At 65.6% G+C, this 56,100-nt stretch carries 53 protein-coding genes (1 of these 53 running past the window's edge); 40 read left to right on the top strand and 13 right to left on the bottom strand.

Annotation, left to right across the window (positions count from 1 at the left end; translation table 11 throughout):
• The first annotated feature begins 240 nt into the window (after positions 1-240).
• The 4 genes from QX051_RS23660 to QX051_RS23645 all read left to right on the top strand — a co-directional run bounded on the left by QX051_RS23660 (position 241) and on the right by QX051_RS23645 (position 3,459).
• On the top strand, positions 241-630 hold the full coding sequence (locus QX051_RS23660; RefSeq protein ID WP_315777779.1) for an HPF/RaiA family ribosome-associated protein: 390 nt from the start codon (positions 241-243) through the stop codon (positions 628-630).
• Between the two features lie 183 nt (positions 631-813).
• Positions 814-1,161, top strand: a complete 348-nt coding sequence (locus tag QX051_RS23655; RefSeq protein WP_315777778.1) for a cupin domain-containing protein — start codon at positions 814-816, stop codon at positions 1,159-1,161.
• 304 nt (positions 1,162-1,465) lie between these two features.
• Positions 1,466-2,152 carry a Crp/Fnr family transcriptional regulator gene (locus QX051_RS23650; protein ID WP_315777777.1) on the top strand — a complete coding sequence of 229 codons (687 nt, stop codon included), beginning with the start codon at positions 1,466-1,468 and terminating at the stop codon, positions 2,150-2,152.
• 167 nt (positions 2,153-2,319) lie between these two features.
• Entirely contained in the window at positions 2,320-3,459 is a 1,140-nt protein-coding gene (locus tag QX051_RS23645; protein WP_315777776.1) for a sensor histidine kinase, read from the top strand.
• A gap of 82 nt (positions 3,460-3,541) precedes the next feature.
• On the opposite strand, the gene QX051_RS23640 is transcribed toward QX051_RS23645, so the two are convergent.
• From QX051_RS23640 to QX051_RS23630, 3 genes are all read right to left on the bottom strand, one after another.
• Entirely contained in the window at positions 3,542-4,726 is a 1,185-nt protein-coding gene (locus QX051_RS23640) for a cytochrome P450 (protein ID WP_315777775.1), read from the bottom strand.
• Between the two features lie 175 nt (positions 4,727-4,901).
• Positions 4,902-9,722, bottom strand: a complete 4,821-nt coding sequence (locus QX051_RS23635; protein WP_315777774.1) for a DUF3320 domain-containing protein — start codon at positions 9,720-9,722, stop codon at positions 4,902-4,904.
• A 96-nt stretch (positions 9,723-9,818) separates the two neighbouring features.
• Positions 9,819-10,463, bottom strand: coding sequence for a glutathione binding-like protein (locus tag QX051_RS23630; RefSeq protein WP_315777773.1), 645 nt, complete (start codon positions 10,461-10,463; stop codon positions 9,819-9,821).
• Between the two features lie 90 nt (positions 10,464-10,553).
• On the opposite strand from QX051_RS23630, the gene QX051_RS23625 reads away from it, so the two are divergent.
• Entirely contained in the window at positions 10,554-11,225 is a 672-nt protein-coding gene (locus QX051_RS23625) for a TetR/AcrR family transcriptional regulator (RefSeq protein WP_315777772.1), read from the top strand.
• Positions 11,226-11,229: 4 nt separating this feature from the next.
• On the opposite strand, the gene QX051_RS23620 is transcribed toward QX051_RS23625, so the two are convergent.
• Positions 11,230-12,195, bottom strand: coding sequence for a glyoxylate/hydroxypyruvate reductase A (locus QX051_RS23620; RefSeq protein WP_315777771.1), 966 nt, complete (start codon positions 12,193-12,195; stop codon positions 11,230-11,232).
• 89 nt (positions 12,196-12,284) lie between these two features.
• Between QX051_RS23620 and QX051_RS23615 the strand changes: the two genes are divergently transcribed.
• The 5 genes from QX051_RS23615 to QX051_RS23595 all read left to right on the top strand — a co-directional run bounded on the left by QX051_RS23615 (position 12,285) and on the right by QX051_RS23595 (position 15,269).
• On the top strand, positions 12,285-12,578 hold the full coding sequence (locus tag QX051_RS23615; RefSeq protein ID WP_315777770.1) for a hypothetical protein: 294 nt from the start codon (positions 12,285-12,287) through the stop codon (positions 12,576-12,578).
• Between the two features lie 100 nt (positions 12,579-12,678).
• On the top strand, positions 12,679-13,047 hold the full coding sequence (locus tag QX051_RS23610; protein ID WP_315717600.1) for a YciI family protein: 369 nt from the start codon (positions 12,679-12,681) through the stop codon (positions 13,045-13,047).
• Positions 13,044-14,315: an RNA polymerase sigma factor gene (locus QX051_RS23605; RefSeq protein WP_315777769.1), complete on the top strand. Its 1,272-nt coding sequence runs from the start codon at positions 13,044-13,046 to the stop codon at positions 14,313-14,315. Before QX051_RS23610 ends, QX051_RS23605 begins: the two co-directional genes overlap by 4 nt.
• Positions 14,316-14,447: 132 nt before the next feature.
• Entirely contained in the window at positions 14,448-14,819 is a 372-nt protein-coding gene (locus QX051_RS23600) for a DoxX family protein (RefSeq protein WP_315737036.1), read from the top strand.
• A 30-nt stretch (positions 14,820-14,849) separates the two neighbouring features.
• A complete protein-coding gene (locus tag QX051_RS23595) occupies positions 14,850-15,269 on the top strand; it encodes a VOC family protein (RefSeq protein ID WP_315736303.1) in 420 nt (139 codons plus the stop codon).
• A gap of 5 nt (positions 15,270-15,274) precedes the next feature.
• On the opposite strand, the gene QX051_RS23590 is transcribed toward QX051_RS23595, so the two are convergent.
• Together QX051_RS23590 and QX051_RS23585 are read right to left on the bottom strand one after the other, a co-directional pair.
• A complete protein-coding gene (locus QX051_RS23590; protein WP_315736304.1) occupies positions 15,275-15,721 on the bottom strand; it encodes a hypothetical protein in 447 nt (148 codons plus the stop codon).
• Between the two features lie 4 nt (positions 15,722-15,725).
• Positions 15,726-16,526 (bottom strand): SDR family oxidoreductase, encoded by an 801-nt coding sequence (locus QX051_RS23585; RefSeq protein WP_315736305.1) that lies wholly within the window; start codon positions 16,524-16,526, stop codon positions 15,726-15,728.
• A gap of 947 nt (positions 16,527-17,473) precedes the next feature.
• Here QX051_RS23585 and QX051_RS23580 point away from each other — a divergent pair.
• Positions 17,474-18,682: a hypothetical protein gene (locus tag QX051_RS23580; protein WP_315777768.1), complete on the top strand. Its 1,209-nt coding sequence runs from the start codon at positions 17,474-17,476 to the stop codon at positions 18,680-18,682.
• A gap of 46 nt (positions 18,683-18,728) precedes the next feature.
• Here QX051_RS23580 and QX051_RS23575 read toward each other — a convergent pair whose 3' ends face one another.
• Complete coding sequence (locus QX051_RS23575) at positions 18,729-19,247, bottom strand: helix-turn-helix domain-containing protein (protein ID WP_315777767.1); 519 nt, start codon at positions 19,245-19,247, stop codon at positions 18,729-18,731.
• A gap of 106 nt (positions 19,248-19,353) precedes the next feature.
• On the opposite strand from QX051_RS23575, the gene QX051_RS23570 reads away from it, so the two are divergent.
• From QX051_RS23570 to ftsH, 17 genes are all read left to right on the top strand, one after another.
• Entirely contained in the window at positions 19,354-19,905 is a 552-nt protein-coding gene (locus QX051_RS23570; RefSeq protein WP_315777766.1) for a dihydrofolate reductase family protein, read from the top strand.
• A 184-nt stretch (positions 19,906-20,089) separates the two neighbouring features.
• A complete protein-coding gene (locus QX051_RS23565) occupies positions 20,090-20,740 on the top strand; it encodes a glutathione S-transferase family protein (RefSeq protein ID WP_315777765.1) in 651 nt (216 codons plus the stop codon).
• Between the two features lie 112 nt (positions 20,741-20,852).
• Positions 20,853-21,266: a YciI family protein gene (locus QX051_RS23560; protein ID WP_315777764.1), complete on the top strand. Its 414-nt coding sequence runs from the start codon at positions 20,853-20,855 to the stop codon at positions 21,264-21,266.
• Positions 21,267-21,299: 33 nt separating this feature from the next.
• On the top strand, positions 21,300-21,716 hold the full coding sequence (locus QX051_RS23555) for a YciI family protein (RefSeq protein ID WP_315736311.1): 417 nt from the start codon (positions 21,300-21,302) through the stop codon (positions 21,714-21,716).
• A gap of 33 nt (positions 21,717-21,749) precedes the next feature.
• A complete protein-coding gene (locus tag QX051_RS23550; RefSeq protein WP_315772332.1) occupies positions 21,750-22,118 on the top strand; it encodes a hypothetical protein in 369 nt (122 codons plus the stop codon).
• A 261-nt stretch (positions 22,119-22,379) separates the two neighbouring features.
• Positions 22,380-23,105, top strand: coding sequence for a TetR/AcrR family transcriptional regulator (locus tag QX051_RS23545; protein WP_315777763.1), 726 nt, complete (start codon positions 22,380-22,382; stop codon positions 23,103-23,105).
• A 129-nt stretch (positions 23,106-23,234) separates the two neighbouring features.
• On the top strand, positions 23,235-23,720 hold the full coding sequence (locus QX051_RS23540) for a DUF2852 domain-containing protein (protein WP_315736314.1): 486 nt from the start codon (positions 23,235-23,237) through the stop codon (positions 23,718-23,720).
• A gap of 457 nt (positions 23,721-24,177) precedes the next feature.
• Entirely contained in the window at positions 24,178-24,861 is a 684-nt protein-coding gene (gene tolQ / locus QX051_RS23535) for a protein TolQ (protein ID WP_315717584.1), read from the top strand.
• Between the two features lie 39 nt (positions 24,862-24,900).
• On the top strand, positions 24,901-25,380 hold the full coding sequence (locus tag QX051_RS23530) for a biopolymer transporter ExbD (RefSeq protein WP_315736315.1): 480 nt from the start codon (positions 24,901-24,903) through the stop codon (positions 25,378-25,380).
• Positions 25,377-26,408, top strand: coding sequence for a protein TolA (locus QX051_RS23525; RefSeq protein WP_315777762.1), 1,032 nt, complete (start codon positions 25,377-25,379; stop codon positions 26,406-26,408). Before QX051_RS23530 ends, QX051_RS23525 begins: the two co-directional genes overlap by 4 nt.
• 44 nt (positions 26,409-26,452) lie before the next feature.
• A complete protein-coding gene (tolB, locus tag QX051_RS23520; RefSeq protein WP_409998134.1) occupies positions 26,453-27,754 on the top strand; it encodes a Tol-Pal system beta propeller repeat protein TolB in 1,302 nt (433 codons plus the stop codon).
• Positions 27,755-28,002: 248 nt separating this feature from the next.
• On the top strand, positions 28,003-30,342 hold the full coding sequence (locus tag QX051_RS23515) for a putative bifunctional diguanylate cyclase/phosphodiesterase (RefSeq protein ID WP_315736317.1): 2,340 nt from the start codon (positions 28,003-28,005) through the stop codon (positions 30,340-30,342).
• A 362-nt stretch (positions 30,343-30,704) separates the two neighbouring features.
• Positions 30,705-31,427: an N-acyl amino acid synthase FeeM domain-containing protein gene (locus QX051_RS23510; RefSeq protein ID WP_315736318.1), complete on the top strand. Its 723-nt coding sequence runs from the start codon at positions 30,705-30,707 to the stop codon at positions 31,425-31,427.
• 279 nt (positions 31,428-31,706) lie between these two features.
• Positions 31,707-32,201 (top strand): peptidoglycan-associated lipoprotein Pal, encoded by a 495-nt coding sequence (gene pal, locus QX051_RS23505; RefSeq protein WP_315736319.1) that lies wholly within the window; start codon positions 31,707-31,709, stop codon positions 32,199-32,201.
• Between the two features lie 202 nt (positions 32,202-32,403).
• Entirely contained in the window at positions 32,404-33,450 is a 1,047-nt protein-coding gene (gene ybgF, locus QX051_RS23500) for a tol-pal system protein YbgF (protein ID WP_315777760.1), read from the top strand.
• Between the two features lie 62 nt (positions 33,451-33,512).
• Complete coding sequence (tilS, locus tag QX051_RS23495; RefSeq protein WP_315777759.1) at positions 33,513-34,586, top strand: tRNA lysidine(34) synthetase TilS; 1,074 nt, start codon at positions 33,513-33,515, stop codon at positions 34,584-34,586.
• Positions 34,587-34,820: 234 nt separating this feature from the next.
• On the top strand, positions 34,821-36,737 hold the full coding sequence (ftsH, locus tag QX051_RS23490) for an ATP-dependent zinc metalloprotease FtsH (RefSeq protein WP_315777758.1): 1,917 nt from the start codon (positions 34,821-34,823) through the stop codon (positions 36,735-36,737).
• Between the two features lie 209 nt (positions 36,738-36,946).
• Here the strand turns inward: ftsH and QX051_RS23485 are convergent, their stop codons facing one another.
• A complete protein-coding gene (locus tag QX051_RS23485; protein WP_315777757.1) occupies positions 36,947-38,152 on the bottom strand; it encodes an alpha/beta hydrolase family protein in 1,206 nt (401 codons plus the stop codon).
• Between the two features lie 178 nt (positions 38,153-38,330).
• On the opposite strand from QX051_RS23485, the gene QX051_RS23480 reads away from it, so the two are divergent.
• The 3 genes from QX051_RS23480 (at position 38,331) to QX051_RS23470 (ending at position 42,135) form a co-directional block, all read left to right on the top strand.
• The gene (locus QX051_RS23480; RefSeq protein ID WP_315777756.1) at positions 38,331-39,557 is read left to right on the top strand and encodes a glycosyltransferase family 87 protein; all 1,227 of its coding nucleotides are present in this window, start codon (positions 38,331-38,333) and stop codon (positions 39,555-39,557) included.
• A 158-nt stretch (positions 39,558-39,715) separates the two neighbouring features.
• Positions 39,716-40,390, top strand: a complete 675-nt coding sequence (locus QX051_RS23475) for a helix-turn-helix domain-containing protein (protein WP_315717573.1) — start codon at positions 39,716-39,718, stop codon at positions 40,388-40,390.
• Positions 40,391-40,521: 131 nt separating this feature from the next.
• Positions 40,522-42,135 (top strand): glycosyltransferase family 87 protein, encoded by a 1,614-nt coding sequence (locus tag QX051_RS23470; protein WP_315756059.1) that lies wholly within the window; start codon positions 40,522-40,524, stop codon positions 42,133-42,135.
• Positions 42,136-42,141: 6 nt separating this feature from the next.
• On the opposite strand, the gene pyk is transcribed toward QX051_RS23470, so the two are convergent.
• Together pyk and QX051_RS23460 are read right to left on the bottom strand one after the other, a co-directional pair.
• Positions 42,142-43,578 (bottom strand): pyruvate kinase, encoded by a 1,437-nt coding sequence (gene pyk, locus QX051_RS23465; protein WP_315736327.1) that lies wholly within the window; start codon positions 43,576-43,578, stop codon positions 42,142-42,144.
• Positions 43,575-44,171 (bottom strand): DUF1036 domain-containing protein, encoded by a 597-nt coding sequence (locus tag QX051_RS23460; protein ID WP_315736328.1) that lies wholly within the window; start codon positions 44,169-44,171, stop codon positions 43,575-43,577. Before QX051_RS23460 ends, pyk begins: the two co-directional genes overlap by 4 nt.
• Positions 44,172-44,371: 200 nt before the next feature.
• Here QX051_RS23460 and QX051_RS23455 point away from each other — a divergent pair, with 200 nt between their 5' ends.
• Both QX051_RS23455 and QX051_RS23450 read left to right on the top strand, forming a co-directional pair.
• Positions 44,372-44,668 (top strand): DUF1244 domain-containing protein, encoded by a 297-nt coding sequence (locus tag QX051_RS23455; protein ID WP_315736329.1) that lies wholly within the window; start codon positions 44,372-44,374, stop codon positions 44,666-44,668.
• A 290-nt stretch (positions 44,669-44,958) separates the two neighbouring features.
• Positions 44,959-45,234 (top strand): DUF2312 domain-containing protein, encoded by a 276-nt coding sequence (locus QX051_RS23450; protein ID WP_008961835.1) that lies wholly within the window; start codon positions 44,959-44,961, stop codon positions 45,232-45,234.
• Positions 45,235-45,389: 155 nt separating this feature from the next.
• Here QX051_RS23450 and QX051_RS23445 read toward each other — a convergent pair whose 3' ends face one another.
• The 3 genes from QX051_RS23445 to QX051_RS23435 form a co-directional block, all read right to left on the bottom strand.
• Entirely contained in the window at positions 45,390-47,045 is a 1,656-nt protein-coding gene (locus tag QX051_RS23445) for a DUF882 domain-containing protein (protein ID WP_315777755.1), read from the bottom strand.
• A gap of 270 nt (positions 47,046-47,315) precedes the next feature.
• Positions 47,316-49,373, bottom strand: a complete 2,058-nt coding sequence (locus QX051_RS23440; RefSeq protein ID WP_315777784.1) for a murein L,D-transpeptidase — start codon at positions 49,371-49,373, stop codon at positions 47,316-47,318.
• Positions 49,374-49,759: 386 nt separating this feature from the next.
• Entirely contained in the window at positions 49,760-51,253 is a 1,494-nt protein-coding gene (locus QX051_RS23435; RefSeq protein WP_315777754.1) for a sigma-54 dependent transcriptional regulator, read from the bottom strand.
• A 120-nt stretch (positions 51,254-51,373) separates the two neighbouring features.
• On the opposite strand from QX051_RS23435, the gene QX051_RS23430 reads away from it, so the two are divergent.
• The 7 genes from QX051_RS23430 to QX051_RS23400 form a co-directional block, all read left to right on the top strand.
• On the top strand, positions 51,374-53,368 hold the full coding sequence (locus tag QX051_RS23430; RefSeq protein ID WP_315777753.1) for a M3 family oligoendopeptidase: 1,995 nt from the start codon (positions 51,374-51,376) through the stop codon (positions 53,366-53,368).
• Between the two features lie 81 nt (positions 53,369-53,449).
• Positions 53,450-53,674: a MazE family transcriptional regulator gene (locus QX051_RS23425; protein ID WP_015664446.1), complete on the top strand. Its 225-nt coding sequence runs from the start codon at positions 53,450-53,452 to the stop codon at positions 53,672-53,674.
• Complete coding sequence (locus tag QX051_RS23420) at positions 53,671-54,066, top strand: type II toxin-antitoxin system death-on-curing family toxin (RefSeq protein ID WP_315736333.1); 396 nt, start codon at positions 53,671-53,673, stop codon at positions 54,064-54,066. The genes QX051_RS23425 and QX051_RS23420 overlap by 4 nt, the downstream gene beginning before the upstream one ends.
• 105 nt (positions 54,067-54,171) lie before the next feature.
• Positions 54,172-54,324, top strand: coding sequence for an aa3-type cytochrome c oxidase subunit IV (locus QX051_RS23415; protein ID WP_315736334.1), 153 nt, complete (start codon positions 54,172-54,174; stop codon positions 54,322-54,324).
• A 140-nt stretch (positions 54,325-54,464) separates the two neighbouring features.
• Positions 54,465-55,592, top strand: coding sequence for a Re/Si-specific NAD(P)(+) transhydrogenase subunit alpha (locus QX051_RS23410; RefSeq protein ID WP_315777752.1), 1,128 nt, complete (start codon positions 54,465-54,467; stop codon positions 55,590-55,592).
• A gap of 11 nt (positions 55,593-55,603) precedes the next feature.
• The gene (locus QX051_RS23405; protein WP_284420324.1) at positions 55,604-55,921 is read left to right on the top strand and encodes a proton-translocating transhydrogenase family protein; all 318 of its coding nucleotides are present in this window, start codon (positions 55,604-55,606) and stop codon (positions 55,919-55,921) included.
• Between the two features lie 45 nt (positions 55,922-55,966).
• Positions 55,967-56,100: the 5' end (the start) of an NAD(P)(+) transhydrogenase (Re/Si-specific) subunit beta gene (locus QX051_RS23400; RefSeq protein ID WP_315777751.1), read on the top strand. The gene runs 1,264 nt beyond the window's last position; 134 of the gene's 1,398 nt are visible here — the first part of the coding sequence; its start codon is at positions 55,967-55,969; its stop codon lies beyond the right edge, outside the window.

The raw sequence follows: 56,100 nt of genomic DNA, 5'->3' as shown, positions 1-56,100 counted from the left end.
CAATATTGATCAGCCGCTCGCGTTCGCCTCTGGCAGTCTGGTCGCGGGAGACATTGGGAGACGCGCTTGAACGGCCGCTTCGCCGCGCCTGAAAGGCCCGAGGCGGATCAAGCGTCGCTTCAGACCCGCTGTATCACGGGGCGTCCAGTCGTGGCCGCCGCCCGCGAATGACGTGTCATGGCGTCGCGTGCCGTGCGGCGACGTCGAAGCCTGGATGACGACCATGCCGGGGAGCCGATCATGATCGCGAATTCCATCCTGCGACGTTTGACGCTTCACCTGATGGAGACACGGATGTTGATCGACGTCAGGGTCGATGGAAACGTCGAGGGCGGTGAGCAGTTGTCGCAGGACGTGAAGGCGTCGCTTCATGCGGTGCTCCATCGCTATGAGGATCAGGTCAGGCGGATCGACGTGCAGCTCAGCGACGCGGTGAGCCACAAGCCCAGTCACGATGACAAGAGCTGCAAGATCGAGGTGTACCGTGACGGCGGCGAGCCGATCGTCGCGGCGCATCAGGACAGCTTCATGGAGCAGGCCGTGCGTGGCGCGGTCCACAAGCTGGAGCGCGCGCTCGACCACGCCTTCGGCAAGGAGGCGGTGTCCGATCAGCTTCGGGATCATCGCTAGACCCGTGGCGGGACGGTTTGCCGGCAATGCCGCCGGGTGGGAGATCCGTGATGGATGTGCTTGCTGATGAGATCACCGACATCGGGCCGCAGCCGCAGGCGTTCGACATCGAGCGGGCGACCCGGGACAATGCCAATTATCGGTCGGTCGCCTGGAGCGGGCGCTAATCTGCAGGTGACGCTGATGTCGATTCCGGTCGGCGGCGACATCGGCCTGGAGGCGCATCCGGAAACCGATCAGTTCCTGCGGCTCGATGCCGGCCGCGGCCAGGTGCAGATGGGGCCCGCGAAGGACAGGCTGACATTCGACCAGACGGTGTCGAACGGCCGGTGCGTGCTCGTTCCGGCCGGGACCTGGCACAACATCACCAACATCGGCCCGACGCCGATGCAGGTCCATGCGATCTATGCGCCGGCGCATCACGCGCCCGGCAAGGTGCGGGCGACGGCGGCTGCGGCCGCAGCCGACCGCGACGACACGCCCGCGGCCTGGTCCGTGCAACCCAAACAGGTGGTCGATCACCACGGATGAACGACCGCGAGGATGCGGTGAGGCCTCATTCGCTCGGTCGGTTCGCGCTGAGGAGATGGTCGAACGCGCGGGGTCTGGTGCACGTCGGTCTCTCGTTCGAGGCGGCTCCGCCGTGAGCATCCTCCATCGTGTGAGTGGCGACATCGCATGGAAGGTCTCGCATCGATTGCAGAATGGCGCTCGCGGCGCCCCGGCCTCGCCGAAAGCTCAATCGGAGGATGATAAGCAGATTGATCTAGCGCAAAGCGAGAGGAGGTTTCCACCGTAAAGTTCGGCATGTCCATCAACATGTCCATCGAGCGGGATGGGGGCTGTGCCGAGTTCGAACCTCGCCAGATTTGATCCGAAGGCCTTTCTCGACAAGGTTTGCCCGGGCCAGAAGGTCCTGAGGGTTCCCAAGGGGGGAAGCGTGTTCGCCCAGGGCGATCCGGCCGACGTCCTGTTCTTTCTCCAACAGGGAAAGATCAAGCTGACCGTCGTCAACGACGTCGGTAAGGAAGCGGTCATCGGCATCGTCGATGCCGGGCAGTTTCTTGGCGAAGGCTGTCTGACGCGGCAGGCGGTGCATACCGGCTCGGCATTCGCGCTGCAGGATTGCGTGGTCACCGCCATCGCCAAGAAGACGATGATCGCAGCGCTTCGCCTCTACCCTGAGCTTGCGGAGATGTTCATCGCGTTTCTGCTGGCCAGGATCGACCGGTTCGAAGCGGACCTGATCGACCAGCTCTTCCATAGCAGCGAAAAGCGGCTGGCGCGGCTGCTTCTGACGATGGCCAATTACGGCCGTGACGAAACGCCGCTGCCGGTCATTCCAAGAATCAGCCAGGAAGCGCTGGCCGAGATGATCGGCACGACGCGGTCGCGCGTCAGTCATTTCATGAACAAGTTCAGAAGGGCGGGCCTGATCGAATATGACGGCGAGATCGTCGTCTATCCGGCGCTGCTGCAAGCCGTCCTGAACGACAACCTGCAGGCGGAGCAGCAGAACTAGCTGCGGGGTGTGCAGCGCGCGGGTGGTCTGTCTTGCACAGACGGCTCTGTCCGCATCGCCAGCTGCCCATAACTCGCCGCCGGGCTCCGCGTTTCGTTTCGCCGCTTGAAGGCGGGACGCGCGAAGCGTTCGTGACGGGGTGAAGTGTTGCGTAGGGAGGGGACCACATGTTCAAGCAGCAGTTTTCCGACGCGTCTGACGCGTGCGCACTTGCCGAAGCCATTGTGGACACGGTCCGGGAGCCGCTGCTCGTCCTCGACCACGATCTCCGCGTGATTGCCGCCAGCCGTTCGTTCTATCTCACCTTCTCCGCGGCGCCCGAGGATGTGCTGGGACAACTATTCTATGAGCTGGATGACGGCGCCTGGAATATTCCGGCGCTGAAGTCGTGGCTGAGCCGGATCTTCTCCAACACCGGCGCGCTGCATGATTTCGAGGTGGAGCACGTTTTTCCCGCCGTCGGACCCCGGGCGATACGGCTGAACGCCCGGCAGGTGTCCTACACAGTCGGATCCCATACGACCATCCTGCTCGGCCTCGAGGACGTCACCAGCGAGCGCGCGATGGCGCGCCGGAACGAGGAGCTGCTGCGTCAGAAGGACATGCTGCTCGAGGAGTTTCAGCACCGGGTCGGCAACAGCCTGGCGATCATCGCCAGCATCATCTCGTTGAAGGCACGCTCCGTCGGCTCCGAGGAGGCGCGACGCCACCTGGACGACGCCCGCGACCGGGTCATCTCGTTCGCGAACATCCAGCAGAGTCTCCACACCTCCGCGCGCAGCGGCGTGATCGCGCTCGGACCGCATTTCGCGAGGCTCTGCCAGGCGATCTCGCAATCGATGATCGCCGACCAGCAGCGGACCAGGATCGAAACCCGCGGCGACGGCCAGGCGACGACGAGCGAAGCCGAAAGTCTCGGGCTGATCGTCACCGAGCTCGTCATCAACTCCCTCAAGCATGCCTTTCCCGAGGACACCGCGAATGGGCTGATCACCGTGATCTACGAGTCCTCCGGAGCCGGCTGGACCCTGTCCGTCACGGACAATGGAACGGGGAAATTGCAGGTGAGCGGCCGGCCAAAGGGGGGCCTCGGCACCGGTATCATCATGGCCCTGGCGAAGCAGCTCGGTGCCGAGGTCACGACCGTGCCCGGCCGGCCCGGTACGATCGTCTCGGTGCGTCACGCCGCCGTGGCGACATGCGACGACTTGACCGGAGCAAGCGTGCCGTCCGCTCCCGCGATCCGATCCAGGGCCGAATCCAGGGCAGGATCCACGGCCGGATCGCGGACCGTCAGCCGATCGTGACGTCGTCGCCGATCAGTCCAGCATCGCCCGAACTCGTCTCCTCGCGCGACGCCGCTCCATCCGCAGGCCCCGCGGGCCGGTCCTACTGCAGCCGAACCGGCAGATTGAGCGGGCCGCGGAAGCCGAAGCCGTGCCAGCGCACGCTCGCGGGATCGGGCAGCGTCATGTCGGGGAAGCGCTCGAACAGCATCGGCAGCAGGATGGCGCCGACGGTGCGGCGGGAGAGGTGGGCGCCGGCGCAATGATGCGGGCCGTTGCCGAAGGCCTGGTGGGGGTTGGGGTCGCGCAGCGCGTTGTAGGTCTCGCCATCGTCGAACAGGTCCTCGTCGCGGTTTGCGGAGGCCTGGATCGTCATCACGGTGTCGCCCTTCGGGATCAGGCAGCCGCGAATCTCGGTGTCTTCCATCACGAGGCGTGAGCTCGCCTGGATCGGCGCCACCCAGCGCACCCCTTCCTCGAACGCGGAGCGCCATTTGTCCTGTTCGCGCACGGCGGCAAGCTGCTCCGGATTGGTCAGCAGGCCATAGAGGATCGTCAGCAGCGCGTCGCGCGGCTCGTTGATGCCGCCGCCGATCGCGATCTTGATGTTGGCGATGATCTGGCTGTCCGGAATCGGATTCTTCGCGTTCACCATGAAGGAGAGCGCGGACGAATCCGGCTCGGCGCGCACGCGCTCCATGTTGGCGCGGATGCAGCGGTCCATCTCCGCGTTGGCGATATCAGACGCGTCGAACGGCCCCGGCGTCCAGCCGAAATTGCCGGCGCCGTCGATCAGGGCCTGCGACCAACGCTGCATGTCGGCATCGCCGGCGTCGGGAATGCCCATCACTTCAGCGAGAATGCGCGCGGCCAGCGGGCCGGCGAGGGCGGGGAAGAGGTCGACGACCTCGCCGCGCGGCAGCCGGTCGAGATAATCAGCGGCGAATTTGGTGTAGAGCGGCTCCCAGACGGCTTCGATCGTCTTCGGCATCAGGGCGGGCATCATCGCCATGCGCTCTGTCCGGTGCTCGTCGTGATCCTTGCGCATCAAGGTATGCGCGAGGAAGGCGCGCTTCATCGGCGTGTTCGGATCGTTGGACGAGAACAGCGCCGCATTGTCCTTCACATATTTGGTATCAGCCGCTTTGGTGAGGAACGTGCGGCCCACGGATTTGACCCGCAACACGGGGGCTTCGCGTCTCAGGCGCTGGTAGATCGGATAGGGATCGCGCGTCAGCTCCGCGATCGTGATGGTCTCGTCCAGGGGAGCCAGGGTCGCGGTCGGCATGGGGCGCTCCTATTGGATGCGGGCCAGCGCGTGTCTCGCCTCAAGGATAGTGGCCGGGACGGACCCGTGCAATCCTGGTCCGATGCATTGGCCGGGAGGGGCGCGGCCGGATCGCCGATTTCGGCGGCTGGCAAGCGGCGTTCGGGCTGTGAGTTCCTAGCACCAATTCAGCCGGTCAGTCCTGCGCAGCCGGCGAGACCTCCTGCGGCTTGATCAGCAGCTCTCCCTCGCGGCGCAGGTTTCCTGCGGCGAGAAGATCCTTGAGGCTGCCCTGCAACGCCTCGCGCAACTGGGCGCTGGTCGAACCGAAGCCGAACAGCCGGGCGACCGCCTGGATCAACTGGTCTTCCTCGGCGCCGTAGTTTTGCTCCACGACCTGCACGATGGCCGCCTTGATCTCCTCCGGCGGCAGCATCTCGGGCTTGCGCAAAGACTGCGACTGCACGTCCTCGCGGCTTCGAACGACGATCGCTTGGCCCGGCACGGCGTAGAACGGGCCTCCAGCGATCTGTCCCTTCGCGACTGCCGATTTCAGCGCCGTTCGCACGGCATCGCGGATGCGATTGCCGGCGCGGGCAAGGCCCCAGGCCGATCTGATCCGGACGATGATTTCCGATTCATGCACCGGCCCTTCGATGGCGACGATCTCGACGACATGCCGCGTCATGTCGGCGAGCGGCGTCTCGTGCGGCTCGATCTCCCGACGGACGCGCAGCTTTGCCTCTTCATAGGAGGCCACCGTTGGTGCCTGCGCGAGGATCTCCAGAGGGCGCTGCTCGGTCTGCTCCGGCGCCGGCACATCGGGGTTTGCCGGAGGCTCGGGTTCAGCTCGAGCAGTCCCTTGGTCGATGTCCCGCCAATGCGCCTTCGCAGCGTCGATCGCGCGGAGGACCTTCTCGGTTTCCTCCTTGGGTCGGAGAAACCAGTCCGTCGACCAGATGCGATGCAGCACCCAGCCATGCGCTTCCAGCACGTTCTGTCGCAGGCGGTCGCGGTCCCGCGCCGAACGAGACGCATGGTACTGGGCGCCGTCGCATTCGATCCCCAGCAGGAAGCGGCCGGGCTTGTCGGGGTCGACGATAGCGAGATCGACGAAGAATCCGGCGGTGCCGATCTGGGTCTTCACGTCGTGACCAAGCGCCCGGAGCCTGTCGGCGACCTGCTCCTCGAACACCGAGTCGGGATCGCGCCCGGTCTCCTGCGCGATGCCGAGCTGCCCCGTCTGCGCGAAGGTCAGGAACGTCTTCAGCGCCGCGATGCCGCGGCCCTTGGCGCGCGACAGGTCGATGTCGTCGCCGGTGATCGAGGAGAAGACCTCGCAACGGAGCTTGGCGCGCGAGATCAGCACGTTCAGCCGGCGCTCGCCTCCGTCGGAGTTGAGGGGACCGAAGCTCATCGAGACGAAACCTTCCTTCGTTCTCCCATAGCCTATGGAGATGAAGATGACGTCGCGTTCGTCGCCCTGGATGTTCTCGAGGTTCTTCACGAAGAACGGCTCGCTGGCACCGCGGACGAAGAACGTCTCCGTTTCCGGGTTCTCTTTACGCAAGATTTCGAGCTGATCCTGAATCGCCTGGCGCTGCGCCACCGAGAAGGTCGCGACGCCAAGGCTTCGGTCCGGCGTCTCGCGCGCATGGCGCATGACGGCCTCGGCGACGAGCCGCGCTTCCCTGGGGTTGGTCCGGCTGCTTCCACGTTCGTAGTGTGCATCGGGGTTGTAGTTGAACTTCAACCCCATTCCCGCGACGGCGTCGTACGGGCTCGGCACGATGAACAACCGGTTGTCGTAGAACTGCTTGTTGGACACGGCGATCAGCGACTGATGCTTGCTGCGATAGTGCCAGTTCAGCATCCGATGCGAGAGGCCCTTGGCAAGGCAGAGGTCGAGAATGCTTTCCGCATCCTTGACCTGGAATGTCGGCTGATCCTCGTCGTCGTTGTCCTCGTCATCATTGCCTGTCAGCTTCGCGAAGAAGCGCGTCGGCGGCAGTTGCCGCTCGTCGCCGACCACCACCATCTGCCGGCAGCGCGCGACGGCGCCGAGCGCATCGACCGGCTCGATCTGCGAGGCCTCGTCGACGACCAGCAGATCGAAGGCGATCGCGCCGGGCTTCAGGAACTGCGCCACCGACAGCGGACTCATCAGGAAGATCGGCTTGATCTGCTGGACGACCGGGCCGGCGCGCTCCAGGAGTTGACGGATCGGCAGATGGTTGCGCTTCTTGGCAAGTTCGCCGTTCAGCACGCCGAGCGGCCCGATGCCGCCGGCGTTGCGCGGCAGCGCCGCGGCATGCTCGTGGGCGATCTGATCGCGGGCCAGTTGCATCCGCGCGACGTCGAGCTTGCGGAAGCCGTCGACCAGCCGATCGTGCGATTCGCCGTCGAAACGTTTCAGTTCAGGATGGTCAGCGAAGATCACGCTGCGCATGGCATCGTAATAGGATCGGTCGAAAGCGGCTTCGAGCGCTTCGCCCGGCAAGGAGCCGTCGAGCGTGCGATCGACCAGCGCGGCGAGACCTTGCGCGCGCGCAAGGCGGACCCGGCCCATGAACGCGATCCAGCGGGTGAGGCGCTCGGTCGCGTTCTGCCACTCCGACAAAGTCTGCGACAGCTCGTCCAGCCGGATCTGGTCGCCGGCGTCGAGTGGGATGCGGGCGGGCTCCAACTGGAGAGAGTCGATCAGCCTGCGGAGGCCGGACATCAGACTTGCGAGGCTGTGGTTGAGCTGTTCGATCGATCGCCGATCATCGGCCGACAGCGTAAGCTGCGTCAGCCGCTGGCGCGTTTCATCGCTTGCCAACGGTTTGGGGAATGCAGTCCACCAGGTCGCCAATTTGGAAAGCGCATCCCAATCCGACCGTTCCTTCTGCCACGCGGTCCCGAAGGCGGTGCTGCCGGCGGCTTCGACCTCCTCGAAGGACCGGCGAGCGGCTTGCGCCGCGATCAGGCCGTCGATCAGCAGAAGCCGCTGCTCGAGCGTTTTCGGCATCGGCACCTTCAGGTACGAGGCCAGCAGCGCCACCTGTTGGCGATAACGCGGGCTGAGCAGGCGCAGCCAGGAGCGGCCCCTCTCGGCGATGACCTTGCGGCAATCGGCGATCGGTGCATCCCAGGCGGCCTCGACGAAGGCGCTCTCGAAGGCCGTCCTCAATTTCGCGTAGCGCAGTCCCTTGTCGACGATGTCCGTGATGAGTCCGGCCTGGCTCCAGACGGCCTCGCGGAAGGCAGTCCGATCGCACTCCGGCATCGCGGCCGCGGCCTCCGCAAAGGCGAGTATCCCCGCGGCATCGGCCAAGGTGGTCGGCGGCGGGAGATCGAGCAGCGTGCCGAGGCGGGCGGCGCCTGAGGATGCGTTGCTGACAACGTTCGAAATGTCGCCCAGCGATCTCCGCAGCTCGGTCATTTCGGCTGGATCGAGCGCGTCGCGGCCGACGCCGCGCCAGGGATGCAGGTGCGGCGCGCCGTCGGCTGCAATTCGTTCGGCGAGCTCGGCGATCAGCTCACGCCGCCGCTCCAGATCCAGGGGAGACCAGGAGGGCGCCCCCTGCAACGGGTAGGGCGGCTGCGCGGAGATGTCCCCGCAGCGCACGAGGTGACCGATCAACCTGAATGGCGTCAGCTCGCTCGGCTGGTGCGGCTGGTGCATCATGTCCGCATGCCGGTTGAGGCCGTCACGGCTGTCAGTCAGGCGCTGGACCAGGGTGGCTTCGCCGCGCGGGACCGGGACCTCAGCCGATTTGCAGCGTTTCAGCTCTTCGAGCAGAACGCGCTTGTTGGCCTTGTTGGAGTGCAGCTCCAGCGCGAGCGCGCCGAGACCGACATGCTTCAGCCGCCGGTGCACGACCTCGAGCGCCGCCATCTTCTCGGCCACGAACAGCACCGTTTTCCCCTCGGCGGCCGCCGACGCGATGATGTTGGTGATGGTCTGCGATTTGCCGGTCCCAGGCGGTCCCTTGACGACGAGGTCGCGTCCACGGACCACTTCCTCGATCACCACGGCCTGCGATGAATCCGCGTCGACGACATGGTTCATCGCCACCGGCTGGATGACGGAATCGATCTTGCCGTCGTCGGCCACGATCGGCTCCGCGCCCTCGAAGCCGTCCTGAAGCAGCGCTGAGATCAGGGGATGACGATCAAGGCTGCCATCTGCGGGCCAGTTGTCGGGGTCCAGATCGCGATACATCAGGAACTTGGAGAACGAGAAGAAGCCGAGGACGATCGCGTCCGCCCTGACCTCCCACCTCTGCTTGTTGGCGACCGTCTCCGCGACGCCGGCGAGATAGGTCGCGATGTCGACGTCGTCCTCGTCGCCAAAATCCTCGATCTTGAGTCCGAACTCGGCGTCGAGCTTGGCCTGGAGCGAGAGGTTCGGCGACGGCGGCTCAGCGCGCGAGACCAGGTGAAACCGATCAGCGGCGCTGCTGCGTTCGAGGCGAACGGGCAGCAGGACGAGCGGCGCGAAGCGCTCGACGTCGGATTTGTCGTCCTCGAACCATTTCAGCAGCCCGAAGGCGAGATAAAGGATATTGATGCCCTGTTCTTCCTCGAGCGTTCGTGCGTCGTACCAGATATCCAGCAGGCGCTTCTGCAGCGCCTCCGATGACAGCCGGGTCTTGAGCCGGGTGTCCGGCTGCCGCGTCTGCGACTCCGAATCATCACCTCCCTGGTCCCCCTTGGTGGTCGGCGCGTCGGATCGCGGCGCCGGCTCGCTCAAGGGCAGGGTGCCGTCCGTGTCCGCAGTCTCAGCCTTCGTCGGAAGGAACGTGAAGCGTTTGCCTTCGCCGAGAAGCTCGAAGAGCGCAGCAGAGCGCGCGCCGACGATGTCAATGGTGCGGATGGTCTTGGTCTTGAGCGGGATGTGCACGAGCCGGTTGCGCGTGCCCAGATCGAGCAGCGCGCGCCGGTCCGCCAGCAATCGGTCTCTTACGGATGTGGTTGCCACGTGCAATCCTCCTGCGATTCGAGGATTGCAACCCGAAGTCATCTCGGTCAAGCGTTCGGCACGATGGAGATGTGCTCATTGAGCAATGTTTAATCTCCTCGCAGAATTTCATCTCCCCATAAGAGGGAGATGAAACTCGTATGCGGCCTACGCCGCCGCCTTATGCCGCGCCAGTTCCGCCTTGTAGAGCTCGAACTCCTCGGCGATGGCACGGGCGATCGACGGCCGCACGCGCAGGCGCTCGTAGTACGCCTTCACGGCCGGCCATTTCGCGAGCTGGACCGGCGGCGTTGCCATGGTCCAGTTGATCACGGTGACGAGATACGCGTCGGCGACCGTGAAATGATCGAGCAGATAGTCGCGATCCCGCAGGTGGTTCTCGAGATGATCGAGCCGCGACAGGTTCTTCTTCAGGACATGGGCCTTCATCTCCTCGGGCGCGGTCTTGTCGAGGATCGGGATGAACAATCCCTTGTGCAGCTCGGTGCCGATGAAGCAGAGCCATTGATGCAGCCGGCTGCGGTCCATGCCGGTGCCGGTGCCGAGCTTCGCCTCGGGGAAGCGATCGGCGACATATTGCAGGATCGCGGCATTCTCGGTCAGCAGGTCGCCGTCATCGGTGCGGAGCGTCGGGACGAGCCCGAGCGGATTGACGGCGCGGAAATCGGGGCCGTCGTTGAGGACGATCTTCGTCTTCGGATCGACCTCGAGATAATTCGCCGCAGCGCCAGCTTCATACAGCGCGATGCGGGTGGCGAGCGAGCAGGCGAGTGGCGAGAAATACAGGTCCATAGACGTCTCCCTCGGGCTCCGGACCGGAGCGTTTATTGATTTTTATACTGTCTCGCATAATATAAGGCCGGTCAAGGAATTTATTGCGAAATGGTACAAAAAAAGAAAGGTCCGCCGCAGGGCGACCTTCCCCTAAAAAAGGCAACCGCCCCGGTCGAGCCGAAGCGGCGCGGGAGGCCGCGGGCGTATGAGCCGGATGTCGCGCTCGGCAAGGCGCTCGACCTGTTCCGGTCGACCGGATTCGCCGCGACCTCGCTCGACGATCTCAGCGCCGCCACCGGCATGAACCGGCCGAGCCTCTATGGCGCGTTCGGCGACAAGCGCGAGCTCTACATCAAGAGCTATCAGCGCTACCGCGACAACGCCCGCGCCGTGATGGGCGAGATCTTCCGTCACGACTGGCCGGTGCGCGAGCAGCTGCAGAAGATCTTCGCCGCCGCACTCGACATCTATCTCTCGGGCGAGGAGGGGCCGCGCGGCTGCTTCACGGTGATGACGGCGGGCTCGGAAGCGGTCGCCGATCCCGACATCCGCGCCATGGTGCAGAACGCCCTGACCGAGCTCGACATGGCGTTTGCGCGCTGCTTCCGCCGCGCCAAGGAGAAGGGCGAGCTGCCTGCGGACGCCGACCCCGCCGTGCTGGCGCGGCTGGCGTCGGCGACGATCCACTCGATCGCGGTCCGCGCTCGCGCGCGGGCGCCGCGTCAGGAGCTGGAGGCGATCGTCGCCGGCGCAATCGATGTGATGGTCGGCAAAGGATAGCGTTTCAATATCCCCTGACGCGATCGACCAGGTTGCGCAGCGCCTCGCCGGCCTCGAAGGTCGCGATCTGCTCGGCGACGTAGCGCGAGATCGCGTCGGCGTCGGTGTCGGCTGCATTGTGCGGCGTCAGCACCACCTTCGGGTGGGTCCAGAACGGGCTGTCGGCGGGCAGCGGCTCCTGGCCGAACACGTCGAGCGAGACCGAACCGAGCGTGCCGTCGTCGAGACAGGCGAGGATGTCGGCCTCGTTCTGCAGCCCGCCGCGGCCGGCATTGATCATGACGGGGGCGCCGAGCGGCGATGAGCGCCTGAGCTTGGCGAACATCTTGCGGTCGAGAATGCCGCGCGTATCCGGCGTCAGCGGCAGCAGCGACACCAGGATGTCGGTCCGCGCCAGGAACGCGTCGAGCTGCGCCGCGCCATGGAAGCATTCGATGCCGTCAGCCTGCTTGGCGCTGCGGCTCCAGCCGGCGACCTGGAAGCCCAATCGCTTGAGCACCTCGGCTGCGTCGATCCCGAGCGTGCCCAGTCCGAGAACGCCGACGCCGATCGCGGCCGCCGGCCACTGGTATTTCGGCGCCCAGCGCTTCACGCGCTGCGACTCGCGCAGATACAGCTCCTGGCGATGATGCATCAGCACGTGCAGCACGACATATTCGGTCATTCGCGCGGTGAGATCGTCGACCGCGACGCGGACCAGGGGCACGCTGGGCAGCGTCTTGTCCGCCATCAGCGCGTCGACGCCGGCGCCGAGGTTGAAGATCACGCGCAGGTTCGGAAAGCCGGCGAGCTCGCCGGGGACCGGCTTCCAGACCGCGGCGTAATGCACCTCGGCTGGATCGAGCCCGGAATCGGGCAGCAGCACCACAGGGCGGTCGCTGCAGACATCGTCGAAACGCGCCTTCCAGCGCTGTGGCGACCAGTTGTCGGTGCCGCCATGGATCAGGAGCGCCAGCGCGCCTTTGGTCATCGGAGGGTCCTCGAGCTTATGTGACGTGTTCCACATACCAGATCGCGCGGGCGCGCCAATCTCCGCCCATCAACATGGAGACAATCGTCATGCGCAAATTGCTTCTCGCCACTGCTTTCGTCGTCGCGTCTGCCTCGGCCCAGGCCCAGACCATCGATGTCGGGTCGATCCTGTCGGCCAACGGCATCTCGATCGGCAAGGGCAGTCAGCCGCAGGCCGGCATGTCCCCGAACGCGGGCAGCCAAGGTGGACCGAGCGCCGCAGGGCTAGGGCAGGGCCCGGCCAACTCGCAGCGGCAGGCCGCGCGCGCCAGGCAGCCGCGCGAGAGCGCGCAGGAGACCCGGGCGCGCAACATCGCGGCCAAGTACGGCATCTCCTGGTAGGCGGCTTGTTCCTGCAGGCGGAACCCCGCGAAAATACTTCGTGGGACTGTCGGCCGGAGGCATACTCCACCGTCTTGAAGACGAAGGGAGATGCCTGCCGATGTTGTACGCGCTGCTCTGCTATCACGACGAGGATGTCGTCTGCGCCTGGAGCAAGGACCAGGATGCCGCGGTCATGGCCAAGCTTGCCGTCATCCAGGAGAAGCTCGCCAAGCAGGGGCGGCTCGGGCCGGTGGCGCGGCTGCTGCCGACCACGGCTGCGACGACGCTCCGGAAGGAGGATCCGCCGCTCGTCATCGACGGCCCCTATGCCGAGACCAAGGAGCAACTGCTCGGCTTCTATCTCGTCGACTGCGCCAATCTCGATGAGGCGCTGGAGGTCGCACGCGAGCTCGGCGAGGCCAATCCCGGCGGCTCCTACGAGATCCGTCCCGTCGGCACGTTCAGGCCGGGTGGAGCGCTGGCATGACCGATACGGCCTGGATCGATGCGGCCCTGACATCAGCACGACCCCAGGCCGTCGGCGCGCTGCTGCGCTATTTCCGCGACCTCGACACGGCGGAGGAGGCGTTCCAGAACGCCTGCCTGCGCGCCTTGAAGAGCTGGCCGCAGAACGGTCCGCCGCGCGATCCTGCGGCCTGGCTGATCATGGTCGGACGCAACGCGGCCATCGACGATGTCCGCCGGGTCCGCCGCGAGCAGCCGCTGCCGGATGACGAGGCGATCTCCGATCTCGACGACGCCGAGAGCGCGCTCGCCGAGCGGCTCGACGGCTCGCACTACCGCGACGACATCCTCCGCCTGCTGTTCATCTGCTGTCACAAGGACCTGCCGGCGACGCAGCAGATCGCGCTGGCGCTGCGGGTGGTGTCCGGCCTGACGGTGAAGCAGATCGCCCGCGCCTTCCTGGTCAGCGAGGCCGCCATGGAGCAGCGCATCACCCGCGCCAAGGCGCGCGTCGCGCAGGCGGACGTGCCGTTCGAGACGCCGGGCGCGATCGAGCGCGCCGAGCGCCTGACCGCGGTCGCGGCCATGATCTACCTGATCTTCAACGAGGGCTATTCGGCCAGCGGCGAGACCGCGGCGCTGCGCCAGCCGCTGTCCGAGGAGGCCATCCGGCTGGCGCGGCTGCTGCTGCGGCTGTTTCCGAGCGAGCCCGAAATCATGGGGCTGACGGCGCTGCTGCTGCTGCAACACGCGCGCAGCGCCGCCCGCTTCGATGCGGAGGGGACGCTGATCCTTCTCGATGAACAGGATCGCTCGCTGTGGAACCAGCCGATGATCGCGGAAGGCGTGGCCCTGATCGACAAGGCGATCCGCCACCGCCACAGCGGCCCGTACCAGATCCAGGCGGCGATCGCGGCGCTGCATTCGCGCGCCGCGCGCCCGGAGGACACCGACTGGACGCAGATCGATCTGCTCTATGGCGCGCTGGAAGTGGTGCAGCCCTCGCCGGTGGTGACGCTCAATCGCGCCGTCGCCGTCTCCAAGGTGCGCGGGGCCGAGGCGGCGCTCGATTTGATTGCGCCGCTCGAAGGGCGGCTTGCCAATTACTTCTATTTCTTCGGCGTGCGCGGCGCGCTGCTGATGCAGCTCGGGCGCAATGACGAGGCGCGGACCGCCTTCGACCGCGCCATCGCGCTGGCGCACAGCTCGGCGGAGGCCGCGCATATCCGCATGCAGCTCGATCGCCTGATGCGCGACAGCGCGACGGCTCAGGCTCGGGTCGGCCAGTGAAATACTGCCGAGATTCGGTCTAAAATTCTGCACCGGGCTGTCGGCGGCACGATCCTTCATTCGTCCTGGGAGCAGCATCACGGAGAGGAGCTGCAGATGACGACGATGGAAGAGCCGGTCTCGCGCGCCGAATTGTGGAGCGGCCGCATCCTGAGCGGTCTGGTGACGCTGTTCCTGCTGTTCGACGGCGCGGTCAAGCTCATCCCTCTGCCCGTCGTCACCCAGACGCTGGATCAGATGGGCTATGGAGCAGGCGACGCCATGGCGCGGGCGCTCGGCCTCATCACGCTTCTCTGCACCGTGCTCTATATCCTGCCGCCGACATCGTTCGTCGGCGCGATCCTGCTCACCGGCTATCTCGGCGGCGCCATCGCCTCGCATGTCCGCATCGGCAGTCCGCTGTTCAGCCACGTCCTGTTCGGCCTCTATCTCGGACTCCTGCTGTGGGGCGGCTTGTGGCTGCGCGACCGCCGCCTGCGCGCGCTTCTGCCGCTGCTGCGCTGACAAATGATCTTTCAACCAAGGAGGATGACGATGATCTGTCCCTATCTGACGTTCAATGGCGATTGCGCGCAGGCTCTCAAGCACTACGGCGAGGTGCTCGGCGCCAAGGTCGACATGATGATGCGTTATGGCGAGGCGCCGCCGGAGATGCCTTCTGCACCGGAGCACAAGGACAGGATCATGCATGTCCGCTTCTCGATCGGCGGCGGCGTCCTGATGGCCTCGGATTCGCCGCCCGAATATTATCAAGGCAAGCCGCACGGAATCTCGGTCTCGCTCCAGATCGCAGACCCGGCCGAGGCGGAGCGCAAGTTCCACGCCCTGCTCGAAGGCGGTGCCGTCACCATGCCGTTCGGCAAGACCTTCTGGTCGAAGGGCTTCGGCATGGGCGTCGATCGCTTCGGCATTCCGTGGATGATCAATTCCCCGGCGGATGGCTACGAGGCGTGACGCCGCTAGCGGCACGAGGCGTACATCGCCTTGAGCTCGCGCCCGCGCAACAACAGAAGCCGCGACGTCAGGCCGCCGCGGCGCTCGATCCAGCCGCGCACCGGCGTGGGATAGGTCTGCAGCACCAGCTTGGAAGCCTCGGGTTCCGCATAAGCGCGGCCGCGCCGGTCGACCGAGCGTGCGGCATGGAAGCCGAGGGTGGCTCGCCGCGTCACGCAGATGCGGTCCTCGGGCACGACGCTGAGCACCAGCGTGCAGGCCGACAGGCAGGGACCGTCGATGATGACACGCTCGCCGGAGGCGCGAACCTTCTCGAACAGATCGATGAACGGCCCCACCTCGCCGCCGGGCGAGGAGATGATGCGGACGTCGGCGCGCGCCAGCATCGTCGCGATTCCCCACAGGACGACCGCCAGCAGCAAGGTCAGGATGATGCGCATCCGGCTCGGCATCGTTTCACGTGTTCCTGCGTTGGCCGCGCAAGGTCGGCAATCCGATTCCCGCGGCGTCGAAGCCGCCATCGACGGCCAGGATCTGTCCGGTGATATAGCTGGAGCGTTCGGAGCTGAGAAACAAGATGGCCTCGGCGAGCTCGTCCTCGAGGCCGTAACGGTTGAGCGGAATGGCATCGTGATAGTCGGCGCGGATCTCCGGCGTGTGCACGTCCTTGGCCATCGCGGTCTCCACCGGGCCCGGCGCCACCGCGTTGACGCGGATGCCGGCGGATGCGAGCTCGACCGCGAGCTGCTTGGTCAGATGCGCCAGCGCCGCCTTGCTGGTGCCGTAGGCGGAGCGCAGCGTGGAGGCGCGGACGGCGGAAATCGAGGTGATGTTGACGATGGTGCCGCCGCGCTCGCGCATCAGCGGGACCGCGGCCCGCGTGCACAGAAACGGCCCGGTCAGATTGACGTCGAGGATGCGCTGCCAGTCGGCCTCGCTGGTTTCCATGATCGGAGCGAAGCGTGCGACACCGGCATTGTTGACCAGCGCATCGAGACGGCCGAACCGGTCGGCGAGGCGCGCCAACGCATCGGCGACCATCGCGGCTTCCGCGACGTCGCAATGCAGGGCGAGCGTTCGATCGGGAGATTCGAGTGCGGCCGTGGCGTCGTCGAGCAGCTTCTTCTCGATGTCGAGCAGGGCCACACGCCAGCCCTCGTGCAGAAATCTCTTTGCTGTCGCCAGCCCGATGCCGCGCGCCGCCCCGGTGATCAGGGCGACTTTGTCGGTCTGCGTCGTCGTCGATGTTTCCGTCACGGCGGTCGACTCCTCGGGCCGGCAGCCCGGCTTTTCTCTTCGTTGAGTCCTAACATGCGCTGCGCGGATCAGCTGTGAAGGCCGTCACATCTGTCAGTGTACGTTCAATCCAGCTCCGCGCGATGCGCATAGCCAGCGAAGTTCGTGGGCGTTGTCAAACAGCCAGCGGTGGTAGCGGTCGCATCAGCTCGCGTCCTCGCGGTGGGGAAGCATCCGAGTCATGCTCGCCTTGGCCTCCCGCTCGATCGGAGGGAGCAGGGAAGACCGGGAGCTTGGCGCCCCATCGGCCCCCGTGCGGGAAAAATGCACGGGGCCGGAACCCCAGGTTCGGCTGAGACATCCCGGCCCTCCCTGCGCGATGGTCTGACGGCCTATGACACGCTCCCCGGGGAGCGGCTGTCTTGCCCCCGTTTCCGCCACAATGCGCTCACGCATCGGACACGGCATCAGCATCGGGATGCCGGGACCACACGATTTCGCCGTACGCGCCGCGTTGTTCGTCTGCGTGTCCTCATATGAGCATGATCTTGTCGGAAAGCTGTGGCGCAATGCGCGTCAACATCCTCCGGTTCCGAATCATGCTCCACGCTGCAACATCGACGCTTCCACCGCGTCCTGCTCCCCACGTTCGTGACGACCGCGAAACGTCCCTCTCGATCGGGAACAGGACGTGGCTAAAAGAGCATGAATTCTGGAAAGGAGAAAGAGGAACATTCTTACGGGAAGGACTGGACAAGGGTAAGGGTGATCGACTTGAAAGTCTTCACGAAAAAGCTCCGTGGCGCCGGCGGTTTCGCGGCCGCGCCGCAGCCTCCAAAGGCGCATTCCCCCGTGGAATTGGACAGTCCCGCCGTCGGCTGATTTGCCCGTCGTCGGGTCGCTCTCAGACGTGTCTGGGACGAATCTGAACCGGTAGCGTAGAGTTTAAGAGTCTCGGTAGAATCGACATGGGCGATCAATTCATCAGCCGGCGAATCACTCTCGTCAGAACCACGGAGCTGCACGCTTCGTCGCGCGGGCCGAATGATCTGAGGCGCGTGTGCGGCGCGTTGCTGTTGTCGTGCATTGTCCTCGGGCTCGCGGCGTCCGGCGCCGCCGGAGCGGATGGCAGCGTTGCCGCGAAACCGGCAGAGACCGAGCAGGCTGCGCACGATGTCGCGCCGCCGCAGCAGCCGCAGACGGCGGAGCCCGAGACGGTGGGGCGGCCGTCGGACGTGCCGACGCCGGCTCTGAAGGTGGCCGTGCCATCGACCGAGCCCGCGAAGCCGGTCGCGGTCGAGCGCAAGGCCGACCCGCGGAGCGACACCAAGACGACGAAGAATCTGTCGGTGCCTCAACGTGCGCTCCCGGCCGACGTTGCGCAGATGATCGGCCGCAAGATCTGGCTCAACGAGGCCGGGGGACGGCGCGACGCGATCACGTCGTGGAATGCGGGTGAAGAATTCGCCTCGCTGGGAATCGGGCATTTCATCTGGTACCCGTCCACCGCGAAGCCGCCTTATGAGGAGGGCTTTCCGGGGTTGGTCGCATTTCTGCGCAAGGGCAAGACGCCGTTGCCTGCATGGCTCGACAAGACGCCGATTCCGGCATGCCCCTGGACCAGCCGGGCCGACTTCAAGCGGAATTTCAACTCGCCGCAAATGCGGCAATTGCGGCAGTTCCTGCTCGACACGATTGCGGAGCAGACGCAGTTCCTGGTGGCGCGTGCGCAAGGCGCGATGGACAAGATCCTCGCCAACACGCCCGACAGCGCCGAACGCGAGCACATCGTCGCGCAGTATTCGCGGGTCGTGCGCGCCTCCAACGATCTCTATCCGCTGATCGACTACATCAACTTCAAGGGCGAGGGCACCAATCCGTCCGAGACGGCGGTGGACAAGGAGACGGGCCAGCGCCAGGGCTGGGGTCTCAAGCAGGTGCTGCTCAAGATGAACGGCACTACCACCGAGTCCAAGGCCGTGCTCGCCGAATATTCCGACGCGGTGCAGGTCGTGCTGCAGCAGCGGGTTCGCAATCTGCCCTCGAACCGCGTGTGGGAGGCGGGCTGGCTGCGTCGCGCGGAGACCTATCGCCGCCCGATCGCGCAGCTCGAGCAGGCCCCCGAACGCGCCCCGCGCAAATCATCGCGCTACAGGGCCGACAACACGCGGTTCTGATACGGGAAGCGGCGCGCACGATCCGTGCGCGTTGCGAGGCGCGCGATCACCTGCCGCCTGCCTCGGCCTTCTTGGCAGCGACGACCTTCTGGTAAGCCGCCTGCAGCCGCTCGCCGACGCTCGGTCCAGCCCTCCTGCGCCGTTTCGCGCCGAGATGGGTTTCGCGCAGCTCGTCCATGAATTCGGCCCACATCTTCGGGCCGCCTTCCATCAATAGCTTGGCGCGGATGCCGAGCTCCTCCGAGACGGGCAGATATTTGTAACCCCAGCCCGCCATCTGCGCGAGGATCGGCAACAGCTCGATGCCCTGCTCGGTCAGGGAATAGATGCCCTTCTGCTTGTGGCTCGGATCGTCCTCACGGCTGATGATGCCGGCCGCGAGCAGCGTCTTCAGCCGGTCGGCGAGAATGTTCGAGGAGATGCCTTCCTGCGAGCCGCCGAGCAGCTCGCGATAGTGCCGGCGATTTCCGAACATCATGTCGCGGATGATCAAGAGGCTCCATTTGTCCCCCACCACTTCGAGCGACAGGTTGATCGGGCAGCCGGAGCGCTGAGGGTCGGACATCGAAGTCTCGTGAGCAGGGATCGCGCATAAACCGCTTGCAATATTGCACTGGTCTGGGCATTCTCCAACTGCTTGCAAAATGAAAGCAGTCAGGGAGAGGCAGTCGATGGCGAGACTGGTGATGTGGAACATGATGACGCTGGACGGCATGGTTGCGGGCCCGAACGGCGACATCTCCTGGCACGAGGATGTGTGGGGCCCGGAGTTGGAGCAGATCTCCGAGACGCAACTGCACGAGGCGGGCGGATTGCTGTTCGGCCGGGTGACCTACGATCTGATGGCCGGCTATTGGCCGACCGAAAAGGGCGTGATCGCCGACGTCATGAACAGCATCCCCAAATATGTCGCCTCCCGCACGCTGTCTCGCCTGGCATGGTCAAACGCGCATCTGCTGGGTCCGCAGCTCGCGGCCGAGGTCGACAAGCTCAAGCAGGAGAATGCCAAGGACCTGTTCCTGTTCGGCAGCGCGGACCTCGGCTCGACGCTTGTGGCACACGACCTGATCGATGAGCTTCGAATCGCGATCAATCCGCGCGTGCTTGGCGCCGGACGGCCGCTGTTCAAGCCGGGGCAGGCCTTGAAGCTCCGCCTGATCGACAGCCGGGCGCTGTCCAGCGGCGTGGTCATCGCGCGCTATGCCCCCGTTCGGGGCGTGTGAGCCCATATCTCGCGGCGCTCCGTGTCCCCGGGGCAGCCCAGGTCTTTCCGTTCACACCATCCGTGTGTCTAGCGCCTCACCTCAACCCTCTCCCGTGAACAACGGGGCGCGGGAGCGCGCCGTCCTGCGGCCGCGCGTTCGGGACCAAACGACTTGTTCTCACTCAACTCATCAGGAGCGTACGATGTCGCTGACCCTTTACTATCATCCGCTGTCGTCGTTCTGCTGGAAGGTGCTGATAGCGCTGTATGAGAACGACGTTTCGTTCACGCCGAAGCTGATCAATCTCGGTGACGCGGATGAGCGCGCGGCGTTCTTGAAGCTGTGGCCGATCGGTAAATTTCCCGTGCTGCGCGACGAGCAGCGCACGATTCCGGAATCGAGCATCATCATCGAGTATCTCGACCAGCACTATGCGGGCAGGACGCGCTTCATTCCCGATGATCCCGATCTCGCCTTGCGGACACGTCTGCGCGATCGCTTTTTCGACCTCTATCTGCACATGCCGACGCAGACCGTCGTGTTCGACCGGCTGCGGCCGGCCGATGCCCGCGATCCGCTCGGCGTCGCCGACGCTCGAAGCCGGCTCCGCACGTCCTACGCCATGCTCGAGGCCGAGCTGCCGCCGCGCGGCTGGGCGATGGGTGACCCTTTCACCCTGGCGGATTGCGCGGCCTTGCCGGCGCTGTTCTACGCCGACAGAGTGGAGCCGCTGGATGATGGGCTGCCTGGGGTCAGAGCCTATCTCGACCGGCTCAAGACGCGGCCATCCGTCGCGCGGGTGCTCGCCGAGGCCGAGCCTTATTTCCACATGTTCCCGCAAGAGCCGGGCTGAACCGGGAACCCGGCCAAAATAATTGCGGGAGCGTGTCGGCGGCACCAGGGCCGGATCGTCTTGCTGATGAGGGCAGGGCAGTCCTGCCGGACAGCATCAGGGGAGAGGCGCCATGCGGTTCATGGTGATCGTGAAGGCGACCAGGGACACGGAAGCCGGAATCCTGCCGACGACCGAGGAGTTCGCGGCGATGGGCCGGTTCAACGAGGGACTGGTCAAGGCCGGCATGATGGAGGCGGGTGAGGGCCTGCATCCGACCGCAAAGGGGGCGCGCATCGACTTCTCGAACGGGACGCCGAGCGTCGCGCGCGGTCCGTTCGATCTCTCCCGCGATCTCGCGGCGGGCTTCTGGATGCTCAAGGCCGGCTCGCTCGACGAGGTGATCGAGCACATGAAGCGGGCGCCGTTCCCGAGCGGCGAGATCGAGATCCGCCAGGTCTATGCCGCGGAGGATTTCGGCGAGGCGTTCACGCCCGAATTGCGTGAGCGGGTCGAACGGCTGCGTGCGCAGGCCGCCAAGAGCTGAACCGACCCTGATCAGGAGAGGAGGAGAAACGCGATGCGATTCATGATGCTGATGATCCCGCTCGGCTATGAGAGCGCGCCGCCGGACGTGCAGCTCGATCCCGAGCGTGTCAAAGCGATGATGCGCTACAACGAGGCCCTGAAGGACGCCGGCGTGCTGATCACGCTGGAGGGCTTGCATCCGCCGTCGATGGGGGCGCGGGTCTCGTTCGCGGGTGGCAAGCCTGTCGTCACCGACGGCCCGTTCGCGGAGGCCAAGGAGGTGCTCGGCGGCTATTGGATGATCGAGGTCGCCTCGCGCGACGAAGCCATTGCCTGGGCGAAGCAATGCCCGGCCTCGGAGAACGAGATCATCGAGATCCGCCAGGTGCAGGAGATGGCCGATTTTTCCGACGAGGTGCAGCAGGCCGCGGCCGGCTTCGCCGAGCTGCCGCATGCCGGCCGCGTCTGATCGATCCGTTTCACAGCAGGAGAGGGAAGTGCAATGAGCGACAACAGCAACACCTATCTCGCCGTCTTTCTCGGCAGCAAGACCAGTCCGGCCTGGAAAGCCTGGGAGGCGCTGTCCGAAACGGAGCGCAATGCCAGGGGGCAGCAGGGCATGGCGGCCTGGCATGCCTGGGCGGATCAATACAAGGACGCGATCGTCGCGATGGGCGGGCCGCTCGGCAAGACCAAGCGGGTCGACAAGGGCGGCGTCAACGACATCGCCAACGAGATGGGCGCGTTCACCGTGGTCCGCGCCGCGTCGCACGAGGATGCCGCGAAGATGTTCGTCAACCATCCGCATTTTGCGATCTTCCCGGGCGAGCGGGTCGAGATCATGCCGGTGCTGCCGATTCCGGGCGGTTAGTTGAGCGGCCTGCAGGGCGGAGCGTCGGCTGAGGTGTGAACATCGCGCTTGCTGGGGCGCCCGGCGTTTGTGCCGGGCGCGCTGATCTCGCGGTGACTTCGGTGCCACCCTGCCCCTTGCGCGACCCTCCAGGCGAGGGTGGCGCCCGTTTCGCTGGGGGCTTAACGGGACGACGGGACGGACCCCTCGCACACATCGGCGGCTGACCCCGCCCAAAAGTCGCTGGCTTCCTTTGACCCGGCTCATGTAAAAGCCATTTACATGAGCTGGCGCAAGGAAGAGCGCCGCGCCGAGCGCGGCTATCATCACGGTAACCTCAAGGAGGCGCTGCTGCAGGCGGCGCTCGACCTGATCGCGCAGAAGGGGGCTGCCGGCTTCACCTTTGCCGATGCGGCCCGCATGGCCGGCGTCAGCCCGGCCGCGCCCTACCGCCACTTCCGCGACCGCGACGAACTGCTGTCGAGCATCGCCCAGCGCGGCTTCGAGCAGTTCGAGGCGCAGCTCTCGGCGGCGTGGGACGACGGCCGGCCCGATACCGTCACGGCGTTCGAGCGCGTCGGCAAGGCGTATCTCGCATTCGCCCGTTCGGAGCCGGCGTTCTATTCGGCGATGTTCGAATCCGGCGTGGCGGCCGACTCCACCGCGGGCCTGCTGGCGGCGGGCGAGCGCGCTTTCGGCGTCATCCGGGCTGCGGCGGAGCGGCTGGCGGCGCTGGCGCCGCCCGGGGTGCCGCGGCCGCCGGCCCTGATGATGGCGCTGCACATCTGGTCGATGGCGCATGGCATCGCCTCGCTGTTCGCGCGCGGCGATGCCGCCCGGCGCAAGCTGCCGATGTCGCCCGAGGAGCTGCTGGAGGCCGAGGTGTTGATCTATCTGCGCGGGCTCGGCTTCCCGACCGACCGCCGGCCTGCGCCGTCCTCCGTTGCCGAGCCGCCGCCGCTGCCGGACGATGACAAGCCGGCAGGGCCCTGGGGCCGCCCGAAATAAGGTTCAAGGAACGCCGAAAAATAATTCGAGCGACGCGTCAGGCGGTCGCCTTGACAAAATCCCGGGTTGAGCTAGCTATGTAAATGTTATTTACATTCACACGGCATGGCGCCGCGAATGGAGAGGGAGATGGCCTACACCGCAGATGTCAATCGTTGGCGCGGTTCGGAGGAGGAGCAGAGGTACCGGCCCCGCATGATGGAGTCGCCCTGGCATCCCGGCTGGATCGCCGTGACCGTGCTCGGCTTCATCATCTGGTGGCCGATCGGACTTGCCCTTCTCTTTTTTACACTCGGGAGCAGAAAGATGGCGTGCTGGAACGGCGGTGATCGCTGGTCGAACAAGATGGAGCGGATGCAGTGGAAGATGGACCGCATGCGCGACAAGATGGAGCGCCGCGGCTTCGGCTTCGGGTTCTCGCAGCCGGCTTCGAGCGGCAACCGCGCCTTCGATGAGTACCGCATGGAGACCCTGCGGCGGCTCGAGGAGGAGCAGCAGGAGTTCCGCGACTTCCTGACCCGGCTGCGCCACGCCAAGGACAAGGAGGAGTTCGACGCGTTCATGGCCCAGCACAAGCCGCGTCCGACCCCGCCGAACGACCAGCCGCAGAGCTGATCGCCTCTCACCTGACGGCGCAGGGCCTTCAGCCCCCGCCCTGACGGCATAAGACGCCCGCTTGCGGTTTCCCCCGCCGGCGGGCGTTTTGCGTTCTCCGATACCGCCCGCCTGCGGCGGCTGGCCGCTGCCCGCTGGCGGCCAAAATGGTCAAGCTGCTGATCACAAAGGCTCTATCTGGCTGGTCCGGCTGGACCTTTGACCTCGGCAATACTCCGCGGTAACCCCGCCTTAACCCCGGAGGGGGTTTGGTTAAGGGGCGCTTACGCGCGCCAAGAGCCCTTGTTTTGACACGTTGGCAGAGGAAGCAGGCCGCTTATGGCTTCGGCGGGCCTCTTAAAGCGATCAGTTCAGGGTTTTCTCGCGCAGGCGCTTTCCGCCGCGACGGCATCCGGCATGGAACGGCGGCTGCATGGTCCCGGGCGTCCCGGGATGATTGGTTGAGAGGATACTGCAGATGTCTGTCGATAGCGGCGGCCTGTCCCTGATCGATCTGTTCGGCAATGCCGGCTGGGTGGTTCGGATCATCATGCTCGGCCTGATCTCCTGCTCGATCTGGGTCTGGGCGATTGCGATCGACAAGATGTTCCTGTTCTCGCGGACCCGCCGCTCGATGGATCGGTTCGAGCAGGCCTTCTGGTCCGGGGAATCGATCGAGGAATTGTATCGGGTGCTGTCGGCGAAGCCGACGCAGTCGATGGCGGCGTGTTTCGTGGCGGCGATGCGGGAATGGAAACGCTCGTTCGAGGGCCATGCGCGCTCCTTCGCCGGGCTGCAGATGCGCATCGAGAAGGTGATGAACGTGTCGATCGCGCGCGAGGTCGAGCGGTTGGAACGCCGTCTCCTGGTGCTCGCCACGGTCGGCTCCGCCGGCCCGTTCGTCGGCCTGTTCGGCACGGTCTGGGGCATCATGACCAGCTTCCAGGCGATCGCGGCTTCGAAGAACACCTCTCTGGCGGTGGTCGCGCCGGGCATCGCGGAGGCGCTGTTCGCTACCGCCATCGGCCTGATAGCGGCCATCCCGGCGACGATTTTCTACAACAAGTTCTCTTCGGAGGTGAACCGGCAGGCGCAGCGGTTGGAAGGCTTCGCAGATGAATTTTCAGCCATCTTGTCCCGTCAGATCGACGAGCGGGGATGAGGGCAGGTATAGTGGCATTCGGATCGTGAGTACCACAGCATGGGCATGAGCATGGGCAGCGCGTCCGGTGGCGGTGGTCGCCGCGGTCGGCGCAAGGCGGCCGTGATGGCGGAGATCAACGTCACGCCGATGGTCGACGTCATGCTGGTGCTGCTGATCATCTTCATGGTCGCGGCGCCGCTGCTCACCGTCAACATCCAGGTCGACCTGCCCCAGGCGCAAGGCGGCTCGGCCTCGACGGCCGACGCCAAGCCGCCGCTCGAGGTCACCGTCAAGAAGACCGGCGGCGGCTGCGCGTCGAAGGTGGACGTGTATCTCGGCGACTCGCCGATCGCGATCAACGAGCTTGGGCCGAAGATCAAGGCGATGAAGGAAGCGGGCGCCGGTGGCGCCGACAACGTCGTCAAGATCCGCGGCGACCGCGACGCCTGCTACTCCGACATGATGAAGGTGCTGGGCCTGGCGCGCGACGCCGGCTATCGCGCCAGCATCGTCGTGCTGCCGGATCAGGGCTCATGACGTCAGCAGACCTCATCCGGTTCGTTCGCACGCGCAAGGGGACGGTGCTGTCCGTCGCCCTGCACGTGCTCGTGCTGTGCTGGGGCCTGTTCAGCTTCTCCGCGCGCTCGATGGTGGTGCCGGCGGAGGACCTGGTGCCCGTCGACGTGATCTCGGAGGACAACTCGTCCAAGGCCAAGGCCGGCGCGCTGACGGGCAAGAAGGAATCCCAGAAGCTGCTGGCCGACAAGATCGGCGAGAAGAAGCCGACCGAGGACATCGTCGGCAAGGTTGACACCAAGCAGGTCACCGAGACCGACGCCGCGCCGACGCCGCAGCCCAAGCCGGAGAAGCCGGTCGAGAAGAAGCCCGACCCGCCGAAGCCGGTCGAGAAGCAGCCGGATACGCCCAAGCCCGTGGCCGAAAAGAAGCCGGAGCCGCCGAAGCCCGCGCCGGCCGAGAAGCCGAAGCCGGAAGAGAAGAAGCCCGATCCCTTCAATCCGGACCAGATCGCCAGCGTGCTCAACAAGGACAAGGCGAAGCAGCCGCCGAAGCAGCAGGCCGCCGCGCCGCCGGAGCCGCCCAAGCACAAGAGCGAGCGCAAATACGACTCTGAGAAGATCGCGAGCCTGATCAATCAGAAGGACCCGACGCGGCAGGCTGCCACGGGGGCGGAGCTCAATGCCAATGCGGCGCTGGGCGCCGTGCAAGGAACAGCCGATGTCAATGTCGCAAGCTGGCAGGGCGCTTTCCAGGAGGCCGTGACCCGCTGTTTCAACGCACCCTATAATGGTGTCGACGAGGACAAGATCTCGGTCGATCTGGACATTCAGTTGCGTCCGGACGGATCCCTGCTCGCAACGCCGGTCGTGTCCGGCATGACCGGCCCGACGCGGGCGGTCAGCCTCGCCATGGCGGAAAACGCGAAACGTGCAGTCGAGAACTGCCAGCCATATTCGTTTTTGCCGAAGAATCGTTATAACGAATGGAAGCTGATCCTGACGCGATTCAATCTCAAGATGATGAATTCGATGCGAGGCCGAACTTGACGATACCTTCCAATCGCACGACTGGATCTTTCACGCGGCGCCAGCTGTTGGCAACCGGCGGCGCCGCGATTGCGGCGCTCGGCGCCGGTCCCGCGCTCGCCCAGCAAAAACGCCTGGAGATTGCGCCCAGCGAGTTCAAGCCACTCCCGATCGCGATCCCACCCTTCGTGCCGGGCGGTGCCGGCGATGCCGATGTTGGCAATGGCATCTCCCAGGTGATCACGAATAATCTGAGGCGGAGCGGCTTGTTCGCTCCGGTCGATCCGGCTGCGTTTCCCGAACGCATCAGCAATTTCGAGGCGCCCCCGCAATTTGCCAGCTGGAAGCCGCTCGAACTGCGCGGTCTCGTTACCGGCCGTGCCACGCGCCAGCCTGACGGGCGGCTGAAGGCCGAGTTTCGGCTGTGGGAGCCGAACTCGGGCCAGCAGATCACCGGCCAGCAATACGTCACGGCTCCCGAATATTGGCGGCGCATCGCCCATATCATCTCCGACCAGATCTATTCCCAGATCATCGGCGAGAAGGGCTATTTCGACAGCCGCGTCGTGTTCGTCGACGAGAGCGGCCCGTCGGATCGCCGCGTCAAGCGGCTCGCGCTGATGGACCAGGACGGCGCCAACGTCCGCTACCTCACCCGCGGCGCCGACCTCGTGCTGACGCCGCGGTTCTCGCCGTCGAGCCAGGAAATCACCTACATGGAGTTCGGGCAGGGCGACCCGAAGGTCTATCTGTTCAACATCGAGACCGGCCAGCGCGAGATCGTCGGCAACTTCCCCGGCATGTCGTTCTCGCCGCGCTTCTCGCCGGACGGCCAGCGCATCATCCTGAGCCTGCAGCAGGGCGGCAACTCCAACCTGTTCGTGATGGACCTGCGCTCGCGCACGACCACGCGGCTGACCGACACGCCGGCGATCGATACCTCGCCGTGCTACTCGCCGGACGGCAGCCAGATCTGCTTCGAGTCCGATCGCGGCGGCAAGCCGCAGATCTACGTGATGTCCTCCAGTGGCGGGGCAGCGCAGCGCATCTCGTTCGGCGAGGGCAGCTACTCGACGCCGGTGTGGTCGCCGCGCGGCGACTTCATCGCCTTCACCAAGCAGGGCGGCGGCCAGTTCGCGATCGGCATCATGAAGACGGACGGCTCGGGCGAGCGCATCCTCACCGCCGGCTTCCACAACGAAGGGCCGACCTTCTCGCCCAACGGCCGCGTGCTGATGTTCTTCCGTGACCCCGGCGGCACCGCCGGTCCGTCGCTGTACTCGATCGACGTCTCCGGCCGCTTCGAGCAGAAGGTGCCGACGCCGGGCTTCGCCTCGGATCCGGCCTGGTCGCCGCTGTTGTCGTGACGGTGAGCGAGGCTCTGGGCCCGCTCACGTCGTGGTGGACGCGATTTTTCGAGTCGCGCGAGGCGTGTTCTGTGGAAAGGTGGAACTATTAGTTGTAGTAGCCGGGTAGTGTTTGCCTAGTTCTCTGAATTTTCGAGCGAATTCGTGCATTTCGCGAGCGCGGAAACGCTCCGCTAACGATGTTCCCTCAGAAAGACTTCACCTGCGAGCGGTAATGTTTGTGCACCGAACAGGACGCGTGCGCACGAATGCAGCTTGCCACTCAGAATGGAGAAGACGATCGAAAGTTGTCGCCTGCGATCCAGGCGGCTCTCGTCGACTCCCTCTTCCAGGATCCCGGCCCGATGTTCGCCGGCGCACTCTGCGCCGCCGTCGCCGCCGTCATGACCGCGATCAAGAGCGGCGACGTCAATCTGTGGCCGTGTGCCGCGATGCTGATCATCGCAGGGGCGTTCCGTTCGCTCGACATGCGCTACTATCGGAGCCTCTGCGACAACGGTCGCCTCACGCAGGAGGCGGTCGAGCGCTGGGAGGTTCGCTACCAGATCGGCGCCATGATCTATGCGCTGGTGCTCGGCGTGTGGTGCGTAGTCGCCCTTGTCGACAACAGCGACCCGGTGGTGCACCTGATCGCGATCACGGTGACGCTCTGCTACATGTCGGCGGGCGCCGGCCGGACCTACGGGCGGCCTTGGATATTCCATGTCCAGATCCTGCTCGCCTGCGGACCGCTTGCAGTGGCTCTCGCGATCCACGGCAGCCCTTATTACCTGGGCATGGCGGCGTTCTGCGTCCTGTTCTTCGTGTCGCTGAAACATATCTCGACCAATCTGCAGAGGATCTTCGTCCAGGCCTTCGTGGCGCGCGAAAGCGAGGCTGCGCTGGCCAAGCAGTTCGATACGGCCCTGAACAACATGCCGCACGGCCTGTGCATGTTTCGCTCCGACGGGCGTCTGGCCGTGATGAACCACCGCTTCGGCCACATGATGAGCCTGCCGGATGACATCCTGCAGCGTGGCGGCAAGGCGGCCGACATCATCAACGCCTGCGTGATCGCAGGCTCGATCTCCGCTTCGAGCGGCCGGCTGATCCTGGCCGAGATCGAGCACACCAAGACCCATAACGTCATTACCAGCGATCCCGACGTCGCGCGCGACCGGTCGCTGTCCTGGACCTTCCAGCCGATGGCCGACGGCGGCGCCGTGGTCCTGCTCGAGGACATCACCGAGCGCCGGCATGCGGAGGCGCGCATCTCGCATCTGGCGCGCTATGACGAGCTCACGACCTTGCCGAACCGCGTCAGCTTCCGCGACGAGATCGAACGGCTGCTCAGGATTCCGCAGCGGCACGGCGAATTGTCCGCGCTGCTGTTCGTCGATCTCGACCGCTTCAAGCAGGTCAACGACACGCTCGGCCACCCCTGCGGCGATCAACTGCTCTGCGCGGTCTCCGAGCGGCTGCGCGACATGCTGCGTCCGGAAGACTTCGTCGCGCGCTTCGGCGGCGACGAGTTCGTGGTGTTCCAGCGCAACATCCGCTCCAACGATGACGCGGCCATGCTGGCGCGCCGGATCGTCGACCAGCTCAGCGAGCGCTACAAGATCGACAATCATCTGGTCGAGATCGGCGCCAGCGTCGGCATCGCCATGACTGGGCCGGGGATCAGCGCCGACACGCTACTGAAGAACGCCGACATGGCGCTGTACCGCGCCAAGGCCGAGGGACGGGGCACCTTCTGCTTCTTCCGCGACGAACTCGCCCAGACGGTCGAGGCGCGCCGCATCCTCGAGCTCGATCTGCGCAAGGCGCTGGCGAACGAGGAGTTCGAGCTGTTCTATCAGCCGCTGGTCAATCTGAAGTCCGGCAAGATCTCGACCTGCGAGGCGCTGCTGCGCTGGAACCACCCGGTGCGCGGCACGGTCTCGCCGGTCGACATCATTCCCGTCGCCGAGGACATGGGCCTGATCGTCGATCTCGGCCGCTGGATCCTGCGCAAGGCCTGCCTGGAATGCATGAAATGGCCGGATGCGGTCAGCGTCGCCGTCAACTTCTCGCCGCAGCAGTTCCATCAGCGCGACGTGCTCAGTGAGGTCCGCTACGCGCTCGAGGTGTCCGGGCTGCCGCCGCATCGGCTCGAAATCGAGATCACCGAATCCTCGCTGTTGCGCAACACCCAGCTCACGCACGATGTGCTGTCGCAACTGCACATGCTCGGGGTCCGTATTTCGCTCGACGATTTCGGCACCGGCTATTCGAGCCTCAGCTATTTGCACAACTTCCCGTTGGAGAAGGTCAAGATCGATCGCTCTTTCCTCGAAGGCATCGACAGCGATCGGCCGCTGACCCTGTTGCGCGGTGTCGCAAGATTGTCCGCCGATCTCGGCATGTCGGTGGTGGTGGAGGGCATCGAAACCAACGAGCAGCTCGAACTGGTCAGCGCCGACGGCACGGTCACCGAGGCGCAGGGCTATCTGTTCAGCCGGCCCGTCCCCGCAATCCGCATCCGACAGCTCCTGAATGCCTCGCATGGGCGCCGTTCGAGCGACGGGGCGATCGCGGCCGCCGGCGGGACACGTTCGATCGCTTGATCGCCCGACCTCCGCCTTGATGCGGACGTGCCGCGAAGATCGACCGGCGCTGGAGGCGAGCTCTGTGCGTAGCATCCCGCCGGTCCTCTCTACGAGCGTGGCTCGCACGTGAATGGCGATGTGACAACCCCACGTCGCACCATTCGGAAACATTGCACGCGTCTACCAAGCGAATCCGTTTCGATTTGACACGCAAGTGATCCGAAGCAATCCGTCCGGTGCAGCGTCCAATCCCGTAAGTCACGGTTGCGCCTCCGGGATTCTGCGAGCCGTTAACTTTGTACCGCCGAAAGCTTTGCGTCGGCATTAACCCGCTGTTAAGCTCATACTGCTCGTAGGAGTTGTGTGAGAAGGGGTTGCGGATGAAGTCGGCGGCTAGAGTAAGTGCCGTTGCTGAACAGAAGTCGGATGTGCTGGAGAACGTGGACTATCGACTGGCGCTGACTGTTGAGGACAAGGACGAGATCTATCGGCTGCGCTACCGCGCCTATCTGCGTGAAGGCGCCATCCTGCCGTCGCCCAGCGAACGCGTCACCGACGAATATGACGATCTTCCCAACAGCTTCATCTTCGGCGTCTACGTCAATGGCGAGCTCTACAGCTCGATCCGCATCAGCGTCGTGAACTCGCAATGGCGCCGATCGTTGTCCTCGGACATGTTCGCCGACTTGCTGCATCCCGAGCTTGATCGCGGGAAGGTCATCATCGACCCGACACGGTTCGTCGCCGACCATGAGAAGGCGCGGCTGTTTCCGGCGCTTCCCTATGTGACGGTCCGGCTCGGCTACGTCGCCTGCGCCCACTTCAATGCGGACATCGGTCTCGCCAACGTCCGCCCCGAGCATCGCGCCTTCTACAAGAAGGTGTTCCTGCAGGAACCATGGGGTGAGCCGCGGCTCTACTCCGGCCTCACCAAGCCGGTCGGCCTGGTGGCGGCGCACTACCCTTCGATCCGCGATCGCGTGTTCCAGCGCTTTCCGTTCATGCGCTCGAGCGCGTTCGAACGGCGGATGCTGTTCGATCGTCCCGCGCCGGACGCCTTCACTGATTCGTTCAGGATTCAGGCGGTCGCGAAGGCCGGCTGATCATCGGCCGATATCGGGGCCAGCTCGGCCGTCTGGCCGGTTCACACCGTGGCCCCGATGCAAAATTCAGCGAAAAAGCGCCCTGCTGCAGGCGTCGCGCCGCTTGCCTTCACCCTGGCGCCACATTTACAACCCATTAACCATCGCGGTCGCTTTTCGGGTTTCGTTAGCATTTGACGGGGTTCGGCAAGACCCCATCAAGGTTGACGGAACGTTCGCTTAACCATCGCCCTGTAGACCGGATGGCAGTCTAAGAACGTGAGCGTGGAGGCTCCGGGAATGAAATATCAGATGCGTATCCTCCAGGGATTGAAGTTGGCCGCCGTGCTCGCCGTGGCGCTGTCGATGGGCGCATGCGCCAACAAGAATCTCACCGGGGCCGACGGGGCGATGGCCAGCGCTGCGACTCCAGGCAGCCAGCAGGACTTCGTCGTGAATGTCGGCGATCGCGTCTTCTTCGAGAGCGATCAGACCGATCTCACGCCGCAGGCGATCGCGACCTTGGAGAAGCAGGCGCAGTGGCTGCAGAGCTATCCGCGCTACTCCTTCACGATCGAGGGCCATGCCGACGAGCGCGGCACCCGCGAGTACAACATCGCACTGGGCGCGAGGCGCGCGCAGTCGGTCCGCAACTTCCTGGTGTCGCGCGGCATCGACCAGGGCCGCATGCGAACGATCTCCTACGGCAAGGAGCGGCCGGTGGCGGTTTGTAACGATATCTCGTGCTGGTCGCAGAACCGCCGTGCGGTGACGGTCCTGAACGCCAGTTCATAAAGCTGAACGAATCCGTTGCTGATGAAGCCGGCGTCGCCCATCGACGCCGGCTTCGTTGTATGTGATCGGCGGGTCTTGTCCGGGCTTGGTCTTGTCTTCGCTTGAACGTCATTTGTCTCTATCGCATTTCTGCTTTACAGCCTCGCTCACAGGCCTGTTTTCAATGTCTCGCCGATCCGGTCGTCAGGGCAGCATGTCATTCATGTTTCTTCCACGGAGCGCCGCCGCGATCCTCGCAGCGCTCGTCGTTTTCTCGTGCCAGGCATTTTCGTCGCGGGCGCTCGCCCAGACCGACGATGATCCCGAGATCCGGATCCAGCGGCTCGAAAACCAGCTCCGGCAACTGACCGGTCAGAACGAGGAGCTGCAATATCGCAATCGCCAGCTCGAGGAGCGGCTGCGGCAACTGCAGAGCGCAGCGCCCGGCGGCGCCGCCGCGGCGCAGCCGAGCGCGGCCGCGCCGGCGCAGGCCAATCCCGCCTACGGCCAGCCTCCACAGCCGGCCTATGGCCAGCAGCAATATGGCCAGCAGCAGTACGGCCAGCCGCAACAGGCCTCTCCCCAGCAGCAGCCGGGCTATGCGCAGCCGCAGGCCGGCGCGCCGGTGCAAATCGTCCAGGAGCCCGCGGCCCCTGGCCGGGGCCGCCGCGGCGATGCGTTCGATCCGAGCCAGAATCCGACGGCTCCCGGCGCCCCGCAAGCGCTCGGCGGCGGCCAGTTGCCGATCCAGCCGGGTGGCGGCCAGGCCGCCGGCCGTCCCGCCGGCGATCCCACGACTCTCGCCAACACGGGCGGTCGCTATCCCCAGGGTGCGCCGCCGGCCGCCGCTCCGGGCGCTGGCGGACTGGAGACCGCGCCGCCGCGGCAGACGCCGCGCGACGAATACGACCTCGGCATCGGCTACATGCAGCGCCGCGACTACGCGCTGGCCGAGCAGACGATGCGCAACTTCACCCAGAAATATCCGAACGATCCGATGGTCGGCGACGCGCAATATTGGCTCGGCGAGAGCTTCTACCAGCGTCAGCAATATCGCGATGCCGCCGAGGTCTTCCTCGCCGTGACGACGAAATACGAGAAGTCGGGCAAGGCGGCGGATGCGCTGCTCCGGCTCGGCCAGTCGCTGGCCGCGCTGAAGGAGAAGGAGGCGGCCTGCGCCGCGTTCGGCGAAGTGACGCGCAAATATCCGCGCGCGTCGGCGGGCGTGAAGGCGACGGTCGATCGCGAGCAGAAGCGGGTGAAGTGCTGAACGCCCCCGGGCGAGGGTAGGCCTCTCGCCTACGACCGACGGGGCGGGTAGGCTGCGGCGCCATGTCGAAGGCCGGTACCGAAGATGATCTTGCGATCTCCGCCGCCGAAGCGGAGCGCTTGTTCGCGCCGCTTTCGGCGGCGCCCGTGCTGGTGCTCGCCGTATCGGGCGGTCCGGATTCGATGGCTCTGATGTGGCTCGCGGCGCGGTGGCGCGCGGGGCTTGCGCAGGGGCCGCGCCTTGTAGCTGTGACGGTCGACCATGCTCTGCGGCGCGACTCCGCCCGTGAAGCCCGCATGGTGAAGGAGACCGCGCGGCGGCTCGCAATTCAACATCGGACCTTGCGCTGGAACGATGAGAAGCCGGACACCGGGATTCCCGAAGCGGCGCGCCTGGCAAGATACCGCCTGCTGGCGCGCGCGGCGCGGCAGGCGGGCGCCGGACACGTCGTCACCGCCCACACCCGTGACGACCAGGCCGAGACCGTGCTGATGCGGCTCTTGCGTGGCAGCGGCATTGCAGGGCTCGCGGCGATGGCACCGCTCAGCGAGCGGGAAGGGCTGTTGCTGGCGCGGCCTCTGCTCGACGTTGCCAAGGCCAGGCTGGTGGCGACGCTGCGCTCGGCCGGGATCCCCTTCGCAGATGATCCGACCAATCAAGATTTCGCCTTCACCCGGCCGCGGCTGCGCGCTCTGATGCCGGCTCTGGCCGCCGAGGGCGGTGATGCCCGGACGCTGGCGACGCTGGCCGACCGGCTCGGACGGGCCAATGCCGCGATCGAATTGATGGCGGATGGCGCCGAACGCTATCTCGCATTGCGAGCGGCCGGCACCGGGCCCGGACAGGCGGATCACGGCGAGACCTTCGAGGCGCGCGCCTTTGTCGCACTCCCGGCAGAAATCAAACTGAGGCTGCTGATGCGCGCCATCAATCGCATTGGCACTGAAGGTCCCGTGGAACTCGGCAAGGCCGAGGCGCTGCTGGCGCGGCTGGACCGGACTCTTGCGGGGAACGCAGATGGCGGTACGTCTGCTCCGGGCAGGCTAAAACAGACCCTGGCTGGTGCACTGGTAAGCATGACGCGAGGCGCGATCCGCATCACGCCCGCGCCGCCGCGGCGGTCGGGCGCGACTTGAAGCGGCTCGTCGCTTTCGCGGACCCTTAACCACCGGCCCTGGCAGCGGTTTCCCGCGCTTTTTTTGAGCGGGAATCGGGCTAGGATGCGATAAATAGTCCTTTCTAGTTCCCTTGGCATTGCCGCGAGTGGTACCTAGATTACGAGACGGTCGACCGGGGGATTCCCTCGTGGCTACCCAGGGATGAGTCCGAGGACGAACGGCCGCGATCCGCGCGACCACGAAGGAAAATCGATGAACGCCAATCTGCGCAATTTCGCCCTTTGGGTCATTATTGTCCTGTTGCTGTTGGCGCTGTTCACACTCTTCCAGAACCCGGGGCAACGCGCGTCGTCGACCGACATCAACTTCTCGCAGTTGTTGACCGAGGTCGATCAGGGCAATGTGCGCGACGTCGTGATCCAGGGGCCGGAGATTCACGGCACCTTCAAGAACGGCTCGTCGTTCCAGACCTACGCGCCGAGCGATCCGAACCTCGTGAAGCGCCTGTACGACGCCAAGGTCAACATCCAGGCCAAGCCGCCCGGCGACAACGTGCCGTGGTTCGTGTCGCTGCTGGTGTCGTGGCTGCCCTTCATCGCGCTGATCGGCGTCTGGATCTTCCTCTCCCGGCAGATGCAGGGCGGCGCCGGCAAGGCGATGGGCTTCGGCAAGTCGCGCGCCAAGATGCTGACCGAGGCGCACGGCCGGGTGACGTTCGAGGACGTCGCCGGCGTCGACGAGGCCAAGCAGGACCTGCAGGAGATCGTCGAATTCCTGCGCGATCCCGGCAAATTCCAGCGGCTCGGCGGCCGCATTCCGCGCGGCGTGCTGCTGGTCGGCCCTCCCGGCACCGGCAAGACGCTGATCGCGCGTGCGGTGGCCGGCGAAGCCAACGTGCCGTTCTTCACCATTTCGGGTTCTGACTTCGTCGAGATGTTCGTCGGCGTCGGCGCCAGCCGCGTCCGCGACATGTTCGAGCAGGCCAAGAAGAACGCGCCCTGCATCATCTTCATCGACGAAATCGACGCCGTCGGTCGCCATCGCGGCGCCGGTCTCGGCGGCGGCAATGACGAGCGTGAGCAGACCCTCAATCAGTTGCTGGTCGAGATGGACGGCTTCGAGGCCAATGAGGGCGTGATCCTGATCGCAGCCACCAACCGGCCCGACGTGCTCGATCCTGCCCTGATGCGTCCCGGCCGCTTCGACCGCCAGGTCGTGGTCTCGAACCCGGACATCATCGGCCGCGAGCAGATCCTCAAGGTTCATGTCCGCAAGGTGCCGCTGGCGCCGGACGTCAACCTCAAGACCATCGCCCGCGGCACGCCCGGCTTCTCCGGCGCCGACCTGATGAACCTCGTCAACGAGGCTGCTCTGACCGCCGCTCGTCGCAACAAGCGGATGGTAACGCAGTCCGAGTTCGAGGAGGCCAAGGACAAGGTGCTGATGGGCGCCGAGCGCCGCTCGATGGTGATGACCGAGGAAGAGAAGATGCTGACCGCCTATCACGAGGCGGGACATGCGATCGTCGGCCTCAACGTCCCGAGCCACGACCCGATCCACAAGGCCACCATCATTCCGCGCGGCCGCGCGCTCGGCATGGTGCAGTCGCTGCCCGAGGCCGACCGTCACTCGCATACCCGTGAGTGGTGCGTCTCGAAGCTCGCGATGATGTTCGGCGGCCGCGAGGCCGAGGTGCAGAAGTTCGGTGCGGAGAAGGTGACCAATGGCGCCACCGGCGACATCCAGCAGGCCACCAACCTCGCCCGCGCTATGGTCATGGAATGGGGCATGTCGGACAAGCTCGGCCGCGTGCGCTACCAGAGCAATGAGCAGGAGGTCTTCCTGGGTCATTCGGTGGCGCGCTCGACCAACATCTCCGACGATACCGCCCGCCTGATCGACTCCGAAATTCGCGGCCTGATCGAGGCCGGCGAGCAGGAGGCGCGCCGCATCATCACCGAGAAGCGCGATGACTGGGAAGCGATCGCCCAGGCGCTGCTCGAATACGAGACGCTGACCGGCGAGGAGATCAACGACCTCCTGAAGGGCAAGAAGCCGAACCGCGAATCGGCGGTCGAGCCGTCGACGCCGCGCGCGTCGGCCGTGCCGCCGGCCGGCAAGCCGCGGCCGCGGCCCGATCCGGGCCTGGAGCCACAGCCGCAGGCGTGAGCCAGGGTGATATGCAACGGACTTCCGACGGTCAGCCTATCTGATCCGGAAGATCGAGAGAGACGACAGGCCCGGCTTACAGCCGGGCTTTTCGTTTGTTTGGAGTCGTGCCGGCGGCAGTCCGTTTCGCGCGCGGTGGGCGCGCGTTCTGTTTGTCAGGTCTTTCGTTGACGGGTTGCCGCGCCGCGGACCGCCTCCAGCGCCGCGCATCACGGCTTGTCGAACCAGGCCTTCCACTGCGGGACGGCGGTCGCGAACGTGCCGCGATGGCTGGTCGGCCCCGTCGACACCGCCTCGACCTTGCTGTTGCCGGCCCCGATCGCCTGCTGGTAGGTCATCGCCAGCCGGCCGAGACCGGTCGAGATCGCCTCGTCGGTCTCGCCGTAATAGTTGCGCACCGGCGTCTTGATGATCCAGCGATAGGCTTGCGTCTGCGCGACCAGGCGGCCGTAGGCCGACGCCGCGAAATACTGCGCATCGAAATAGTCGGGCTTGAGCAGCTCGTGCAGATCGGTCGGGACGTCGGCGACGTTGAAGGGCTCGCGCTCATAGGCCTTGCGGGCGACGTCGTAATAGCTGTCGCTGATCACCGAGCGCGCCAGCCCCGGCACGCTGTAATAGTTCTCGAACGCGAACGCCGACAGGATGAACAGCGAATTGACCCAGGCGGCGTCGTTCTTGCGCGGGAAGTTCAGGAAGCCGTTCAGCGCGACGAACACATCGACCGGCGCGCTCGCCGTCGCCGCTGCCGCGACCTGCACGCCGGCGCTTTCGAGCTTCTCGAGAAAGGCCATGGTCACGAAGCCGCCTTGCGACCAGCCGGCGATGTCGAGCCTGGCGCTCGTCAGCTTCATCTGGTCGAGCACGGCGCGGCTCGCCCGCAGCATGTCGTAGGTGGCCTGCTGATGGCTGGCCTTCACCATGTAGCCTTCCGGCTCGGTCGAGATGCCCATTCCGAAATAGTCTGCGCCGATCAGCAGATAGCCTTGTCCTGCGAACTGCGCGATCATCAGCTGCGTCTCGGGCGACTGCTCCGGAAACGATGGCACCTCCTGCTTTCCGTACACCGTGCCGTGCTGATAGGACACCATCGGCAGGCTGGTCTCGCCGGTCTCGGGCACCGCGAGCAGGCCGCTCGCCGTGATCGGCTTGTTGCCGCGCTCGGGGACGACGGACGCATAGGTGACGCGATAGAGCCGCACGGCGTTGCGGGCCGGGGTGTAGGTCACCGGGACGCCGGCGAATTTCGGCGTATCGACGGTGAGGATGGTGTTCAGCCGGGCGACGTCCCAGCGGGCCAGATACTCATAGCTCACGTCGGAGGAGACGCGGACCGGACCCTTGTCCTGGGCGCGGCTTGCGGCCGGCCAAATGGTGCAGACGAGCAGCGCGATGAGGGCGCGATAAACGAACATGGGATCTCCCCGGCCTGCCGCCGTTGGTTGCATTCGGACCCCTGCGATACAGATCGCGCGTAAACAATCGGTGCGGCGCCGGCGGTCGCGCGCCGTCGCCCACGCTTAAGCCTTCTTCAAGCGTCCCCGCCTATGTCTCGATCGGGAGGCGCCCATGCAGGCGCGGGGCGAGGTCCAGATGGCTGACAATCCTGATGCCGCCGCGATCCCATCGCAGCGTCGTGACGTTCCGCTCGGCCTGTTCGCGGCCTGCTTCGCGCTCGCCTGCATCAACGCCTCGTTCTTCCCGGCCGGGCTGTGGTCGGGCACCTGGATCTGGGACCAGGCGGGTCTCGGCATTCCCACCGATTTCGTTAATGTCTGGGCGGCCGGCAAGCTGGCGCTGCAGGGACATCCGGCGCTGGCCTGGGACTGGGACGTGCAGCGCCAGGTCGAGCTCGACCTGCTGCGGCAGGATTTCCCGGGCTACTTTGCCTGGCACTATCCGCCGCCGTTCCTGTTCGTCGCAGCGTTCCTGGCGCAGTTTCCCTACACGCTCGCCTTCGTCGGCTGGGTCTATGCCAGCTTTGTTCCCTATGCGCTCGCGATGCGCGCGATCGTCGGCCGCGGCTTCGGCCTGCTGCTCGCAGCCGGCTTTCCGGCCCTGTTCTCGAACGCGCTGGTCGGGCAGAACGGATGCCTCACCGCCGCGCTCGTCGGCGGCACGCTCTATCTGCTGCCGGTGCGGCCGGTGCTGGCGGGGATCTGTCTTGGGCTCCTGACCTACAAGCCGCAATATGGCCTGCTCTTCCCGATCGTGCTGATCGCCACCCAGCGCTGGACAGCCTTCGTCTCTGCGAGCGTCACCGGCATCGTTCTGGCGCTGCTGTCATGGCTCGCCTTCGGGCCGGAGAGCTGGCAGGCCTTCTTGCATTGGCTGCCGATGTTCTCGCAGGCGTTCCTGACCGAGGGCAAGGCGACCTGGTGGAAGCTGCAGAGCCTGTTTTCGCTCGTGCGCTATTTCGGCGGCTCGGAAGCGCTCGGCTGGACCTTCCAATGGGTGCTGACCGCAGCCGTTGCGGTCGTGCTGGTGACGCTGTGGCGCAGCCCGGTGCGCTACGCGCTGAAGGCGGCGGCGCTGGCCGTCGGGCTGCTGCTGACGACGCCCTATTTGTTCATGTACGACATGATGGTTCAGGCCATCGCGGTGGCATGGCTGGTGCGGATCGGCCTCGCCGACGGCTTTCGCCGCTACGAGCTGCCCGCGCTCGGCGGCATCGCGGCGCTTCAGATCACGTTCATGCTGTCCGGGATTCCGCTCGGGCTTGCGGCCAATCTGATCCTGGCCGGCCTGGTGCTGGCGCGCGCCGGCTCGTGGTGGCGTCGGCAGCCGGCGCCCGCCGCGGCGGCGCTCGCGAGCGCCTGACACACCGGTTGGGGCCGGGCAGGGTCATGATTTCCCTTGTCTTCCTTCGTGAACAGGTGTTCAGTTCTTCCCAGCCATTTGTGAGGTCGATCCTCCAAAAACACTGAACCAGCGTTCGCCGGGTGCCCTGGACGAGCGCGTCCGGGACGAGAAACGCCATGGTCTATCGGCGAACCCATCAGGTCGTGAAGCGGCTCGCGGCCCGCCGCAGCGCGATCCTGGCTGCCGCCCGCGAAACCGCCGCGGAAGGCGGCATGTCTGCCGTCCAGATCGCCCCGGTGGCGATCCGGGCCAATGTCGCAGCCGGCACCGTCTATCGCTACTTTCCCTCCAAGGCGGATCTGATCTCGGAGCTGATCGCGGAAGTCTCGCGCGATGAGCTCGCCGCCGTCCGGCGCGCCGCCGATGCCGCGCCCGGTCCATCCTCGGCGCTGGCTGCCGCGGTGTCCACGGTCGCAGTGCACATCCTGTCGCAGCGCAAGCTCGCCTGGGGCATCCTGGCCGAGCCCGTCGACGTCGACGTGACGGCGTCACGGATCGCGAGCCGCCGCGAGATCGTCGGCGAGATCGCCTCACGGATCGACGCGGCCGTCCGTGCCGGCCACCTTCCGGCGCAGGACACCCAGTTGGCCGCGACCGCGCTGCTCGGCGCGCTGCACGAGGCGCTGGTGGGGCCGCTGGCGACCGAGAATCCCGACGACCCTGCCAAGCTCCGCGACACCGTTCAGGCGGTCACCCTGCTGGCGCTGCGCGCGGTCGGCGTCATGGATGCGCGTGCGCGCGGTCTCGTCGTGCAGGCCGTGCTGCCGGTCAGGAGCCTGGTCGGCGCGTAGTCCGCGCCGCCCATGCCTTACCCTTGGGACGCAAGGCCGCGCTTAAGCAAGGATTCACCCGTCGCGGCGATGGTGAGGCTGGCGTGCCGCGAGAGCACCGCCTTGCCCCACTCCAGGTGCCTCCTCAGACGATGTCGATTGCACGCAACCCTCTGGCGACGCGCCTCGTCATCGCCGGATCGGCCGCCGCCGGCGCTGTCTATGCATATCTCGCCGGCGAGGACATCAACTGGGACTGGCAGAACTATCACGACTATGCCGGCTTCGCGCTGCTGCATGGCCGCTTCGACATCGACGTCGCGCCTGGCGGCTTTCAGAGCTTCCTCAATCCGCTGATCTACCTGCTGCCTTACGCGGTCCGCCACGGGCTCGATGCGCCGTGGTGGGGCGTCGCGCTGGGCGCGCTGCACGGCCTCAATCTCGCGCTGGTCTATTGGGTTGCGCGCGTGCTGCTCCGGCGCGCGGCTGACGCGTTCACGCTCAGCGCCGCGCTCATCATCGCCGCCCTCAGTCCGATGGCGCTGTCCGAGGTCGGCACCAGCTTCGCCGACATTCTCACGACCATTCCGATCCTCGCCGGCATCGCGCTGATCTTCGGGGAGGATGATGAGCGCGGCCGCCGTTTCGTCGCCGCGGGCCTGCTGATCGGCGCGGCCACGGGATTGAAGCTCACCAATGCGACGTTTCTGGTCGGAGCGGGCGTGTCGCTGCTGCTGGTGGCGCGGCCGTGGCGCGCGATCGTCGCATTCGGCGCGGGCAGTTCGGCCGGCGTGATTGTGACCGCGGGGCCGTGGGCGCTGAAGATGGCGCGCGAATACGGCAGCCCGCTGTTTCCGTTCTACAACACGATCTTCCGTTCGCCCGAAGCGCCGCAGGCCTCGATCGTCGATACGCGCTTCATGCCGCAGGGACTGCTCGATGCGCTCGCCTATCCGTTCTACTGGGTGATCGGCAAGCATCCCTCGTCGGAATGGCCGTTCCGCGATCCGCGTCTCGCCGTCGTGATCGTGCTGCTCATCGCGCTGATCGTCACCGGCCTGTGGCAGCGGCGTGAAGTGTTGGCGCTGCGCGACCGGCGCCTCCTGATCTTCTTCTGGCTCAGCTACGTCCTGTGGGTGCTGGCCTTCTCGATCCAGCGCTATCTGATGCCGCTCGAGCTGTTGTCGGCGCCGCTGATCGTGCTGCTGCTCATCCGCCTGGTCGATGCTTGGCGTGCAGACGCTGGGCCGGTCGCGTCACCATCGCGGCGGATGACGCAGGCCGTCACGGTGATGGCCGCGCTCGGCATCGCGCTGGCGTCGCAGCCGACCGACTGGATGCGGCGGCCATGGTCCGATCCCTACCGGCCGCAGCTCGCGGCGGACCTGCAGCGTCCCGCGACGTTCCTGCTGCTGCAGAAGCCGCTCGGCTACGTCACGTCGTTCCTGCCACAGGGCTCGCGCGTCTATCAGTTGTCGGAGCTCGTGGTGCCGATCGTGCCCGGCGGCGTGCTGGACCGCCGGGTTCGCAACGGCCTGGCCAATCCGCTGCCGGGAGGCGTGTGGGCGCTGTATTTCTCCAAGAGCCCGGCCGACAACCCGCCGCGGCTCGAGGTGCTTGCGGACTATGATCTCCAGATCGATGCGTCGCGCGGCTGCGAGCGCATCCCCGGCGCCGCCGGCATTGCCATCGAGGCCTGTCCGGTGATCGCGCGGGCCAAGCCCCCGTCCACGGCCGGACTGGGCGCGATCGATAGGACCCAATAGGTCGTCTCAGATATGGGCGTCGCTCGACGGCCCGACATAGGCGATGCGCACCATGTTCGTGGTGCCGGGTGTGCCGAGCGGCACGCCGGCGACGATGATGACGCGCTGTCCGGCGCGGACGAAGCCGTCGCGGAAGGCAATCGAGCCGGCGCGCTCGACCATGTCGTCCTGGTCGCGCGCGTCCTCGGCCACCACGCAGTGCACGCCCCACACGACCGACAGGCGGCGTCCGGTTGCCAGGTTCGGGGTGATCGCGACCACCGGCGGCTTCGGCCGCTCGCGCGCGACGCGGATCGCGGTGGAGCCGGACGAGGTCCAGCAGATGATCGTAGGAAGATCGAGATTTTCGGCGATCCGGCGTGCGGCTTCGGCGATCGCATCGCCCGCGGTCGATTCCGGCTCGGGGCGCTGCGCCGCGATCACCGAGCGATAGACCACGTCGCGCTCGACCTCCTCGCCAATGCGGTTCATGGTCGAGACCGCCTCGACCGGGTATTTGCCGGCGGCCGACTCGGCCGACAGCATGATCGCGTCGGCGCCTTCATAGACCGCAGTGGCGACGTCGGAGACCTCGGCGCGCGTCGGCACCGGCGACTGGATCATCGATTCCAGCATCTGTGTCGCGACCACCACCGGCTTGCCGGCGCGGCGCGCCAGCCGCGTCATCTGCTTCTGCAGGCCGGGCACGCGCTCTAGCGGCAGCTCGACGCCAAGGTCGCCGCGCGCCACCATCAAAGCATCGGAGACGTCGACGATGTCGTTGAGCCGGTCGATCGCCTGCGGCTTCTCGATCTTCGACATCACGGCGGCGCGGCCGCGGATGATCTTCTTGGCTTCCAGCACGTCGTCGGCGCGCTGCACGAAGGACAGCGCGATCCAGTCGATGCCGATGTTCAAGGCTGCATCGAGGTCGGCGCGGTCCTTCGGCGTCATCGCCGAGACCGGCAGGTCGGTGTCCGGTAGGCTCACGCCCTTGCGGTCGGACATCTTGCCGCCGATCACGACCCGGGTGACGGCGCGGGTCGGCGAGGTCTCCTCGGCGATCAGCCGCACCTTGCCGTCATCCAGCAGCAGCGCATGTCCCGGCTGCAGGGCGGCCAGGATTTCCGGATGCGGCAGATGGACCCGCGTCGCATCGCCCGGTGTCTTGTCGGAATCGAGCACGAAGCTCTGGCCGTTGTTGAGCTGAACCGGGCCGTCGGCGAAGGTGCCGAGCCTGAGCTTCGGACCCTGGAGATCGACCAGAATGCCGATCGGGCGGCCGTAGCTCGCTTCGACGCTGCGGATCGTCGTCACCAGCTCCCGCAGCTTGTCGTGCGGGGTGTGGCTCATGTTGATCCTGAATATGTCGGCCCCGGCCTCGAACAGCTTGCGAATCATCGCGCTGTCCGAGGAGGCGGGGCCGAGCGTGGCGAGGATCTTGATGCGTCGCAGCCGCCTCATGGCTTGGGTGCTTGCCCTGGCGGCAGGGCCGGTGCGGCTGCCGGCGGCGCACCTTGCGGCCCATTGGGCAGACCTGGAACGTTGCCTCCGGGTCCCAACGTACCGGGAATTCCGGGCACGCGCTGCTGCGCCGGCTGCTCATTGGCCTCCGTGAGCTGCACCGTCCAGGCGCGCTGGTCGCCGGTGTCGACCTCGAAGAAGCCGGTGCGGTCGAAGCCGCGAGCCAGGCAATTGTCGGTGCCCTTGATGGTGAATTCCTTGTCGCGCGAGCACATGAAGGCCTGTCCCGACCATTCACCGCCGCGGTCATAGTCGAGCGCGTAGATGTAATAATAGCGTGCCACCAGCGTGCCCTTGAGAAGGGTCTCGCAGCTGCGTGACGACACGTTCCACCAGCCTTCCGTGGTCCAGCCTTCAGCGTCCTTGTAGCCGAGGGCGATCCCGACCCGGCTGGAGGTGTTGTTGCAGAGCCGGAAATCGGCGGCCGCCGGAGTGGACGACAGACAGAGCGCGGCCAGCCCAAGCAGCGAAAGCAGTCCGTAGCCAGGGCGGAAGGGATTGCGATGCAGGAGAGAGGAGATTTTGGGGATCATTGCGCGACGCTATATCAACCGTTGAACGATGTCGCTGGGCTTGGCTGCGGCTGTCAACGCCATGACGATCTCGTGCGAAGCCGCTGCGATCCAGCGCCTCGCTCCTCCTGACGGCGCTGCGATATGGCCAAATCTGCGACGAAGCCTCATTATATAGCAGACATCCGTCATGGCGCGGAACAGGGAACAAAGAGATGACGATGGACAGCACCACCCGGACCGAACTCGAAGCCGCCGCCTTTCGCCGGCTCGTCGAGCATCTGCGGACCAGAACCGACGTTCAGAACATCGATCTGATGAATCTGGCGGGGTTCTGCCGCAACTGCCTCTCCAACTGGCTGAAGGACGCCGCCGACGCCCAGGGGGCGCCAATGACCAAGGACGAGAGCCGCGAGGCGGTCTATGGCATGCCTTACGAGGAATGGAAGGCGAAGTACCAGCGCGAGGCCAGCGCCGAGCAGCGCGAAGCCTTCAAGAAGGCGCATCCGGGCCACTGATTCCTAAACGAGCGCGCAGGAGACGCGCTTTACTGCCGTTCGCGCGCGAGCCCAGACTTGGCAGGGGCTTCGAAGGCGAATCGGGTCCTGCGCAGGATGGCGACGAAACACAAGTGGCGCGGCCGGCTTCTGTGGGCTTCACGCTACGCAGGCCAACAAGATGTGGGCCGCTCTGTGGATGAGGACGATGTCGCCTTGACGCGGGGCACGCCAGATTTGAGGGTCGCGGCGAACATGTAGCGCCCTTTGGCGCCTTCCTTGGACACACGAGTTCCGCTCAGGAGTATCAGATGGCCACCTCCGCCGCCGCGAAGGACGACGACTCGCCCGCGACCCGCTTTGCCGTAGACCAGCTCAAGTCGATCATCGAGCGGATCGAGCGTCTCGAGGAGGAGAAGAAGGCGATCTCCGAAGACATCAAGGATGTCTACGCCGAGAGCAAGGGCAATGGCTTCGACGTCAAGGCGCTGCGCACGATCATCCGGCTGCGCAAGCAGGACCCGAACGAGCGCCAGGAAGAGGAAAGCATCCTCGAGACCTATATGCAGGCGCTCGGAATGATCTGAGCAGCGGCCTCGATCACCTGGAGCAGACCTCGGCTGCCCCTGACGGGGCATTCGCTTTCTCCCGGTTCGCCTCGGCGCGCCGGCGGCATGCGGCCATCGACGCTGCACTCCAGCTCGTCAATGCTGAGGAGAACGACGAACCGGCTGCCGCGGCGTCAGCGCAAGGCTGCCGCGCGCATGGCGAAGGATTTGGTTTCGAGCTTGACGATCGCCGGCCCTGTGAACTGATCGTAGCTTAGTCCCGGCGTCGGCTCGGCGGTGAAGCTCATCGCCAGCGCGACCTGCGGCTTGACGAAATAGCTGCGCATCACGGTGAGATCCACGTCGCCCATTTTCGTCACGGACATCGATGACGACGCGCTCGGCGTCAGCATGATGGCCCGCATCCAGGTCGAATCGGGACCCTTGGCCGCCGAGATTCGCGTCGCCATCGTGATGGCGCCGTCCTGACCTTGGCCGTTCTTCGCGGCCGCGGGGGCGGCCTCAGGCACCGGCGCGACGCTGCGGGTCGCCGGGCGGGAGTTTCGCACCGGGATGGGGGCCGTGGAGGCGACATTGGCGCGATCGAGCGGAGAGGAGGCCGGGGGTGCGAAGGCCATGGCCTGCATCAGGCTTGCGGTCTGCTGCTGATCGATCGATGACAGCGCACGGCGCGCCGTGATCGCGGCAACCTGCTCGGGGGTGGCCTGCTTCGGCGTGCCGGGATTGTCACCCCAGAAGCCGCGCGAATTGATGATGTCGGCGACGCTCTGCGGCGCGCCGTCCCTGGATTTGCTGCCGACGGCGCTTGTCGTTTCGGACTTCGTCTCGGGCTTGGTCGCCGCGGGCTGAGCGGCAGATTGCGCATCCGCGGAGGCCAATTGCAGGGCATTGGCGATCTTGCCGCGCGTGGTGGCGGCTTTGCTGTCCACCGATCGCTCGACGGTCCGGCCGTCCTTGTCGGAGCTCTTGTCAGCCGGCTTCGCGGCGAGTGCCGCGGTCTGGACCGGCTTGGCGTCGGCCTTGCTCTCGCTCTCGCCAGACTCCTCGTCATCCTCGCTCGGACGACCGCGGAACAGCCGTGCAAACAGATTGGGGCGGCTGGACGACGCGTCATCGCCATTGCCGCGTTTCTCGATCTCGGCCTTGGCCAGCTCATAGCCCTTGAGCGGAACGCCGTTGCTCGGCACGTGAACGGTCTTGCCGTCCGGGAACACGCGGGCGAGCTGGTCAGCCGTCATCCGCGGCCAGTGCCGGATGTTGCCGGTGTCGAGGTGCACGAAGGGCGAGCCGGAAGTCGGGTAGAAGCCGACGCCGCCGCGCTGCAGGCGCAGGCCGGCGAAGCGGATCTGCTCCAGCGGCACGTTGGGAATGTAGAAATCCATCGCGTGGCCCAGCATGTGCTGGCTGTGCCGCGCCACCCCGGAATGCGCCGAGCGACGGCGCAGCATCGAGTTGGTGGCGGGCGACCGGTACGACGAGATGATCTGGATCGGCTGCTTGGCGTCGACGTCGCGATAGACCTCCCAGAGGATGTCGAACAGGCGGCGGTCCATGACCGTCTCGTCCTGGGTACGCCAGTCGCGGAGGAAGTGATTGAGCTTCTTCAGCGCGTCTTCGTCATAGCGGCCCTCGCGCTTGAAGGTGACCGTCAGGTCCTCGCCGGAATGGGTGTGGTGGAAGGAGAGGGTGTGGGTTTCATTCAGCGCCGCCGCGTCATGCACCGAGCCGGCGCCGACGAGCAGCAGCAGCGCCGCCAGCCCGCATTGGCATCCAGCCTTCCAACCCGCCCTCGTGAGCGAAACAGATTGGCGCGCGAAAACAGACAGCAAGATGCAGCCACCCCGTCGACGAGCGTTTACTCGATGACCCTCTTGCGGCCCGTCCGGCGGAAGAGAGAGGAAACGCTTACCTAAGGCGGGATGGTTAAGGGATACTGACCGACCCGCCCCCCAATTACCCTTAACATATACTCTTGAGTGTGGCGAAAAAGAGCCATCGAATCTTGGTTGATCATTGTGGTTAACCTAAAGCAAAGGCCCCGCCGATCGGCGAGGCCTTTGATCTCAAAATGGAAATTTTGACCGTGATCGGCGGCCTGATCAGCGGGTGAAGACCCGCCGGGCAGGGCGGCCGACCGGCGCCGGCGGCGTCGGCAGGCCGCCGCCGCCGAACAGGCGCTCGAAGAAGTTCGGGCCGGAGGAGAAGCTGTTGTCGCTGATGTTGACCGAGTTCGGCAGCGGCCCCTTCGGACGCGCGTAGCTCGGTTGGGCGTGAGCGACGACGTTCTCGAGATCCTTGCCGCGGTTGTTCTTCAGGATCGAGATCATGGTCGCGTCGCGGCCATAGATGTCCTTGCGGAATTGCAGCTTGCCGGCATCGTCGACGAAGGCGGTCTGGTAGGTGATGTTGACCGGGATCGGCGTCGGGAATTTCAAGTCGATCTCGCTGCGGCCGTACATGCTGCGGATGCGCTCCGGCGTGTAGCGCTCGTTCGGCATGGTGATGTTGAGCAGGACCGACGCGTACTGATCCGGATACTGCACGCGCATGCAGCCATGGCTGAAGGCGCGCTCGTCACGGGCGAACAGGTTCTTGTCCGGCGTGTCGTGCTGATAGACCAGGAACTTGTTCGGGAAGTTGAAGCGGATGCGGCCGAGCGCGTTGGCCTCGCCCGGCGGCTGCGAGATGTGGATCGAGCCGTCGCGCGCGCGCTCCAGCCGCAGGCCCATGCGGTCGAGCACGGTCGGATCCTGCTGCAACGCCGGCAGATACTCGTTGTAGATGATCGACGGCGGCACGTTCCAGGTCGGATTGACCGTGATGAACTTCATCGTCTCGCTGAGCAACGGCGTCGCATGCTGCCCCGGCTTGCCGGTCACCACGCGGGTGGTCCACACCTGCGCGCCGTGCTGCATCACCTTCAGCGTGTAGTCGGGGATGTTGAGGATCACATAAGCGTCGCCGATCGCGGGCGCTCCGAGGTCGCGCGGCAGCCAGCGCCAGCGCTCCATGTTGACGAGGACCGTATCGATCTGCTTGTCGCGCTTGGGCGTGTTGAGCGCCTTCACGGTGCGGTCGTCGAGCACTCCGGTCGGCTTGAGGTCGACGCTTTCCTGGAACTTGCGGACGGCGGCGGCGACCTTGGCGTCATAGCGGATGTCGTCGGCGTTCTCGGTGATGCCGAGCTTGGCGCGCAGCTTGGGCACGCGCGGGTCGGACATCTGCGCCTCGGCCTCCGGCGCATTCTTGCCGTGGGCAGGGGCGTATTTCAGCGGCTGGCCGTCGTCGATGATAACGGGCGCGCCGTCGCTGACGCCGCGCAGCTCGGCGAGCTTGGCCTTCAGCAGCTTGTAGAGCTTGTGCGGCGGGTTGTAGCTCTCCAGCGCCGCGGAGGCATCCTTTGCGCCGGTGACGTTGGCCAACACCTCGTTCGGATCGACCGGATGCTCGGGATATTGGATATCCGCTGAGACCTGCGACCAGTGCATGCGGCCGCTCTGCGCCTGGCGCGCGTAGTCCATCATGCTCTCGGTGAGTCTGAGATCCGCCTCCGCCAGCGCGTCCGGTGCGGAGGCTGCGGCTGCGAAATCCGGCACCGGATAGTCGCCGGGATTGAGGCCATCGGCTGCTGCATCCCTGAGACGGGCGATGACGCCCTTCGCGGCGGCTGTCAGATTGCCGCCCTGGGTCCAGATCGGCGCGTAGTCGCGGCCGGTGTAGAATTTCTCGACGGCGGCGTGTTCGGCCTTGCGGTCGAAATACCTTGTCGCCTTGCTCGCCATCAGGTCGCGCAGACGGTCGGCAACGGGCTGGTCGGCGGCGGGAACGGTGCTGGCGGCCTTGACCGGGTCTGGGACCGTCGCGGTCGCAGGGGCCGCTGCCGGCGGCGTGGCGACGGTCTTGGCGGGATCGGCCGCAGGCGCCGCGGCAGAGTCGAGCGGCTTGGTCGTCGTCTCGGGCGACTTGGCCTGGTCGGGCGACACGGTGGCGGTGGTGTCGAGTTTGAAGTCACTGGCGGTCGGCGGCGGCACGTTGGCCGGCTCGGGGAACGGGATCGCCGCATCGATGGCGAGCTCGGCCGCGCTGTTGCGGGGCGGACCGCTCTGGGCGAAAGCAGAGGTCGAGGACACCGCGAGGAAGGTCGCCGCGACAGCCATGAGCACGCGGTCATATCCGCCACGGGTGGTCACACAATCTCGCATCATCAATCCCTCGGATGATCTGTCCCGGCTGGAACAGGGGTAACAAGGTCGATCCGCCAGCTTCGGCGCGGGTACCGCCTGTGAGGATGGTTCACATCTGCACGCAATGATTCACGCCCAAACGATACTCAAGCCCCATTTCTGCGGCCAGCGCCACACGGGACAACTCACGACAAACTGACTCTTGGGAAACCCCGGCCAAACCGATCGTGCGTTTGTGCCACGCGTTATTTCCTTTGTCTGTCACCGCAAGGCAACGGTTCAGATGTTCCAGTGTTGCCAAGACTTGCGGCCTTTTTCGGACGACAGCCAAGCGCAACCATGGTGGGGATCCGAGCGGCTCAGCCGAGCGGCGGGCTTTCCGTCGTGGGGGTCTCGTCATTGGCTTCGTCGAGCTTGCGGTAGAGCGTCGAGCGTCCGATTTTGAGGCGGCGCGCCACCTCCGACATCTGGCCGCGGTAATGGGCGATGGCGAAGCGGATGATCTCATGCTCCATCTCCTCGAGCGGCCGCACCTCGCCGCTTGCGGTGAGCAGCGGCAGGAACCCGTGCGAGGGCAGAGGGGCAATGGGGACTTCACTCCCCGGCACCATCGCAGGCAGGGGAGGAACGGGCCGCTCCACGGTGAGGGCCGGCGCAGACTCCACCGGCGGTGCGTGGGTGGGAATCAGTGGAAAATCGGCCACGCCGAGCTGGTCGCTCTCGCCCATGACGACGGCGCGGTAGACCGCGTTTTCCAACTGGCGGATGTTACCGGGCCAGTCGAGCTTGGTCAGATAGGCGACGGCCTCGCCGGCGATGCCCGAAATGGCGCGGTTCTCCTCAGCCGCAAACCGCGCGAGGAAATGCCGCAACAGATGCGGGATGTCCTCGCGGCGGGTGCGCAGCGGCGGAACGGTGAGCGGCAGCACATGCAGCCGGTAGAACAGATCCTCGCGGAAGTGGCCCTCCTTGACGCGGTCAAGCAGTCTGCGATTGGTCGCCGAGATGATGCGGACGTCGACCTTGACCGGCTTGCGGCCGCCGACGGCTTCCACGGCGCCCTCCTGCAGGGCGCGCAGCAGCTTGACCTGGGCGGTGAGCGGCAGCTCCGAGACCTCATCGAGGAACAGCGTGCCGCCATGGGCTTCGACGAACTTGCCCATGTGACGCTCGGTCGCGCCGGTGAATGCGCCCTTCTCGTGACCGAACAGGATCGATTCCACCAGATTGTCCGGGATCGCGCCGCAATTGACGGCAACGAACGGTTTCGTCTTGCGCTCGCTGGTGCCGTGGATGGCGCGGGCGAACAGCTCCTTGCCGACGCCTGATTCGCCTTCGATCAGCACCGGGATCGACGAGGTCGCGGCCTTCTCGGCGATGCGCAGGATCGGCGCCATCGCCTCCGCGCGGGTGATGATGTCGGCGAAGGTCAGGCGCCCTTCGCGGCTGTGCCGGATGCGCTGCAACTCGCCCTTCAAGGCCGAGGTATTGAGCGCATTACGCAACGAGACCTGGAGCCGCTCGATGCCGACCGGCTTGACGACGAAGTCCTGCGCGCCGGCGCGCATTGCGGAGACGACGTTGTCGATGCCGCCATGCGCGGTCTGCACGATCACAGGTATCGAGATCCCCATCTCGCGCATCTTGGAGAGGACACCCATGCCGTCGAGGCCGGGCATCACGAGATCGAGCACGATGGCGTCGATGGGGCCGGCATCAGGATTCGTCAGCTTCTCGATGACGGCATCGCCGGTCTCGACGACGACCGCCTCGTAGCCGCATTTCTGCACCATGTTCTCCACCAGCCGGCGCTGGACCGGATCATCATCGGCAATCAAAATGCTGGCAGCCATGGCTTTCCTTGCACGCTACGACTATCTGTCTCGAATCGGGGCACTCTCGCCGACGCCGATTAACGCAACCTTAAACCTCGCTGATCGGGATACACGTTCGAACAACAGGTTACCCATCCGATGACCTCGCGCGCTTCTTCTGCCCTTCGCAAGCCGACCAGATCCGCCCCCCAGACCAAATCCGCCAAGACCAAATCCGCCAAGACCAAATCCAACAAGGCCAAGCCGGCCAAGAAGCCCGCGTCAAAGCCGAAGCCGGTAGAGGTCAAGGCTGCGCGCGGTGCGACGGCCAAATCATCGGCCAAACCGGCAAAGAAGGCCGTCGCGGCAAAGGCCGGCATCGGCGTGCTGCCCGAATGGAATCTCGGCGACCTCTATATGGGCATCGACGCGCCGGAGATCGCTCACGATCTCGCGAAGATGGATTCCGAATGCGTCGCGTTTGAGACCGACTACAAGGGCAAGCTCGCCGAGCATGTCGCGCGCGAGGATGGCGGCGAATGGCTCGCAGAAGCCGTGCGGCGCTACGAGGCGATCGACGATCTCGCCGGGCGGCTCGGCTCGTTCGCCGGTCTTGCGCATGCCGGCGACAGCGTCGATCCGGCGATCTCCAAATTCTACGGCGACATCTCGGAGCGGCTGACGGCGGCGTCGACGCATCTGCTGTTCTTCCCGCTCGAGCTCAACCGCATCGACGACGCCGTGATCGAGCGCGCGATGGAGACGCCCGCGCTCGGCCATTACCGGCCGTGGATCGAGGATCTGCGCAAGGACAAGCCGTATCAGCTCGAGGACCGCGTCGAGCAGCTGTTCCACGAAAAGTCGCAGACCGGATACTCGGCCTGGAACAGGTTGTTCGACCAGACCATCGCTGGCCTGCGCTTCCAGGTCGGGGCTAAGGAGCTCGCGATCGAGCCGACGTTGAACTTCCTCCAGGACCGTGACGGCGCCAAGCGCAAGGCGGCCGCCGAGGCGCTGGCAAAAACCTTCAAGGCCAATGAGCGAACCTTCGCGCTGATCACCAATACGCTCGCCAAGGACAAGGACATCTCGGACCGCTGGCGCGGTTTCCAGGATGTCGCCGACTCCCGCCACTTGAACAATCGCGTCGAGCGCGAGGTGGTCGATGCACTGGTGGCCTCGGTGCGCGCGGCCTATCCGAAGCTGTCGCATCGCTACTACCAGCTCAAGGCGCGCTGGTTCAAAAAGAAGAAGCTGGCGCATTGGGACCGCAATGCGCCGCTGCCCTTCGCCGCCAATGCCACCATTGCGTGGCCGGAGGCCAAGAGCATGGTGCTGACGGCCTATCGCGGCTTCTCGCCGGAGATGGCCGACATCGCGCAGCGCTTCTTCGACCAGAGCTGGATCGATGCGCCGGTGCGGCCCGGCAAGGCGCCGGGAGCGTTCTCGCATCCGACCACGCCGTCGGCGCATCCCTATGTGCTGATGAACTATCAGGGCAAGCCGCGTGACGTAATGACGCTCGCGCATGAGCTCGGCCACGGCGTGCACCAGGTGCTGGCGGCGAGGCAAGGCGCGCTGATGGCGCCGACGCCGCTGACCTTGGCGGAGACCGCGAGCGTGTTCGGCGAGATGCTGACGTTCAAGCGGCTGCTATCCGAGACCAAGGACGCCAGGCAGCGTCAGGCGCTGCTCGCCGGCAAGGTCGAGGACATGATCAACACCGTGGTGCGGCAGATCGCGTTCTATTCGTTCGAGCGCGCGGTGCATACCGAGCGCAAGAACGGCGAGCTGACCGCCGAGCGGCTCGGGCAGCTCTGGCTCTCGGTGCAGACCGAGAGTCTCGGCGAGGCGATCGAGATCAAGCCGGGCTACGAAAACTTCTGGATGTACATCCCGCACTTCATCCATTCGCCGTTCTACGTCTACGCCTATGCGTTCGGCGACTGCCTCGTGAACTCGCTCTATGCGGTCTACGAGCACGCCGCCGAGGGGTTTGCCGAGCGCTATCTGGCGATGCTCGCGGCCGGCGGCACCAAACATTATTCCGAACTGCTCAAGCCGTTCGGCCTGGACGCCAAGGACCCCAAATTCTGGGACGGCGGTCTCTCAGTCATCGCCGGCATGATCGACGAGCTGGAGGCGATGGGGTAGGGGCGTAAAACATTTGTTGAACGGATTGAAGAGGCGCGTTATACATTTGTATAACGCGCCTCTTTTTCGGAGCGGCCTGCTATGAAGATCGAAATCAAGAAGATCGGCAATTCCGACGGCCTGCTGTTGCCGCGCGAACTGATGCAGCGGCTCGATCTCAAACGCGGTCAGCAACTGCACATCGTCGAATTGCCCGGCGGCGGCTTCCAGGCGCTGCCCTATGATCCGGATTTCGAGCGGACGATGGAGATCGCGGACGAGATCATGGATGAGTATCGCGACACCCTGGCCGCGCTCGCCAAATGAGCGAGCAGCAGGGGCCGCTTTGGATCACCTACGAGCAGGCCGTCGCGATCCACGCCCGACAGTTGCGCCGCTTCGGCGGCGCGCCCGGGCCGCGCGACGAGGGCATGCTCCGCTCGGCCCTGGAGCGGCCCATTAACAAATGGAGCTATGAGCAGGCGACGCTTCCCGAGCTTGCCGCAGCCTATGCATTCGGACTGGCCAAGAACCACGCTTTCGTAGACGGCAATAGGCGGATCGCCTTCATGGCGATGATGACGTTTCTGCGGAGAAACGAAATCGCGTTCGCGCCCGAGCCGGCTCAGGCCACCGCCATGATCCTCGCCCTCGCTGCCGGCGAGGTCAGCGAGGCCAGCCTGACGCGCTGGATCCGTGACAATTGGCCTCGCCAATAGGGCGATCGGAAAACGCGATAAAACTGCCTTGCATGCCAGCCGTTGCCCTTGCATCGGCTTTGGGGTATGCGACCTTAACAAAGCATATTTCTCTGGGGGACCCCGATGGCAAACCATGGCGAGATCGCCTACTCGACGGCTGACGGCAACGACTATGTGGCGCATGAGGCCACCTACGAGGGCTTCATCAAGCTGGTGAAGTACGGCACGATCAGCGTCGCTCTCATCGTCATCTTGATGGCTATTTTCCTCGCTTAATGTCGCTCTCGGCCCGCCGGCATCCCCGCCGGCGGGCCTTCAGCTGACTGCCGAAGCCAAGTGCTAACTTGGCGTCATGCTGTAGCCCATGGACGTCCCGCCCTCTTAAAGCTCGCGCGCGCATTCGCGCCGGAGGCCTCATGAAGATTGCCGTCGCCAAGGAAATCGACCCGTTGGAGCCGCGGGTTGCCGCCTCTCCCGACACGGTGAAGAAGTTCAAGGCGTTGGGTGCCGAGATCGCGGTCGAGCCCGGCGCCGGCATCAAATCCGGCCTGCCGGACTCGGAATTCACGGCGGCGGGCGCAACCGTGAGCGCGGAAGCGCTCAAGGATGCCGACATCATCATCAAGGTGAAGCGGCCGGAAGCCTCCGAACTCGCCAACTACCGGCGCGGCGCCTTGGTGTTCGCGATCATGGATCCTTACGGCAATGACGCGGCGCTCAAGGCCATGGCCGATGCCGGCATTGCCTCCTTCGCGATGGAGCTGATGCCGCGCATCACCCGCGCCCAGGTGATGGACGTGCTGTCGAGCCAGGCCAACCTTGCCGGCTACCGCGCCGTGATCGAGGGCGCCGAGGCCTTCGGCCGCGCCTTCCCGATGATGATGACCGCGGCCGGCACCGTGCCGGCGACCAAGGTGTTCGTGATGGGCGTCGGCGTCGCCGGCCTGCAGGCAATCGCAACCGCGCGCCGGCTCGGCGCCATGGTCTCTGCGACCGACGTGCGGCCGGCCACCAAGGAGCAGGTGGAGAGCCTCGGCGCCAAGTTCCTGGCGGTCGAGGACGAGGAGTTCAAGAACGCCCAGACGGCCGGCGGCTACGCCAAGGAGATGTCCAAGGAGTACCAGGCCAAGCAGGCGGCGCTGACGGCGGAACACATCAAGAAGCAGGACGTCATCATCACCACGGCGCTGATTCCCGGCCGTCCGGCGCCGCGCCTCGTCACCATGGAGATGGTGAAGTCGATGCGCCCGGGCTCGGTGCTGGTCGACCTCGCGGTCGAGCGCGGCGGCAATGTCGAGGGCGTCAAGCTGGGCGAGACCGTCGAGATCGACGGCGTCAAGATCATCGGCTACGCCAATCTCGCCGGCCGGGTCGCAGCTTCCGCCTCCGGTCTCTACGCCCGCAACCTATTTTCCTTCATCGAGACGATGATCGACAAGAAGGAAAAGACACTGGCGGTCAACTGGGACGACGAACTGGTCAAGGCCACGGCTTTGACAAAGGATGGCGCCATCGTCCACCCGAACTTCCAGCCGAAGGCCTAAGGAGCAGAGCCATGGAACATGTCGTCCAAGCCGTCGACCCCTTCGTTTTCCGGCTGTCGATCTTCGTGCTGGCGGTGTTCGTCGGCTATTTCGTGGTGTGGTCGGTGACGCCGGCCCTGCACACGCCGCTGATGTCGGTGACCAACGCGATCTCCTCGGTGATCGTGGTCGGCGCGCTGCTCGCGGTTGGCGTTCCCATGCTGTCGAGCGGCAGCGGTCTGGCGCGGGCGTTCGGCTTCATCGCGCTGATCTTCGCCTGTGTGAACATCTTCGGCGGCTTCCTCGTCACCCAGCGCATGCTGGCGATGTACAAGAAGAAGTCCAAGTAACAACGCCGCACGACGCGGGATGACAGGCACAACGGGGCATCTGCAATGAACGCCAATCTGTCGGCACTCCTTTATCTCGTGGCAGGTGTGCTGTTCATCCTGTCTCTTCGCGGGCTGTCGAGTCCGGCCTCCAGCCGGCAAGGCAATTTCTTCGGCATGGCCGGCATGGCGATTGCGGT

The organism is Bradyrhizobium sp. SZCCHNR1053, from assembly GCF_032381235.1.
In the GTDB taxonomy this organism is placed as follows: domain Bacteria; phylum Pseudomonadota; class Alphaproteobacteria; order Rhizobiales; family Xanthobacteraceae; genus Bradyrhizobium.
This window is presented reverse-complemented; position numbering and strand designations above follow the sequence as displayed.

What these genes read in the sequence shown, in the direction of transcription:
- QX051_RS23630 (WP_315777773.1), bottom strand. Translation starts at nt 10,463, where the DNA reads ATGGACCTGTATTTCTCGCCACTCGCCTGCTCGCTCGCCACCCGCATC.
- QX051_RS23555 (WP_315736311.1), top strand. Translation starts at nt 21,300, where the DNA reads ATGCGATTCATGATGCTGATGATCCCGCTCGGCTATGAGAGCGCGCCG.
- QX051_RS23590 (WP_315736304.1), bottom strand. Translation starts at nt 15,721, where the DNA reads ATGCCGAGCCGGATGCGCATCATCCTGACCTTGCTGCTGGCGGTCGTC.
- QX051_RS23545 (WP_315777763.1), top strand. Translation starts at nt 22,380, where the DNA reads ATGAGCTGGCGCAAGGAAGAGCGCCGCGCCGAGCGCGGCTATCATCAC.
- ftsH (WP_315777758.1), top strand. Translation starts at nt 34,821, where the DNA reads ATGAACGCCAATCTGCGCAATTTCGCCCTTTGGGTCATTATTGTCCTG.
- QX051_RS23550 (WP_315772332.1), top strand. Translation starts at nt 21,750, where the DNA reads ATGAGCGACAACAGCAACACCTATCTCGCCGTCTTTCTCGGCAGCAAG.
- tilS (WP_315777759.1), top strand. Translation starts at nt 33,513, where the DNA reads ATGTCGAAGGCCGGTACCGAAGATGATCTTGCGATCTCCGCCGCCGAA.
- tolQ (WP_315717584.1), top strand. Translation starts at nt 24,178, where the DNA reads ATGTCTGTCGATAGCGGCGGCCTGTCCCTGATCGATCTGTTCGGCAAT.
- ybgF (WP_315777760.1), top strand. Translation starts at nt 32,404, where the DNA reads ATGTTTCTTCCACGGAGCGCCGCCGCGATCCTCGCAGCGCTCGTCGTT.
- QX051_RS23610 (WP_315717600.1), top strand. Translation starts at nt 12,679, where the DNA reads ATGTTGTACGCGCTGCTCTGCTATCACGACGAGGATGTCGTCTGCGCC.
- QX051_RS23620 (WP_315777771.1), bottom strand. Translation starts at nt 12,195, where the DNA reads ATGACCAAAGGCGCGCTGGCGCTCCTGATCCATGGCGGCACCGACAAC.
- QX051_RS23595 (WP_315736303.1), top strand. Translation starts at nt 14,850, where the DNA reads ATGATCTGTCCCTATCTGACGTTCAATGGCGATTGCGCGCAGGCTCTC.
- QX051_RS23650 (WP_315777777.1), top strand. Translation starts at nt 1,466, where the DNA reads ATGGGGGCTGTGCCGAGTTCGAACCTCGCCAGATTTGATCCGAAGGCC.
- QX051_RS23415 (WP_315736334.1), top strand. Translation starts at nt 54,172, where the DNA reads ATGGCAAACCATGGCGAGATCGCCTACTCGACGGCTGACGGCAACGAC.
- QX051_RS23565 (WP_315777765.1), top strand. Translation starts at nt 20,090, where the DNA reads ATGTCGCTGACCCTTTACTATCATCCGCTGTCGTCGTTCTGCTGGAAG.
- QX051_RS23430 (WP_315777753.1), top strand. Translation starts at nt 51,374, where the DNA reads ATGACCTCGCGCGCTTCTTCTGCCCTTCGCAAGCCGACCAGATCCGCC.
- QX051_RS23480 (WP_315777756.1), top strand. Translation starts at nt 38,331, where the DNA reads ATGGCTGACAATCCTGATGCCGCCGCGATCCCATCGCAGCGTCGTGAC.
- QX051_RS23645 (WP_315777776.1), top strand. Translation starts at nt 2,320, where the DNA reads ATGTTCAAGCAGCAGTTTTCCGACGCGTCTGACGCGTGCGCACTTGCC.
- QX051_RS23580 (WP_315777768.1), top strand. Translation starts at nt 17,474, where the DNA reads ATGGGCGATCAATTCATCAGCCGGCGAATCACTCTCGTCAGAACCACG.
- QX051_RS23420 (WP_315736333.1), top strand. Translation starts at nt 53,671, where the DNA reads ATGAGCGAGCAGCAGGGGCCGCTTTGGATCACCTACGAGCAGGCCGTC.
- QX051_RS23540 (WP_315736314.1), top strand. Translation starts at nt 23,235, where the DNA reads ATGGCCTACACCGCAGATGTCAATCGTTGGCGCGGTTCGGAGGAGGAG.
- QX051_RS23615 (WP_315777770.1), top strand. Translation starts at nt 12,285, where the DNA reads ATGCGCAAATTGCTTCTCGCCACTGCTTTCGTCGTCGCGTCTGCCTCG.
- QX051_RS23405 (WP_284420324.1), top strand. Translation starts at nt 55,604, where the DNA reads ATGGAACATGTCGTCCAAGCCGTCGACCCCTTCGTTTTCCGGCTGTCG.
- QX051_RS23530 (WP_315736315.1), top strand. Translation starts at nt 24,901, where the DNA reads ATGGGCATGAGCATGGGCAGCGCGTCCGGTGGCGGTGGTCGCCGCGGT.
- QX051_RS23455 (WP_315736329.1), top strand. Translation starts at nt 44,372, where the DNA reads ATGGACAGCACCACCCGGACCGAACTCGAAGCCGCCGCCTTTCGCCGG.
- QX051_RS23570 (WP_315777766.1), top strand. Translation starts at nt 19,354, where the DNA reads ATGGCGAGACTGGTGATGTGGAACATGATGACGCTGGACGGCATGGTT.
- QX051_RS23605 (WP_315777769.1), top strand. Translation starts at nt 13,044, where the DNA reads ATGACCGATACGGCCTGGATCGATGCGGCCCTGACATCAGCACGACCC.
- QX051_RS23450 (WP_008961835.1), top strand. Translation starts at nt 44,959, where the DNA reads ATGGCCACCTCCGCCGCCGCGAAGGACGACGACTCGCCCGCGACCCGC.
- QX051_RS23660 (WP_315777779.1), top strand. Translation starts at nt 241, where the DNA reads ATGATCGCGAATTCCATCCTGCGACGTTTGACGCTTCACCTGATGGAG.
- QX051_RS23460 (WP_315736328.1), bottom strand. Translation starts at nt 44,171, where the DNA reads ATGATCCCCAAAATCTCCTCTCTCCTGCATCGCAATCCCTTCCGCCCT.
- QX051_RS23525 (WP_315777762.1), top strand. Translation starts at nt 25,377, where the DNA reads ATGACGTCAGCAGACCTCATCCGGTTCGTTCGCACGCGCAAGGGGACG.
- QX051_RS23440 (WP_315777784.1), bottom strand. Translation starts at nt 49,373, where the DNA reads ATGGCTGTCGCGGCGACCTTCCTCGCGGTGTCCTCGACCTCTGCTTTC.
- QX051_RS23425 (WP_015664446.1), top strand. Translation starts at nt 53,450, where the DNA reads ATGAAGATCGAAATCAAGAAGATCGGCAATTCCGACGGCCTGCTGTTG.
- QX051_RS23485 (WP_315777757.1), bottom strand. Translation starts at nt 38,152, where the DNA reads ATGTTCGTTTATCGCGCCCTCATCGCGCTGCTCGTCTGCACCATTTGG.
- QX051_RS23575 (WP_315777767.1), bottom strand. Translation starts at nt 19,247, where the DNA reads ATGTCCGACCCTCAGCGCTCCGGCTGCCCGATCAACCTGTCGCTCGAA.
- QX051_RS23410 (WP_315777752.1), top strand. Translation starts at nt 54,465, where the DNA reads ATGAAGATTGCCGTCGCCAAGGAAATCGACCCGTTGGAGCCGCGGGTT.
- QX051_RS23475 (WP_315717573.1), top strand. Translation starts at nt 39,716, where the DNA reads ATGGTCTATCGGCGAACCCATCAGGTCGTGAAGCGGCTCGCGGCCCGC.
- QX051_RS23640 (WP_315777775.1), bottom strand. Translation starts at nt 4,726, where the DNA reads ATGCCGACCGCGACCCTGGCTCCCCTGGACGAGACCATCACGATCGCG.
- QX051_RS23510 (WP_315736318.1), top strand. Translation starts at nt 30,705, where the DNA reads ATGAAGTCGGCGGCTAGAGTAAGTGCCGTTGCTGAACAGAAGTCGGAT.
- QX051_RS23515 (WP_315736317.1), top strand. Translation starts at nt 28,003, where the DNA reads ATGCAGCTTGCCACTCAGAATGGAGAAGACGATCGAAAGTTGTCGCCT.
- pal (WP_315736319.1), top strand. Translation starts at nt 31,707, where the DNA reads ATGAAATATCAGATGCGTATCCTCCAGGGATTGAAGTTGGCCGCCGTG.
- pyk (WP_315736327.1), bottom strand. Translation starts at nt 43,578, where the DNA reads ATGAGGCGGCTGCGACGCATCAAGATCCTCGCCACGCTCGGCCCCGCC.
- QX051_RS23435 (WP_315777754.1), bottom strand. Translation starts at nt 51,253, where the DNA reads ATGGCTGCCAGCATTTTGATTGCCGATGATGATCCGGTCCAGCGCCGG.
- QX051_RS23470 (WP_315756059.1), top strand. Translation starts at nt 40,522, where the DNA reads ATGTCGATTGCACGCAACCCTCTGGCGACGCGCCTCGTCATCGCCGGA.
- QX051_RS23560 (WP_315777764.1), top strand. Translation starts at nt 20,853, where the DNA reads ATGCGGTTCATGGTGATCGTGAAGGCGACCAGGGACACGGAAGCCGGA.
- QX051_RS23625 (WP_315777772.1), top strand. Translation starts at nt 10,554, where the DNA reads ATGGTACAAAAAAAGAAAGGTCCGCCGCAGGGCGACCTTCCCCTAAAA.
- QX051_RS23655 (WP_315777778.1), top strand. Translation starts at nt 814, where the DNA reads ATGTCGATTCCGGTCGGCGGCGACATCGGCCTGGAGGCGCATCCGGAA.